Source organism: Mesorhizobium japonicum MAFF 303099, from assembly GCF_000009625.1.
GTDB lineage: Bacteria > Pseudomonadota > Alphaproteobacteria > Rhizobiales > Rhizobiaceae > Mesorhizobium > Mesorhizobium japonicum.
On the sequence record NC_002678.2, the window covers coordinates 2,597,882 to 2,655,552 of the forward strand.

Sequence of the window (57,671 nt, forward strand, 5' to 3'; positions counted from 1 at the left end):
CTTGCTGCCGACGGGATCCTGATTCAGACATTTTGCAACCTCGACAAACAGGCCAGCCAAAAGATTTCGGTCGGTCTTGACGTTGCTGAGATCGGCAAACATTTTCTCTATCAGCATCTGAACGCCTTCATTCTTCTGCTTGATTTCCTCACGCAGTGAATGATCGTTCCGATTTATCCGGTCCGCGACGTCGCGCTCAAGCGCGCTCAATTGATCCGACAACGCGCGCACCTGCTTTTCAAGTGCCTGGTTTTGCTCGCGAAGATTCCGATCAATCTCCTTGTCGGCATCGGCTCGTGAATCTTTTTCGTTCCGCAATTGCCCCGCAAGCGAATCGACCTGCTTCTTTGCATTTGTCTCGTACATGTCGAGATTGCGCTTGGCCTCGGATTCGACATCCTTGAAGCGTTGCAAGACCCGTTCTTCAAGCTTGGAGAAGCGGCGGTCATAGTCCTGCATCTGGTTGCCGAACAGCAGATCACGTATCTTGTCGACACCTACAGCGTCGCCGGAGCCCCCGCTTTCGCGAGCCTGGACCCCCATGAAGTTCAGCCCGTTTCCTTCTGCGTTACCTATCAGATTTCCGTCCGCCTTCTTTTCTGAAGAAGCGGAATTCGAAGATTCCTTTGCCATGTTTTTGCCCTTCCATTTGAACACCTGCCACAGTGCGAAACCCCAAATATTAGAAAGTAAGCATGTCAGCAAAATACCCGACCCGCAAGCCGGTATCGTCTTGACTTGAGCCGATTTGTGGGGCAGCCGAACGCTGCGTCGCCGAGGCAACAATGGTGATACGCCAGAAAATCCGGCCTTCGCCGGCGCCATCGATCGTCGCCGCCTGATCCAGATCTCCAGGCAGATCGAGCATGTAGGCGCGGATAAGGAACGTGGTCAGCGGCACCCGGCATCCGCTTTGTCCGAACAGATACGAATTTCGTAATTAATACAGTAGCATCCTCATCAACCCTGCCGAGAATTCACACCTGCCGTTGCGAAAGCGGAAGCGAACGATGCCGGGGGGCGATCAGCGGGGTCGCTGCAACGTTTCGTCTGGACTTTCTCAGTCCTCGGAAATCTCTTCGTTCGACCCCGTTCACAACGCTCCGCATTCCAAATTCATCTGCACCGCCTTCGAGCCGTTCCGGAGTGGAACGCTGCGGGGGGGGAACCGCGGCTTGAAACAATCCGCGCAGCCAGCGCCGCCGGCGCGCCCGGAACGTACGTCAAGTTGACATCGCCTGTAGCAAGCGGGCAACTGAGCAGACGCAGCTTCCTGGCTTGAGCATATGGACCCTCTTGGGTAATACAGATTGAAAATTGCGCCTCAATATTTCAAAACAGGTCGGGAGCGCTGCGGGGATGGTTTCGAAGCCTGAGGGGTCGCCGACGGTCCTCAAAACGAGAATTCTAAAAGACGTTCAACAATGACCCAGCACGTACAAAACGCTCGAATTCTCATGTACAGCCACGATACGTTCGGGCTCGGCCACTTGCAGCGCTGCCGGACGATCGCGCATTCGCTGGTCGAGGATTTCCGCGGACTTCAGGTGCTTATCATTTCGGGTGCGACTATCGCTGGCGCCTTCGACTACCGCGCCCGTGTCGACTTCGTGAAGATCCCCAGCGTCATCAAGTTGCGCAACGGTGAGTACACCTCGCTGGAAAAGGATATCGATCTGCATGAGACGCTAAGGATGCGCCAGTCGATCATCCGCCACACAGCCGAGACCTTCCGGCCGGATATCTTCATCGTCGACAAAGAACCGCTCGGTCTGCGCGGTGAGATTGAGGACACGCTGTCGTACCTCAAGACGCGGGGTACCACGCTCGTGCTTGGCCTGCGCGAGGTGATGGATGCGCCACATCTGCTCGAAGCAGAGTGGGCACGCAGGGATGTGATGCGCAAGATAGGCCTGTTCTACGACAGGGTCTGGGCCTATGGTCCGCCGGATTTCTACGATCCGTTGACCGGCTTGGATGTGCCTCCGGCTGTCAGGGCAAAGATGACCTTCGTCGGTTTCCTGCAACGGAGCCTGCCGCGGAACGAGTTGCCCGGCCACCGGCCCGAGGGCGACTATATCCTCGTTACCACCGGTGGCGGGGGTGACGGCGCCGAACTGATCCACGACGTCATAGATGCCTATCAACAGGATCCGCAATTGCAGCATAGGGCGCTGATCGTGCTTGGGCCTTACATGCCGGCGCGCAAGCGCAACAAGCTGCTCAAGAAGGGGTCCAAGATCCCCTACATCAAGATCATCGAGTTCGACAACCGCATGGAAGATCTGATTGCCGGTGCCAAGGCGGTGGTGGCGATGGGCGGCTACAACACCTATTGCGAGATACTGTCTTTCGACAAACCGGCGCTGATCGTGCCGCGCGTAGAGCCCCGAGAGGAACAACTGATCCGCGCAAAGCGCGCAGCCGAACTCGGCCTCATCGAGATGCTTTTGCCGGAAGAAGCCAAGGATTCTCAGCGGTTTGCCGATGCACTGGTGGTGCTGCCGGACCGGCCCCGCCCATCACAGAGCAATCCGCATCTGACGCTGGAAGGGCTGCCTCATATATCCGAGATCGTCGCGGAACTGCTCGACCGGCGGGCCGGCCATCACCTTTCGGTCATCGAAGGCATGAACTGAGTTGCAACATCGCAAGATCGTCGTGGTTCTGAAGGGCTATCCGCGGCTGTCGGAAACCTTCATCGCGCAGGAACTGCTCGGTCTGGAGCGTGCGGGGTTCGACCTGATACTCGTCGCGCTCAGGCGGCCGACCGACGCAAAACGCCACCCCGTGCATGACGAGATCAAGGCGCCCGTCCATTATCTGCCCGAATATCTGCATGAAGAGCCGCTGCGCGTGGTTCGCTCGCTGTTCGCTTGTCTGATGCGGCCAGGCTTCTGGCGCGCGCTCGGATCGCTTGCTACCGATATCCCCCGCGACTTTACGCGCAATCGCGTGCGCCGCTTCGGGCAAGCGCTCGTGCTGGCGGCCGAATGGCCGGAAGACGCGGGCTGGCTGCACGCACATTTCGCGCACACACCGGCATCGGTGACGCGCTATGCCAGCCAGCTTCGTGGCCTGCCCTGGAGCTGCTCGGCTCATGCCAAGGACATCTGGACTTCGGCGAACTGGGATCTGGCTGGCAAGCTCTCCTCGGCACGTTGGACGGTCACTTGCACGAAAACCGGCTTCGACCGTCTGAAGAAACTCGCTAACGGCAACTCGTCTGTGCATCTGAGTTATCATGGGCTCGACCTTGATCGCTTCGGCAGTTTCGGCGAGGCTCGGAACCAACATGACGGCTCGACGCCGGACGAACCGGTTATCGTTCTGAGTGTCGGGCGCGCCGTTGAAAAGAAAGGTTACGATACCTTGCTGGAGGCCCTTGCCCTCTTGCCTGGTGATTTGGCGTGGCGTTTCGAGCATATCGGCGGCGGCGAGGAACTGGAACGGCTCAAGGCGCTGGCGCAAAAACTCGGACTGGATGGTCGCGTCTCTTGGAAGGGCGCGCTTGCGCAGGAGGAGGTGCTTGAGCACTACCGCTGCGCCGACCTCTTCGCCCTGGCCTGCAGAATCACCGCAAATGGTGACCGGGACGGTCTGCCGAATGTTCTGGTGGAGGCGGCTAGCCAGCGGCTTGCCTGCGTGTCGACCGATATTTCTGGTGTGCCGGAGCTTTTGTCGCCGGACGAAACCGGGCTGCTGGTTCCGACGGAAAATCCAGTTGCCCTGGCACAGGCGCTGGAGCGCCTGATCCGTGATCCCGCGCTGCGCGCCCGTCTCGGTGACGCCGCAGAGCGGCGCGTGCGCGACAATTTCAATCATATGGCAAGCATTGGACAGCTCAAGGAACTGTTCGAGCGGGAGTGGCGGGTCGCCGAATGAAGCGGCTGCGCGCTTTCTTCTATGTCCAGCACCTGCTCGGCATCGGCCATCTCGCACGCGCCAGCCGCATTGCGGCCGCTCTGGCCGATGACGGGTTTGACATAACCGTCGTGACCGGCGGGCCGCCGATCGCGGGGTTTCCGGGACAGGGGGTAAAATCTGTAACCCTGCCACCTGTCACTTCCGGCGATAATGGATTTTCCGGACTTGTCGACCTGCAAGGCAAACCCATCGACGATGATTTCAAGAAACGGCGTTCAGAGATGCTGCTGCAGGCATTCCGGGATTGCAGGCCTGATATCGTCATTGTCGAGGCGTTTCCGTTTGGACGCCGGCAGATGCGTTTCGAACTCTTGCCGCTGCTCGAGACCATCGAAGCGACGTCGCCCAGACCGCTGCTGGCGACGTCCGTCCGGGATATTCTTCAGGAGCGCGTCAAGCCGGGCCGAAACGAGGAAACGGTCGATCTCATCAACAGGCATTTCGACCTTGTAATGGTCCACGGTGATCCGGCTTTCACAACCATCGACAAGACATTTCCACTGGCTGGGGCGATCACGGCCGAGGTCACCTACACAGGGCTCGTCGGCGCGCCGCCATCGCCTGCGGCCGCCGAGCGTTTCGACATTCTGGTGTCGGTTGGCGGCGGGGCGGCCGGAAGGAGGCTTGTCAGTTCCACCCTCGCAGCGGCGCGGATTGCCAACGGTTGGAAATGGTGTTTGATCACCGGCCCAAACCTGCCGAAAGACGAGTTTGATGTGATCGCATGCGATGCCACGCCGGGCCTGTCCATCTTCCGTTTCCGCGAGGATTTTGCCAGCCTGTTGACCGGCGCCCGCCTGTCAGTCTCGCAGGCGGGTTACAACACGGTCTGCGATGTACTGCGCGCGGGTTGTCGCTCCCTGCTGGTTCCATTTGCGGCCGGCGGAGAAACCGAACAGACGGTTCGCGCCCTGATGCTGGAAGAGCTCGGTCTTGCAACGGTGCTGACAGAAAATGACCTGACGCCTGACGGCTTGGCGCAAGCGATCGAGCAGGCGCTTGCGGGACCGACGCCATCCGCGCATCGGCTCGACCTGGAAGGTGCGCGTCACTCCGCGCAAATCCTGCGCGAACGGTATCGAACATGGTCCCTAAAAATGGGGTCCGGTTTCGGAAAGGAACATGATCAAACAGACGATGGGTCCTAGACTGTTCATCGGCTTTAACGCGCATCGTGTCTGGCGAGTACGACGCACTTCAAGTCCTTGTTTTATGTCGTTGTCCCAAAATCGCTGCGCACTTTTGGGCGAAATGCATCAAACAGTCCCGATCAGCATGAAGCGCGTATAGTTTCTTGTCGGCAGTTCGCCGGAGAACCGCACCTCGCTTAGCGCCGCCATCGCTTCGAATGCTGCAAGTGAAGCCACGCAGTTGATGTGCGTTGGCTCGCTGAAATAATCGTTCGATTGCAGCAGTACTTTCGTGCCCCGCGGAAGCAGGGCAAGCCAGGCGCGCAGATCGGCTATGTGTTCGCAGCTCGTATTGACCGTCAAGTCTGGCCGCCCGGCCGCATAGTCGAGCGCGTACATATCTGCCGTCAGCGCCCGGAACCGGTCGCCTGCTTCCCGGTTGAGGGTCCGGGCGACCGCCGCGACTTCGGGATCGATGTCGATGCTATCGACCGCCGCGACGTCGAAGCGGGCGTCGTTGAAGAGCATTGCCGGCAATACGCCGTACCATCCACCCAGAACCCATATGCGCCCGAACCGGCCGCCGCTGCTCTCGAACAGCCTGTCGAGCGCCCACATCTTGCACGCAACCTGCTTGTGGTTGAAGGCGTTGGCGACATCGGCCGTCGGATGCTTGGCGATGACGCGTGCAAGCCCTGCCACGAGAGGGTTGTTGACATAAGCAGCAATTCCCCGCGTGAGGTCCAGGGTTTGCTCGTGCCCGTCCGTGCCGACATTGCGTGGTTGCGTGACATCCATCATATTCGCCTTGTATGTTGGGATTTCGGGCGACACAACGCAATCTTGCCAGCAAAGCCGCCTCGCAGGCTTCGAACGTGTCGCCGGCGATGATTGCCGATGCGCCGTTCACCAGCCGCTTCTACTTTTGTTCCTTAAACTGAAGGTCCACAGTCGCATATGGAACCCAGCCTAGCCCGCTATATCTGGACGCACACCAAGAAGCAGCAGCTCTGGATATTGATGATCGTCCTGCTTTCGATGATCCCGTATTTCATGTCCTTCGACCTGCCGAAGCTGATCGTCAACGGCCCGATCCAAGGCAGGGGCTTCGAGCAACCGGGCGCGACCCAGGCATTCATGCGGCTGCACTATAACCTGCCGTTCATTGGCGATGTCCTGTTCTTCTCCGGTTTTCAGCTCGACCGCACGGCGACGCTGTTTGCCCTGAGCGTTGTGTTCCTCTTGCTGGTCGTCATCAACGGCCTGTTCAAACTCTACATCAACACCTACAAGGGCCGCCTCGGCGAACGCATGCTGCGGCGTATCCGCTTCGATCTGGTCGATCGTGTGCTACGGTTTCCGCCGGTTTACTTCAAGCGGGTGAAATCCGCCGAAGTGGCGACCATGGTGAAGGACGAGGTGGAGCCGCTGGGCGGCTTCATCGGCGATGCCTTCCTGCAGCCGGTACTGCTCGGCGGCCAGGCGCTGACGGCCATGCTGTTCATCTTGGTCCAGAACGTCTGGCTCGGAATGGTAGCGGCCGTGATCGTGGCGATCCAGATCGTGCTCATCCCGCGAATGCGCCGGCGGCTGATCGTGCTCGGGCGCCAACGGCAGTTGACGGCGCGCGCGCTTTCGGGCCGGGTTGGCGAAATCGTCGACGGCATCGGCGCGGTCCACGTCCACGATACATCAAACTACGAGCGCGCCGACATAGCTGCCCGGCTCGGGCTCATCTTTAAGATCCGCTTCGATCTTTACCAATGGAAATTCATGGTGAAGTTCCTCAACAATTTTCTCGCGCAGATCACGCCCTTTCTGTTCTACATGATCGGCGGGTACCTGGTCATCCAAGGACGGCTGGACGTCGGCCAGCTCGTGGCCGTGATCGGCGCCTATAAGGACCTGCCCGGACCGATGAAGGAACTGATCGACTGGGATCAGGATCGGCAGGATGTCCAGGTCAAATATCAGCAGGTCGTTGAACAGTTCACCGTCGAGGGTCTCATCGCGCCGAGAATCGGGGCGTTGACGATTGACGATCCCGATCCGATGACCAGCCCCCTTTCGGCGATCAGTCTGTCCATGGCAGACGATGGCGGCGCAATGCTCCTCAACCGTATCTCCCTCCAGGTCAAGCCGGGTGAGACGGTGGCGCTGGTCAGCACCGCAACAGGTGGAGCGGAGGCGCTTGCAGAAGCCTTCGCGCGGCTGAACTGGCCGGACAGCGGAAGGGTCACTTCGGGCGCCGACGACCTGCTTGAACTCCCCGAAGCAGTGACCGGCCGGCGCATGTCCTATGCCTCGTCGGATGTTTTCCTGTTCCAGGCAAGCCTCCGCGATAACCTGCTCTACGGGTTGAAGCATGCGCCGCTGACATCGGTGCCTTATGACGGTGCTGCGGCAGACCAGCGCCGCTGGAACGTCGACGAGGCGCGCCGGTCGGGCAATCCGGATCTTGATATCCACAGCGACTGGATCGACTACGCTTCCGCCGGCGCTACCGGCCCGCACGACCTCTTTGAACCCGTGCGCCGGGTGCTCGACGCGGTTGTTCTGTCGCGCGATATTCTGGATCTTGGCTTGCGCTCCTCGGCCGACCTCACGCGTCACACGGAGCTCGCCAGGCGGATCGTCGAACTGCGTGCGGCGCTGCGAACCCGGCTGGAACACGAAGGGCTGAGCGGACTGGTCGTTCCTTTCGAACCGGGCGCCTACAACAAGGAAGCAACGATCGGCCAAAACCTCCTCTTCGGCGCAGCCGCCGGCTCCGAGCTGGCCGATAGGGCTCTGGCGGCCAATCCCTATTTTGCTTCTGTGCTGAGGCAGGCCGGACTCGACCGCACGCTCTACGAAATGGGCATGGAGATCGCCGAACAGGCGATCGAGCTGTTTGCCGACCTGCCGCCCGATCACCAGTTCTTCCAGCAGCTCGCCTTCATGAGCGCCGAGGAGATACCCGCCTACGAAACCTTGCTGCAACGGCTCAAGAACCGTCCCTACGAGGCAGTTTCGGAGAACGACCGCGCCATGATCGTCACCTTGAGCTTTGCCTATATCGAGCCCCGGCACCGCTTCGGCCTGCTGAGCGACGAGCTGATGAGCAAGATCGTCGCTGCACGCAACCGGTTCTATGAAAACCTGCCGCCCGAGCTTCAAAATGCGGTCGAACGGTATGATCCTGCCAAATACATTGCCGCGGCTACCGTCATGGACAATGTCCTGTTCGGGCGTGTGGGCAACAACCATCCCGACGCGCCGGACCGTATACGCTCCATCGTCTATGACATTCTCGACGAACTGGGGCTTTATGCCGACCTTCTGAATGTCGGCCTGGACTTCAATGTCGGCTCCGGCGGCAGGCGGCTGACCGGTGGACAGCGACAGAAGCTCGACGTTGCCCGGGCGTTGCTCAAGCGTCCCGATTTTCTCATTCTCAACCGGCCGCTGTCGGCGCTCGATCAGCGCATGCAGGACAAAGTGCTGCGAAACGTGCTCGAGGAAGCCAGACGCGACGGCCATTCGCCGGCAATTGTGTGGGTCGTGACGAATCCGGCAATGGCGATGATGTTCGATCGCGTTATCGTCTTCGACTCGGGTCAATTGGTGGAAGACGGAACACACGAGACACTTTTGGCAGGAAACGGTATCTTCAAGGAACTGCTGTCATAGAGCAACGGACATTAAGACGGGATCATTCTGCCGGTGGAAATTTGCTGCAAGGTCAAGGGATTCAGGTTTCCGGCTGATCGGGCTCGCCACCTTTCGCCTGGTTCGTCCCGCCATCCGGAAACAGAATTGATTCCATCTGGGTGTCGGTTGTTCTAGTCTCGCAGACGTGAATTTTGGGAAGGTTTGCGACAATGCTGCTCAAGGACGAGGTTGGAATGCTGCAACGCGTTCCCTTTTTCTCTGGCATAGAGCCGACAAAGCTCAAGCTGCTTGCGTTCACATCCGATCGCGTGAGCTACAGCGCCGGCCAGATCCTTTTCCGGCAGGGCGACGAGGGAGATGCCGCCTATGTCATCCTTTCAGGCAAGGCGGATATTCTGGTCGAATCCGACAGCGGACCGATAAAAGTTGCCGAACTGGTGCCAAATTCGATTGTTGGCGAGATCGCCATATTGTGCAACAGCTCCCGCACGGCCACCGTCAGAGCCGCAAGTCCGTTGGAAGCCTTGAGAATCCCCAAGGATCATTTCCTGAGGCTTATGAAGGAGTTCCCGGAAATGACCATCGAGATATTGCGGGTTCTTGCCGATCGCCTAAGCCACACGACCGCGGATCTGATCGACGCACGAAGCGCCAATAGCGAATGACGTGCGCTCGATCCTCACCGTCGTGATCACACCGGCCTCTTGCTGAGAACGTCACCGGAGAAAACCTGTCTCGCCTAGCAGCAGTTGTTTGGCTACGATGGCGACGGGACTGCAAAGGGTTAGCATGGACGACGACGTTTTCCTGGTCAGGTTTTGGGGTGTGCGCGGCAGCATCTCGGTATCGGGGCCAGAATTCTCTCGCTATGGCGGCAACACAATCTGCATCGAGATGCGATGCGGTAAGCATACGCTTCTGTTCGACGCGGGCTCTGGTCTACAGCCCGCCGGCAGGGCGCTTCGGGCGTCGGGCGTGACCGATTTCGACCTGCTTTTCACCCATTGCCATTACGATCACATCATCGGGCTGCCGTTTTTTGCACCGATCTATGACAGGAGCGTCAAGGTTACGCTTTGGTCCGGACATCTTGCAGGACGCATGACGACCCGGCAGATGGTCGATGAGTTCATGCAGCCGCCGTGGTTTCCGGTGAAACTGGAGATCTGCAAGGCAAGCCTCGACTGCCGCGATTTCGTATCCGGAGACGTGCTTCGGCCGCGCGAAGGGGTGGTGGTCCGAACCGGCAGTCTTGTCCATCCGGGCGGCTGCATCGGCTACCGGGTCGAATGGGGCGGCCGCGTCGTGGCGGTGATCACAGACACTGAGCACGAGCCGGACAAACTCGATCAGGCGGTGCTCGGTCTGATCGAAGGTGCCGACCTCGTCATTTACGATTGCACCTACACCGAGGAGGAAATGGAACGCCGCAGCGGTCACGGGCACTCGACATGGCAACAGGGCGTCAAGCTCTGTGAGGCGGCCGGTGCGCGGGGGCTTGCGCTGTTTCACCACGATCCGGCACGCACTGATGAGGAACTGGACGAGATCGAGAAACTGGCCAAGGACAGGTTTGCCGGCGCTTTTGCCGCGCGGGATGGCCAGACGCTCAAATTTCCAGTCTCATTGCACAAAAAGCGCTGAGCTATTTTCCTCTACCAGCGCTCCGCCCGATCAATGTCCTGATCGCAAGCCACGCGCAGGCTTCAGTCTGTGCGGTAACCGTGAACAGCCGTTCGAGGAAAAGCCAGGCCGATTCATCATGTACGAGATGGTGGGTGAGCAGGCCGACCGGTTCGGCATGCTGCAATTGCGCGATGATAGCCTGAACCAATAGGCCATGATCGCGGCAGCCGCGCGTGCCATGCCAATCCATGATGTCGACATTGCTGTTGATGACCGCCAGTGAAGCCGGCTTCGGAGGCCCGTAGACCGACAATGCCGCAAACCCTATCGATCCAAGGTCGGATACCAAGCCGGCGTCGATCCTGTTCCAGGGCGGCACCAGCATCGGAACGGCCCGTGCGCCGTGCAGGCCGGTTACGTGCGACAGCCCGCGAGCCAGATCATCCAGCACCGCCTCGCGTGGCCGATGCCCGCCGAGCTCCTGCTTTTTCTGGTCCTCGGGCGCATGATTTCGGTGCGCCCAGCCATGAATGGCGACCGTGGCATGCGGCGCCTCGTCAAGCCGGACGACAAGCTTCTTATCAGTCAGGGCCGGAATGACGGCCAGGGTGACCGGAACCGCGAATTCATCGGTGAGGTCGAGCAGCCGATCAAGCGCAGGCGTCGGATCCACGGCGTCATCGTCGCGCAGCCAGAACTCTGCCTTGCGGCCCGCCCGTTGCCGGCGCGCCAGTTCTTCTACCAAGGGCTGCCAGATATGATCGGATGTCATGAAACGGGGATCTTAGCAAGAAGTTCGGCCAGACGCGCCGCTGCAACAACGAGCGAACGTTCTTCGAGGACGAAACGTCTGGCTTCCGCGGCCATGATGGCTCTTTCGTCGTTACTGGCCAGAAGCCTTTCAACGGCAGAAGCGAACGCCGCCACGTCGCCCGGCGGGGTGAGAAACCCGGTCTGGCCATCCCGCACGACCTCCGGCACGCCGGCGATGTCCTGAGCCACCACCGGAAGGCCGGCGGCCTGTGCTTCAAGATAGGCAACGCCATAGGCCTCGCCGCAACCCGGCCAGATGTAAATTCCCCCACTATAGAGGACATCCGGCACGGCGGCTGGCTCAATCGCGCCAAGCCATTCGATCCGGTCGGCGGCCAAGCCGGCGAATTGCGCTTTGACCTCGTCACGGGCAGGCCCGTCCCCGACAACCGACATGGTCCAGGGCAGGTGGACGATCGAACCGAGCGCTTGCGCCAGCATGCGATAGCTTTCGACTTTGTCGCCCGGGCGCATCATGGCGACGGTAACAAGGCGCGTCGGACAACCCCGTGCCGGCGTTTCCCGGAATACCGATGTATCGATGAAGGGCGAAAGCATGCCGAAAGCGGCATCGGGTATCGCATCTGCCAGTCCCTGACGATCCCTTTGCGTGAAGCAGATGTTCAGCGCCGCCTGTTCGACGGCTCGCGCCACCAACGCTTGCGTATCGCCCCACAAGCCGGCGTTGCGCCGCCTCGAATAGGAGGCTTCCGCTGTCACATAGGGGACAGCAAAGGCCGACGCCAACTGGGGCCCGATCAGGTCGGGCGCCTTGTAATAGGGATGATAGGAGAACCATAGATCGGGCTTGCCGTCACGATCCCAAAGCCCTGCCAACCGCGCGGCTTCCTCTCGGGCCTCGATCTTGAGCGCATCGAAACTTTTCGGCTCCGGTTGGCGTAGATAGAAGCGTAATTCGGAAGCCAGTTCGACGCTGTGCCCTCCATGCTCCAGCGCCTTGACCAGCATCCGTGCCATTTGGCGGTCGCCGGAGGCAACGGGATGATTGGGTGACTTCAGCGGCGCGTGGAAGGCAATTCTCATCGCCGGACCCTATCATCGGAAAGCCTGCGCAAGTCAATTTCGAAGCACGATCGACTTCACCTTCAAGCAGTGGAATGTGCTATTTGTTGCTCATGGAAACAGCTGCCGCGTCCGACCCGTTTGTCGCTTCCTTGCCGGTCTTCGCAAAGTTTGAAAGCGTTGCCGATATCGATAACTATCGGCCGCTCCCCGATGGCTGGGCGCTGGCCACCGCCGACATCGTCGGCTCGACCAAAGCGATCGAGGCTGGGCGCTATAAAACCGTCAATATGGCCGGCGCCAGCGTCATTTCGGCGCTGCTCAATGCGCTGGGTCGGCAGGATCTTCCCTTTGTCTTCGGCGGCGACGGTGCGCTCGTGGCGTTTCCCGGCTCGGCGCTGGAGATCACCCGCAACGCGCTGGCGGCTGTCCAGAGATGGGTGGCGGACGAACTGGACCTGACCCTGCGTGCTGCAATCGTGCCGATAAAGGATATAAGAGCGCAGGGCCTCGACGTTCGCGTGGCGAGGTTCCAGGCCTCCGAAGCGGTCCTCTATGCCATGTTCGCCGGCGGCGGCGGCAGTTGGGCGGAAGCCGAGATGAAAGCGGGGCGCTACCGCATCGATCCAGCGCCGGCCGGCGCGCGACCGGATCTGACCGGCCTCTCCTGCCGCTGGAACCCGATAGAAGCCCGGCATGGCGAAATCGTCTCGATCATAGCCATACCGGGGGTGTCGCGCGACGTGCGTGGTTTTCAGTTTCTGGCTTCCGACATCATCGCCCTTGCCGGCAGGCAGGAGCGCGATGGCCACCCCGTGCCGGTGGACGGGCCGCGCTACAGTCTGCTGCCCGCCGGCCTCGATATCGAGGCGCGGGCCATGGCGCCGGTAGGAAGGCGGTGGCTGTCGAAGCTGTGGATAGTGTTCCTGATGACGCTTACGGCTGTCACCGATAGATATGGCTGGACGATCGGCCGTTTCGATCCGAAGATCTACAAACGCGACGTGGCCAGCAATTCGGATTTCCGCAAGTTCGACGACGGCTTGAAGATGACCATCGACGTCGATGCGGATGTGTTGCAAAGGATCGAGAACCGGCTGAAGCAGGCGGAAGAGGCGGGCATCTGCAGCTACGGCCTGCACCGCCAGAAATCGGCCTTGATGACATGCCTCGTCGCCTCGCCGCTGCAGCGCGATCACATTCATTTCATCGATGGTGCCGCCGGCGGTTATGCGATGGCTGCCGCAAGCCTGAAGGCGAAGGCGCCGGTCTGATGACGGCTTGCGGAAATCGACCTTCCGCAATATGCCTCCGCCATGGTTCTTGGGACCAGGTGAGCCTCGCCATGGAAGCGGACAGCCTGTCCGAATTGACGGAAGAACAGATTTTTGGACGCCTCACGATCGACATATGACCGTCTTCTGAGCCGGATTTCGACACGCGCTGCGCAAGTCGGCGTGATCGGATTGGGCTATGTCGGGCTGCCGCTGGCGGTTGCGACCGCACGTGCCGGCTTCCCGGTATCCGGCTTCGACATCGAAGCCCGGAAGGTCGAGCGCCTGAACAACGGCCAATCCTACATTGAGGCGGTAACGTCGACTGCCCTTGCCGGCGAGGTGGCTAGCGGACGGTTCCGCGCCACTGCGGATTTTGCCGAATTGACCGTCTGCGATGTCATCATCATCTGCGTTCCAACACCGCTGACGAAACACCGTGAGCCGGACCTCTCCTTCGTCAGGAACACGGCAGGCACCATCGCGAAGCATCTGCGTCTCGGCCAGCTGATCGTGCTGGAATCGACCACCTATCCCGGCACCACCGACGATGTGATCAAGCCCATATTGGAAGAAACCGGCTTGCAGTCGAAGATAGATTTCTTCCTCGGCTTCTCGCCCGAACGCGAGGATCCCGGCAACCGCAGCTTTGAAGTCGCGACGATCCCCAAGGTCGTGGCAGGCGACGGCGTTGACGCGGCGACGCTCGTGCAGGCTTTCTACCAGGGCGTGATCGAGACCGTCGTTCCGGTTTCCACCACGGCGACCGCCGAGGCGGTCAAGTTGACGGAAAACATCTTCCGCTCGGTCAATATAGCCCTCGTCAACGAGTTGAAAATCGTGCTCGGTGCGATGGGCATCGATATCTGGGAGGTGATCGAGGCGGCGAAGACCAAGCCCTTCGGCTACATGCCTTTCTATCCTGGCCCCGGACTTGGCGGGCACTGCGTTCCGATCGATCCCTTCTACCTGACATGGAAGGCGCGCGAATACGAACTGCCCACCCGCTTCATCGAGCTGGCGGCAGAGATCAACACGGCCATGCCACGTCATGTGGTCGATGAACTGGCGAAAGCTCTGGACCGGCGCTGCGGCAAGGCGCTCAGCCGCTCGCGCATTCTCATCATCGGGCTGGCCTATAAAAAGAATGTGCCCGACATCCGCGAAAGCCCCTCACTGCGGCTCATTGAACTCATCGAGGAATGGGGCGGCAAGGCGGAATTCCACGACCCGCATGTCACCGAGATCCCGACCACACGGGAGCATATGGCGATCAAGGGGCGTCGCTCGGTCGAATTGACCGAGGCGGCCTTGAAGGATTTCGATGCTGTCGTCGTTGCAACCGACCACGACGCAATCGACTATCAGGCGATCGCCGATCACGCTCTTCTGATCGTCGACACACGCAACGTTTTTGGCCGACTCGGGCTAGCCCGGGAGACGGTGGTGAAGGCTTGACGGCGTCCGGGTCGGCGAATTTATTTCCCGATGTCAGGATCGTGGTTGCACTCTGCCGGCAGCCTCGCCACATGATGCCCCACGAGATAGATGCAATTACGCCCGCTTCTTGCCTGCAGGGCCAGTCATTCGGGAAATTCTTCGCCGGCTTTTGCCGCCGAAGCCGGCCTCATTGACTTCGAGGGTCTTGTCTTTGGGTCGTTGGCGGACTGTGTTGTGGCGGATCAAAGAGAGTGGCTGGTCTTCGACGGGTCTGGAGGTAGCATGAGCACAGCGCAAGCAGAAATTTCCGCCATTCTTGTGGACAGGGTTGCCGATTGGCTGGCCCAATCGGCGCTGGCCGGCAACGACCTGGAAACATTGGTAAAAGGCTTTTGTGAACGGTTGGCTGCTGCCGGCCTGCCGCTGAAGCGGGTGCATTTGAGCTTTTCGATGCTTCATCCGCTTTATGACGCGCTTGGCTTCACCTGGTTTCGCGGCCAGGACATGGAAGTAGAAGGCTTCCGCAAGAAGGCCGGCGTGCCGTCTGACAGGTTTCTGACCAGCCCATACTACCATCTGCTCAGCAACAAGCTCGACCATCTGCGGCGCCGGTTCGACCCGTCGGTGCCGTCGGAGTTTCCTGTTTTCGATGAACTCAGGCTTATGGGCGTCACCGATTACTTGGCTTTCGTCCAACCCTTCAGCGGCAACACCAGTCAGGGCATGATGGGATCTTGGTCCACCGACAGTGCTGCAGGCTTCAGCGACAGCATGATTTCGGCGTTGCTGCGCATCCAGAGTCATCTCGCTATCGCAGCCAAGATGGCGGTGCTCACCAAGCTCGCCGACAACATGATGACCACTTATCTCGGCGGCGACGCCGGCAGGCGCGTGCTGGACGGCCAGATCAAGCGCGGCGAGGGCGATACAATCCGGGCCGCACTGGTCATGGCCGATATGCGCGGGTCTTCAAGGCTTGCCGAAACCTCTGGCCGCGAGATCTATATCGATACGCTGAATCAGTTTTTCGACGCCGTTGCTGCACCTTTCAATCGCAAAGGCGGGCAGATCATGAGTTTCATAGGTGATGGCTTCATTGCCGTCTACCCTTGCGAAAGGCACCGTTCGCAGTCCGAGATCGCCTGCCAGGCTGCTCTTGCGGCAGCGCACAAGGCCACCGAGCGCATGACGGATCTCAATCTGCGCAGAAAGGAGCAGGGGTTGGGCGACATAGGCTTTGGTATCGGCCTGCATGTCGGCAATGTGATGTTCGGAAATGTCGGGCTTACCGACCGGCTCACATTCTCTGTCTTCGGCTCGGCTGTAAACGAGGTCCAGCGCCTCCAGACCCTGACCAAGAAATATCCGCACAGCGTTCTCGCCAGCAAAGACTTCGCCAGCTATTGCGGCGCCAACAGCTGGCTGACGCTCGGCAACGAGGAACTGGCGGGCATCAAGAAGCTGACGGTGCTTTCACCCGATCTGTCGGGTGCTCTTGCACTCGATGAAGACGGTGCGATGGAGCCTATTTACGACCGAATGTCGGACGCCGAGCAGGTCATGCTGCTTCATCGCGATGCCGCGCGGCTGTCGGCGGGCGACCGGAGGAAGCTCCAGTAACCGCCACGATCTGATCCGAAGGCCATTGGTATGCAGTCCGGTCACCGGGCTCCGCCAGGGAACTGGCGACCGTTTCGAATCCAAGTTGCTCTAGGCTGGCAATGCGCTAGTCTTGCCTTCTGGGTCTGCCGCCTGGCAGGTCGCCAGAGTGGGGCTGGTGTGAGAATGAATTCGGGTGTTGATCTGCTGCGGATCGAAGATGTTGGCATCTCATTTGCCATTATCGGGGGACCGTTGCATGCCGTCAGGCGTGCAAATCTTCGCGTCCTGCCCGGCAAGGTTACCGCACTTGTGGGCGAGTCCGGTTCGGGAAAATCGGTTCTCAGCCAGGCAGTGATGGGGATTTTGCCGAGGACAGCCCATGTTCGCGGCCGTATCCTGTTTTCCGATCCTGAAAAGCCCGGCACGACGCAGGATATCCTGCAGATGCCGCGTGACGGACCCGAAATCCGGGCGTTGAGAGGCAGCCGCATCGGCAAGATCTTTCAAGAGCCGATGACATCGCTGTCGCCGCTGCACACGATCGGCAACCAGGTGAGCGAATCCCTGCAGATTCATACGCCCATGGCTCGGGCGGAGCGCAAGGCGCGGACCGAGGAAATGCTCAGCCTTGTCGGCTTTCCCAATCCCAAGCGCGCCTATGACATGTATCCCTTTGAACTTTCGGGAGGATTGCGTCAACGCGCCATGATCGCCATGGCGCTTATCTGCCGGCCCGCGCTGTTGATCGCCGACGAGCCGACGACGGCGTTGGACGTCACCATCCAGGCGCAAATCCTGCAATTGCTGCGCGGGCTTCAGACCAAGCTGAACATGGCGATGCTGCTGATCACGCACGACCTTGGCGTTGTCGCCAATGTCGCCGACGAGGTGGTGGTCATCTACCACGGCGAGATCATGGAAGCCGGACCTGTTGAGGCGATATTCCGCCGGCCAGGCCACCCTTACCTGAAGGGCCTGATGGCAGCCGTTCCGCATTTCGACCTGAAGCCTGGTGAAAGGCTAAAGGCGCTCCGCGAGGTGCCGGTGAATGTCGCGAACCTGCTCGGCAAGCAGACGGCGCCGACATCGAAGGGGCCGGATGACATCCTGCTTTCGGTCAGGGATTTGGAAAAGACCTTCACCATCCGCAAGTCCGGATGGTTCGGCGGGGGTCATCAAACCTCTGTTCGCGCCGTGGACGGCGTGAGCTTCGATATCAGGCGGGGTGAGTGCCTGGGTCTGGTCGGCGAAAGCGGCTCCGGCAAAACCACCGTCAGCAAGATCCTGATGCGGGCTGTCACCCCTAGCGGCGGCTCTGTGATCTTCAACGGCCGCGATCGACCGATCGACGTCTTGGAGGCCGAGGGAGACGCCTTGCGCACGCTGCGCGCGAAAATCCAGATGGTCTTCCAGGATCCGGTTTCGTCGCTTTCACCTCGCATGACGGTGGAGAACATCTTGAGCGAGCCGCTGGAAATCCATCAACGTGGCAATGCCGCGTCCCGACTCGCCACTGTCAAGAGCCTGATGCAGGCAATCGGGCTCGATCCGCGCTTCATCAAGCGCTATCCGCACAGTTTCTCCGGCGGGCAGCGTCAGCGTATCGGCATCGCGCGCGCACTGGCGCTGGGGCCTGAACTCCTGATCTGCGACGAGCCGGTTTCGGCGCTCGATGTCTCTGTCCAGGCGCAGATACTGAACCTTCTGAAGGACCTGCAGAAGGAACTGGGCCTGACCTACCTGTTCATATCCCACAACCTGGCGGTGGTGGACTACATGGCAGACCGCATCGCGGTGATGTGCGGCGGGCGTATCGTCGAGCTTGCGCCGCGCGAAATTCTGCTTAGGAGACCGATCCACCCCTACACGCGCTCACTGGTCGCCGCGGTACCTTTCCCCGATCTCGACAGGCCGATGGATTTCAAGACGCTGAAGCTCAGCGGCGCTTCCGACGCCAGCGCATGGGGACCGCAATTCCGCGACGAAGGCGACGAGGATATGCTGTCGCCGCTCGATCTCGGCGGCGGCCACGTCGTGCTGGCCCGACGTTCGGCCGATGTCAGCGAGCTACGCCATTGATCAGCCGGCGCACCGTCCTTGGGCTCATGGCTTCGGCATTTCTGCCGGGCACGTCGCGCGCCGGCGATCTGGAGCCGGAATTTCTTCAGCCGCAGTTGAAGGCCAGGGCGCTGCCGGCACTCGCCGAACGCCTGCCCAAGAGCCCGCGCGCGTTGAATCTCGCTGCGATGGGCCGGCAGCCCGGCCAGTATGGCGGCACGCTGCGCATGATCATCGGCAGCCAGAAAGATATCCGGATGATGACGATCTATGGGTATGCTCGCCTGGTCGGCTATGACGAAAAGCTTAACATGCAACCCGACATTCTCGAAAGTTTCGACGTAGCGGATGATCGCGTCTTCACGTTCAAGATACGGGAAGGACATAAATGGTCTGACGGCAGCCTGCTGACGCCGGAGGATTTTCGCTATTGCTGGGAAGATGTCTGGCTGAACGATGAGCTTTCGCAAGGCGGGCTCGCCCCGGCCCTGCTGGCGGACGGCAAGCCCCCACGCTTCGACATCGTCGATCCGTCGACGGTCCGCTATAGTTGGGATGCGCCCAATCCCGACTTCCTGCCCAAGCTCGCTGCTGCATCGCCGCTATCGCTTGTTCTGCCGGCCGCCTATCTCAAGCAGTTCCACAAGAAATACCAGGATCCATTCCGGCTCTCCGGCCTGATGACGGAGAACCGGGTCCACAAATGGACGCTTCTGCATATCCGCATGTCGCGGCAGTATCGCCCGGAGAACCCGGATCTGCCGACACTCGATCCCTGGCAGAACCGGACCAAGCCGCCGGCTGAGCAGTTCATTTTCGAGCGGAACCCGTTCTTTCATCGAATAGACGAGAATGGCCGGCAACTGCCCTATATTGACCGGGTTGTCATGGATGTCAGTTCGTCGGCGATCATTTCCGCCAAGACCGGTGCGGGCGAGAGCGACCTGCAAGGCATGGGAATTGACTTCTCCGACTACTCCTTCCTGAAGGATGCGGAGAAGCGCTACCCGGTGAAGTTGCATCTCTGGAAACGCACACAGGGTTCGCGGCTGGCGCTGCTGCCCAATCTGAATTGTGCCGACCAGGTGTGGCGGGGCCTTTTTCGTGACGTGCGCGTGCGCCGCGCACTTTCGCTCGCTGTGGACAGGCGCGAGATCAATTTGGCTGTGTTCTACGGATTGGCGCAGGAAAGTGCCGATACAGTCCTGCCGGAGAGCCCGCTCTACCGGCCGGAATTCGCGAAAGCCTGGGTCGCCCATGATCCCGACCAGGCCAATGCCCTGCTCGACGAGGTCGGGCTTCAGACGCGTGGCGATGACGGCCTGCGGATACTTCCCGACGGACGCCCGGCGCAGGTCATCGTGGAAACGGCCGGCGAGAGCACGTTGGAAACCGACGCGCTCGAACTCATCACCGATCACTGGCGCAAGATCGGCATTGCCCTGTTCATCCGGACTTCGCAGCGCGACATCTTCCGCAGCCGCGCGCTTGGTGGCCAGATCATGATGTCGATGTGGTCGGGCATCGACAATGGCGTGCCGACCGCCGACATGAACCCGTACCAGTTGGCCCCCACCATCGACGACCAGCTGCAATGGCCGCTCTGGGGTGCTCACTACTTGTCTCACGGCACGCTCGGTGAGGCGCCCGATCTTCCGCCTGTGGTCGAGTTGGTGGCTTTGCTCAAGCGCTGGAACGCATCGACCGAAGCCACGGAGCGTGCCGAAATCTGGAATTCAATGCTGTCGATCTACACCGATCAGGTGTTTTCGATCGGCACGGTGAACGGAACGCTTCAGCCGGTTCTGGCGTCCTCGCGACTGCGCAATCTGCCTGACAAGGCGCTCTACGGCTACGACCCGACCGCCTATTTCGGTGTCTACATGCCGGATACATTCTGGCTTGGAGAGACCTGAGCGTGTTTCGATATATTGTCTGGCGCATAGCCGTGATGGTTCCAACGCTGCTGATCATATCGGCGCTGGTGTTCACGATCATCGAACTTCCCCCGGGCGACTATTTCGACAGCTATGTCGCCGAGCTTCGGGCTCAGGGCGAGGCGGTGGATTCGGATCGCATCGAGATGATGCGCAAGGAATATGGTTTCGACAAGCCGCCGATCATTCGCTACTTCTACTGGGTCGGCGGGATGCTGCACGGCGATTTCGGCTATTCCTTCGAATATCAGCTGCCGGTTCGCGACGTCGTCGGGGACCGAATGTGGCTGACCGTGCTGGTTTCCTTCGTCACGATCATCTTCACCTGGCTCATCGCCTTTCCGATCGGCATGTACTCCGCCACGCATCAATACAGCTGGGGCGACTACGGCCTGACTTTCTTCGGCCTTCTCGGCCTTGCCATTCCGAACTTCATGCTGGCGCTGATCCTGATGTATTTCGCCAATATCTGGTTCGGCACGTCCATCGGCCATCTCATGGACCCGCAATATCTCGGCGAGCCGATGAGCTGGGCCAAGGCAAAGTCGATCCTCGCCCATCTCTGGATCCCGGTCTTGATCATCGGCGCCGGAGGGACGGCAAGCATGATCCGGCGGCTGCGCGCCAATCTGCTCGATGAGCTACACAAGCAATACGTCGTGACCGCGCGCGCCAAAGGCCTTCATCCCTTCAAGACGCTGGTCAAATATCCGCTGCGCATGGCGCTCAATTTCTTCATTTCCGACATCGGCTCCATCCTGCCGGCCATCATCTCCGGCGCCGAAATCACGGCGATCGTGCTGTCTTTGGAAACGACCGGGCCGATGCTGATCAGGGCACTGCAAAGCCAGGACATGTATCTGGCAGGGTCGTTCCTAATGTTCCTCGCCTTCCTGACGGTCATCGGTGTCCTGATCTCCGACCTGGCGCTGGCGCTGCTTGATCCACGAATTCGTTTGCAGGGCGGCAGCACCAAATGAACACGCCTTCGCCGCTGCCCGCTCCGGGTGCTCCACTGCAACACTACGTTTCCATCGCGCCCTTTGACCTGCAGTCGGTCGAGGCGATGACGCCGGAGCAATCGAAGGTCTTCCAGGCGTCGCAGTTGCGGCTGATGTGGTGGAAATTCCGAAGGCACCGGCTTGCCGTGGTATCCGGCATATTCCTGGCAGCGCTTTATTTCGGGATACTGATCTGCGAGTTCCTAGCGCCCTACAATCTGCACACGCGCAACATGGACTACATCTATTCGCCGCCGCAGCGGGTGCGCCTGTTCCACAACGGCCAGTTCGTCGGGCCGTTCGTCTATGGCCGCCAGATGACGCTGGATATGGACACGCTCAAGCGGAACTACATCGAGAATCAGGATGATGTTCAGCGGATTCGTTTCTTCTGCAAGGGCGACACTTACCGGTTCTGGGGGCTTATCGAAGGTAACAGGCATCTTTTCTGCCCTGCCGAAAACGGCCAGCTCTTTCTGGCCGGCACTGACAGGCTGGGGCGCGATGTGCTCTCGCGCATCATCTTTGGCGCACGCATTTCACTGACAATCGGCCTCGTCGGCATCAGTTTCAGCTTCCTGCTCGGCATTGTCATCGGCGGACTGGCCGGCTATCACGGCGGTATCTTCGACCTGATCGTTCAACGAATAATCGAAGTTCTGCAATCGATCCCCAGCATTCCGCTATGGCTGGCTCTGGCGGCGATCATGCCGATAACCTGGAGTCCGATCCTGATCTATTTCGGCATCACCGTCATCCTCGGGCTGCTCCACTGGACCGGACTGGCGCGGGCCGTGCGTTCAAAGCTTCTAGCTTTGCGCGAGGAGGATTACGTTCTGGCCGCGCAATTGATGGGCGCCAGCAGCAGCCGCATCATCGGGCGGCACCTCATTCCCGGCTTCATGTCGCATCTGATCGCGACCGCGACGATCGCCATACCCGGCATGATCCTGGGCGAGACGGCGCTGAGCTTCCTCGGGCTCGGCCTGAGGGCGCCGACAACCAGCTGGGGCATCCTGCTCACCGAGGCACGCAGCGTCAGCGTCATCGCTTTCTATCCATGGCTGCTTCTGCCGATGCTCCCCGTCATTCTCGTCATCATGGCGTTCAACTTCCTCGGCGACGGCTTGCGGGACGCCGCAGACCCCTACAAGTGACTTCGCTATGCCGCCGCGCGCCGGGCCGCCGACTCCACCCGGTATGACCCTTGTCGGCAGCCTGTTCGGTTATTGCGGTGTTCATCGTTCGCCTCTATATGCGGCGAGGCTTGATCGGGGTTAACACGTCGCCCTCGGGTTCCACCCGCGATCCGTTCTCGTCGCGGGCATTGCAGATCTCTTGGGCTGGTTCAGGACACACAAACGCATATGAGTCGCCTCGAGAGTTTCATCCGCAGGATGACCGCACAGCGCGATATTCTCGATCTAGTTTGCGCGGAGGTGGCGAACATTGAGGGCCCCGTGCTCGAGCTCGGCCTCGGCAATGGCCGGACGTTCCACCATCTGCGCGAGCGCCTGCCCGGACGCCGTATCGTGGCGTTCGACCGCGCACTTGCCGCACATTCCAGCTCAATTCCCGAAGCTGAAAACCTCGTGCTCGGCGAAATACGCGAGACGGCGAGCAGGTTCATTGGCATCGACGCTGCTCTTGTTCATGCCGACATCGGCACCGGCTATGAAGATTGCGATGCAGTGACCTCTACCTGGCTTCCCGATCTGACCGCGCGCCTGCTTCGCGTCGGCGGCATCGCGGTCAGCGGCACGCCGCTCGATCACCCGCAGTTGCAACGCCTCCCGACGCCGCCTTCGGTGCCCGCCGATCGTTACTTTATCTGCAGGCGCGTGTGAGGGGCTGAGACGACCCAAAACTTCAAGGGCCAAGTCTTCAGGGGATCGTGTAGACTGCTATCTCGCGCTCAATGCCGCGCAGCGAAACCTCATGGGGCACGGGCGTCAGCGCGTTCCTGTGCAACAGATCGGCGGTGAGATTATCGTCGACCACCGCACGAGTGGCGAAGATCGCCTGTGCGTTTGCAAGGTTCTGGACCCGCGAAGCAATGTTGACCGTCTGGCCGAAATAGTCCTGTCGCTCGTTCATCGACACGGCGATGCAGGGGCCGGCATGGACTCCGATCTTGAGCAGCAGATCCTCGCGCCCGCTCTTGTCGTTGAGCGCACGCATGGCATCGCGCATCCTGAGGGCGGCAGCAATCGCGCGATCAGGCGTCGCGAAGGTCGCCATCACCGCATCACCGATCGTCTTCACCACCGCGCCTGCCTCCGCCGCGACGATCTCGTGCAGAACCTGGAAATGCGCGCGTACGAGGTCGAAGGCCGAAAGGTCGCCCACCCGCTCGTAAAGCGCGGTCGATCCGCGCAGGTCGGTAAACAGGAAGGTCAGGCTGGTGATCTTCAGGCGCTGGTTGATGTCGAGCGTATCCGTGCGATAGAGATCGCGGAACGTCTGGTTGGTGAGCAGGCGCTTGGCGGTGAGGAAGGGCCGGCGTTTGCCCAGGATATCATGCAATGCCTGGCCGGCGATGAAGACTGCCGGAAGCACGCGGGTGTCGGTCCTGTTTTCCAGCGAAATGCGCAACGGGCCGGGTTGCATCTCCAGCGTCTGGTTCTGGACATGGTCGCGGTCGAAGACCAAAGACAGGCTTCGGCGCTCCTTTGTTGGTTCGCCCTTCACGTCGATGAACTGCGCTGAATGGGTGACCGGCTCAAAGACGATGATGAATTCGGACGGAAGCTGTATGGGCAGAACCGCCTTTTCACCGGGCGCAAGCTCGATATCCGCCAGCGAGAACGCTTCCATCTTTTTCACGAAATCCTCATCCGGCAGATCGACGCCGGACGCCCAATAGATCTGGCGGAAATATTCCATCAACGGCAGTTCATGTGGATTGTGGGCGGCAATTCTGCGCATGCGGGGACTGACGGTGAATGTCACCTCGACCATCTCGTCGAGGGTCGGCGAATAGCCCTCGGCGCACAGCGCGCAGGTGTATTCGTCCTTCTGCAGGGTTTTCAGCGTGGCGTTGGTGTCAAGCACGCCGCCGCAGCCGGGGCACAGAACATTCCAGGAAATGTCGAAGATGCCCACCCGCGCCGCATGGAGAAAGGCGCTTATGGTGCGTTCCTCGTCGAGGCCATGCTTGCTGGCGAAGGCCGGCGCATTGATGCGGCAAAGTTCGCGGTCTTCGCCCTCCGCGATGGTTCGCTTGATCGCGTCGATTGCCTGTGAATCGACATCGGTCGATTGCCGCAGAAGCGAGAACAGATCCTGAGCTTCGTTCATCCTGCAGGCTCCGGAAAATGCGCCTCCCGAGGCGTGTTGACCGGACCGCTTCTTGGTCCGGGTGCTGCATTTTACTTCGAAACGGACCGTACGGCCATTCGAATAGATAAGCCTGGTGACAGTTCAGTTCCATTCGGCGGATTTTCACCGGCCGCAAGCGGCACTATGATGGTGCATGGGGCATTCAGCCTTGGGGCTTTCTCCCGTGCCGACATACGACAACCCACCATTTCCAGCAGCCCTGCGCATTTTCTCCGCTGGGGTCATCATCGTCCTGATCGTGGGCGCCGGCCTGTTTTTCGCGCCGGCACTGGTCAAGCCGCGCTGGCCCTGGCCCGTTACGCCATTCAGTGCCCGCTTCCTCGGCGGCTTCTACACCGCCGAAATGGTCGTGATGGCGGCGCTCTTGTTCTGGAATCGCTGGTCGCCCGGCAGGCTGGTGCTCGTCATGGCCTTCATATTCACCGTCATCGTGTCGGCGGTTTCGTTGACCAATCTCGGCTATTTCAACTTCGAGCGAAAAGCGACCTGGCTCTGGTTCCTGGTCTATCTTGCCTCGGCCGCGGTATCCGGGCTGTTCCTGTGGCGGGCCAGGGCCCGTCCTTCGGCAAAAGGCGTAACCCTGAATCCCGCATGGCGCGGCTACATGTTGGCGGAAACGGCGATCCTTGGGCTCTATGGCCTCGGCATGCTGATATTTCCCCTGATGGTCAGCAGCACCTGGCCATGGCCGGTCGATCCCTTCCACGCCCAGGTCTACAGCGCCATCTTCCTCGCCGGCGCTGGCGGCGTATATCTCATCTGGAAAAACGCGCCGCGCGAGGAACTGCTGGTGCTCGGCCTGGCGCAGTTTCTGGTTGGCCTGCTTGCCATCCTTGGCCTCGTCATCACCGACGCCGCGGTGCACCGGATCGACTGGACGGCGACCGGGACACTGTGCTGGCTCGCCCTTTTCGGCTGGATCGGCATCAGCGGCATCTTCAAACTCTACGCCGCCTCTCGGCATTTTAGCTTGCAATTGGCATCATAGGGTGCAGAGACGGCTGGATTTTCAGCTGAGGTCCGGTGCATCGTGGGACCGATCGCCTTCACCGGAACGCTATGACCAGCACCACCTCGCCATCCCCCGAGAAAATCCAGCCGCAGATCCGGTCCGTCCGGCCAAGCGATGCGGAGGCGCTTTGCGCTATCTTCAACATGCCGGGCTTCCGCTGGGGCACGCTCAGAATGCCTTTTGAAAGGGTGGAGGAGGTCGAGCGGCGCATTGCCAAGTCCGGCCAGGAAACCACCTGGATCGTTGCCGAGTTGGACGGCAAGGTCGTCGGCCATGGCAGCCTGGTCGTGCAGGGTTCGCCGCGCCGTTCGCATATCGGCGAGATCAATATCGGCCTTGACGATGCCTTTGTCGGCAAGGGCATCGGCTCCGCCATACTTGGCGCGCTGCTTGACGTGGCCGACAACTGGCGCGCCCTGAAGCGGGTCGAATTGACCGCCTATGCCGACAACGAACCGGCCATCCGTCTCTACACAAGCCATGGCTTCGAGGTCGAAGGCCGGCATGTGAAGGCCGGATTTACCGACGGGCAGTACCACGACCTCCTGAGCATGGCCCGCCTGCGGTTCTGAGATCCGCTGTTTGGCCGCATCCAGCAAGTCTGGTCTCCCTTGGCGTTTGCACCGCAAGCGGCTAGACGGGACCAATGACCGCCGTCTCTGACCCAACCCCTACGCCTCCGGCGGAAATTCTGGCTGTGCTGTCGCTGCTCTGCCCGGAAGTCGTGCGTGACATCGAGCAGAACTGGAATGCACCGGTTTCCGACTACGCCCGCCATCTGTGGCGGCCGGTGGCAAGGCCTGCATCGGGCCCGGCGATCGCTGCCCGCTCGATCCTACGCGAAGTCCTGCATCAGCGCCTTGGCGCGATCATGCAGCCTGAAGAGATCGGCAAGGCCCTCGAAGAGTTCGAGCACAGACCAGTGATTCAGTCCGGCCTGCACTGCCTGCTACTGATGGACCGGATCACCTTCGATGCCCTCCTACTCGCTTGGCTGGGCGCGGTCGAAAACGGGCTGTCGGCCTTCTTCGGCTTCATGGGAACGACGATGACCATGGAGACAATTGGCCGGGAGGGGCCGGGATGGCTCGATGTGGGCGACGACAAGGTCAACCTGTTCGGCATGGGGCGCCACAAGCTCTGCCGCAAAAGCGCCTGCGTGGCCGGTCCCGTCACCCTCAACAAGCGCGCGCTCCAAGCGGTGGGCGACGAAACGGATGCCAGCCGCTGGCTGGGCACGCTGCTTGCCAGCCAGGACAAGGTGTTTGGAACCGCCGCCGATGCGCTGACAGCCCTCAACGAGGACCTGGTCGCTGATTGGGATCGTTCCGGCATGGCCCTGCCGGTTTTCATCGATGATCGGCTCGCCGCTTCTGCCGTGGCGCGGCATCTGGAATATGACGGCAGCCTTCTTTCCAGGCTGCTTATTGAGCCCGCAAGACGCCAGCGTCTCGAACATGCCTTGCAAGACGCCGCATCGAGCCCATTTGGCCGATTCCTGCCCAATACCACGGCCTATTTCTGGGGCATCCGCGAGGAGCGCGTGCGCAAGCTCGTCCTCGATAACGGGCACCTGATCGAGCCTGACAGGCCGCATGGTTTTTCCGTCCCGTTCGAGCGGTCGCATCTCAAGCAGGCGCTGCTGGACGGCGTGCTGCTGCCGAACTTGTTCCTGACGTTCCTCGTCCTTGCCATATTGCCGCGCGTGCGGGTTGCGGGCGGCCTGAGGCAGATTGGCTATGTAGCGCTTTTCCACTCGATCCTGCTGGCTGCGCTAGACGAAAACGCGCCGGAAGAGCGCGATCTGGCTGCGGAGCTGCAGGTTCGGGAAAATGCCTGGGGCATGCGCGTCATCGATGAAAAGATCTCGGTCCGCGAGCAGCTTGCAGGCCTGCCGGAAGGAGCGCTCTTCCCAGACCTGCTCCGGCAATACCGATTGCGGACATTTGCCGAGACGACCGACGACCTGAAACTGGTTCGCGAAAACGCCCGATGGCGCAAGATCGGCCAGGAGGGGATCAAGGCGACCTGACATGGCCTTCATTGCACGACACCGGCCTTGCGGAGCCCGTCCACCACGAGTTCGAAATCGGCAGGGTTCTTGTAGGGCAAGACCTTGCGACGGTATTCCAGCGAATAGTCGGGATTGAGGCGAAGCACCTCCTGCCATGCCGCGCGGGCCTCGGCGAAACGGCCGAGATGGCCGTAGCAGGCGGCCAGAAGCGCGCGCGAGACGTCCGTGACGGCGTTGCGAGCCAGCCGTTGCAGCAAGAGGTCAACGGCCTCTTCGTACCTTCCCAGTTGGAACGCCGCCAAAGCCTGGAAATGCAGAAGCACATCTGGAAAGTATGGATTCAAGGTCTTCGCCCGGGCGAAACTCTCGAGTGCCTCCTCGGGCCTGCCCGAATAGTACAGCGCCTCGCCGAGGATGACGTGCCCTTCCGCGAAGTTCGGATTGAGGACGATCGCGCGCTCGGCCTCGTCGATGGCCCCATCGTGCCGTCGTGTGTACAGCTTGGCTATAGCCAGCGCCCAGTGCGCCCAGGGATCACTGTCATCCAGCGCTACCGCTCGCGTTGCGACCTCTTCCGCTTGCGCCATCGATTCCGGCGGCGAGGCACTCCACCTGTTCAGGTAATCGAGTACGTACGTGAGGGCGAGGAAAGCGTGGGCAGAGGCAAAGTTCGGGTCCAGGTCGATGGCACGTTGCAAGACGTCGCGGGCTGCGACGTTGGTCTCCTTCGTCAGCCGGTGCCACAACTCCCGGCCCCGCAGGAAACAGTCATACGCCTCCGCGTTGCGCGGGTGCTCGGGCGCCAGCCGCTGACGGTCACCCTCGGTCAGATTGAGCGCCAGCGCACCGACGATCTGCTGTGTCACGTCGTCCTGCACGGCGAATATGTCGGTCAACTCGCGATCGAACCGCTCCGCCCAAAGATGGCCGCCCGAAATTGCATCGATCAGCTGCGCGGTGATGCGCACCCTGTTCCCCGACTTGCGTACGCTGCCCTCAAGTACATGCCGCACGCCGAGCTTCGTGCCCACCTCCTGCACCTGGACGTTCTGGCCCTTGAAGGTGAACGAGGAATTGCGCGCGATGACGAAGAGCTGCGACAGTTTGGACAGCGCGGTGATGATGTCCTCGGAGATGCCGTCGGCGAAGTAGTCCTGTTCGGCGTCACCGCTCATGTTGGCGAATGGCAGCACGGCGATCGACAGCTTCGGCGGCGCTGCCGTCGCCGGCCGGCCCGCGGTTTCCGAGGTCGCGGCCGCCTTGGTCCCGGCACTGCCGACTTGCAGCGAATAGACCCTGATCGGCTCGGCGATGTTCTTGAGCTGCGTGCTGCCGAGATCGCTGACCGAGAGGTCGAGCCTCGCCTTGACCTGGCGATAGGCATCCTCGGACAGGCAGATGGCGCCGGGCGCCGCGACGCCCTCCAAACGCGAAGCGATGTTGACGCCGTCGCCCATCAGGTCGCCGTCGCTTTCTTCAACGACATCCCCCAGATGGATACCGATCCTGAACTCGATGCGGCGGTCCTGCGGTACGCCGGCATTGCGCTCCACCATGCCGTTCTGGACCTCGACGGCGCAGCGCACGGCATCCACCACGCTGCGGAACTCAACCAGCGCCCCATCCCCGGTGCGCTTGATCACCCGCCCATTGTGCACGGCGATGATCGGATCGATCAGGTCGCTGCGCAGGGCCCGCAACCTCGCCAAGGTACGATCTTCGTCCGCGCTCGCGAGCCGGCTGTATCCGACGACATCCGCAGCCAGGATTGCGGCCAGCTTGCGATTCTCGCTCATCGGTCCGTCTCCTCGTCCCCATAATAGCAGGAAGACGGGGGGTAAGAGGGAACTTTCGCAAAGGACGCAGCCGCCCGAATCGGCAGCGCCCTGCCACGGACCACGGATCGCTCGATGCCGATTTGCGCTGCCGCTTGCCGGTCGACGGCTAACGGTTCATCCTTGTGAATACCTTGGCCGTGACGTGCGTAGCGAGATCACGCGTCACGGCAGCTAGTGAGGTCTTGGCGATGGACTGCTCGGGCTGCGGTTTCAAGGTTGAGAGCGGATACGCTTTCTGTCCGAGGTGCGGCAAGCGCCAGCCCGTGCCATGCGCCAATTGCGGCTACCCCTGCGCACCTGATTTCGAGTTCTGTCCGAAATGCGGGGCAAGCGTCGGTGGGGCTGCAAAAGCTGTCGAACGGCCTGCTCCGACACCAAGCCGGACCATCGTGCCGCCTTCTCGAACGCCGTCGCTGCTTGCGAACATTGAGAGCGAAGATGGACCGTATCCCGTCTCGGACGCCGATCGCCGGACGGTGACGGTCCTGTTCGCCGACCTTTGCGGCTTCACGACACTCAGCGAGCAGCTCGACCCCGAGGTCATGCAAGCGCTGCAGAACGACCTGTTCAAGGAATTGACGGCGGCCGTGCGAAACTTTGGTGGTTTCGTCGACAAATTCATCGGCGATGCACTGCTCGCTCTGTTCGGTGCGCCGGTCGCGCATGAGGACGATCCGGAACGTGCGCTTCGCGCCGCTCTCGACATGATCGCCCGGACGGCGCGGCTCGGCGAAAACGCCCCCCACTCCGGCACGCCTCTGTTGCTCCACATCGGCATCAACACCGGTCCGGTCGTCACCGGCGGATTGGGCATCGGCACCGCCAAATCCTATTCAGTGACCGGCGACACGGTGAATACGGCGCAACGCCTGCAATCGCTGGCCGCGCCGGGTGAAGTGCTGGTGGGTGAGCTCACCCACAGGCTGACCCGGCATGCCTTCTCTTACGAACCGCTGGGTGATGTCGTGCTTCGCGGCAAGGCTGGCACTGTGCTCGTTCATCGGCTGGATGCACCGCTTGCGGCGCCGCGTGCGGCACGTGGGCTCGAGGCGCTCGGCCTCAGCGCGCCGATGATAGGTCGTGATGCGGAGCTGCATAGAATGCTGGCGAGCCTTGACCAGGCGTGCGGCGGCTCGGCCCAACTTGTCCGCCTCGTTGGAGAAGCTGGTATCGGGAAATCGCGACTGGTGAAGGAGTTCGTCGCCCGCATCGGCGACGAGGATCGTTTTCGCAACGTCGCCGTGCGGCAGGCCACGTGCTCACCGCTGGGCGAACGATCATTTGGCGCCTTGGGCGCGGTGGTGCGCAGCGCTGCCGGGATGATGCAGAACGACAATGGGGACGAGATGCGAGGGAAGCTCGCAGGCTTGTTGACCGATCTCGGCCTGCAGGGCGAGGAGGCAAAGCGGCTGATGCCTTTGCTCTACCATGTGCTCGGTCTTGGCGACCCCGATGCCACCTTGCAGCATGTCGAGCCCGAGCAACTGCGGCGGCAAATTCTCTACGCAGTCCGCACAATCATCGAACGGCGGCTTGCGTTGTCGCCGCTGTTGATTGTCGTCGAAGACCTGCATTGGGCCGACGCCGTGTCGCTCGAGGCACTGCGTTTCGTGATGGACAGGTTGGAGCGCACGCGGTTGATGTTGCTGGTCACGCATCGTCCGGAGCCGGACCACGGCCAGCTCGACTCAAGTCGGGTCAGTCACACAGCGCTCAGGCTTTCACCGCTCAGCCGCGATGACGGACGCAGCCTGTTGACGGCGCTTTTTGGCGAGAGCTGGGTAAACTCCTCAGGAGGGCTTGTCGACCAGATCCTCGAGCGCGCGGGCGGCAACCCGCTTTTTTTGGAGGAGATCGTTCGCGGCCTTATCGATCGAGGTGTACTGGTGCGCGAGGGCCAGCGATGGCGGACTGTGGCGGGCGAAGCCGCAACTGGCATCCCCGCCACGATCCAGGCGATGTTGCTTGCCCGCATCGACCGGCTGCCCCAAGAGGTGCGCCGGTTGGCCCAGGAAGCCGCGGTGATCGGCCCGCGCTTCGATGCCACACTTCTGAAAGCCGTTACAGCCGACCCCGGCCGGCTGGAAGCCGGCTGCGAACTGCTTTGCGATGCGGAAATCATCGAGGAAGTTGCCGGATCAGGCTCGGTCTCGTCGCAAGGCTACCGCTTTACGCAAACGTTGCTGCAGGACGTGATCTACCAGAATCTGCTCCTCCAACGCCGGACCGACATCCACGGGCGCGTCGGTGCTGCCTTGGAGCAGCTGTGCGGCGACAGACCGGAACGGCTCGAGGATTTGACCGTGCTCGGTCATCATTTCGCACAGAGCGCCGAGCGGGAGAAGGGCGCGCGCTACCTGCAGGCGGCGGGCGATCGGGCTCGCATGATCTACGCCAACGACGACGCTCTTCGTTTCTACGAGCGGGCACTGACTGCGTTGGGCGCGACCGGGCAAACACCGCTCAAACTGGCAATTGCAGAGCGCATTGCCGATTTGAGCGGCCCGGCAGGCCGCCGAGAGATCGCGCATCAGCACTACGAGACGGTGTTGCAGGCATACCGCGAGTCAGCCGATCGGGTCGCATCGGCGCGCGTTTTGCGCAAGATCGGTCGGCTGCTGTGGGACGTCGGCAAGCGCGACAATGCAGAATCCCGCTATGCTGAAGCGGCAGCGCTCCTCGATGGAGCGGATGCCCCGATCGAGCAGGCGCATCTCTGGCAAGAACGTGGCCGACAGGCGTTCCGTAGCGGAGATCACGCTCTCGCGGCAAAATGGGCGGACGCGGCGCTGGATTGCGTCGGCGCTCTGTCGACGGAGCGTGCCTCCGAGGCAGGGTGCGATGCCACCCTTGTGACCGCCGAGGCCCTCAATACCAAGGCTGTCGCGCTGGCTCGCCTTGGGCGAAACCGTGAAGCCGTGGGTCAGGTTGAGCGTAGCATTGAATTGGCCGAAGCCGCCGGTCTGCTCGGCGCGGCCTGCCGCGGCTACACCAATCTCGGCGTGCTTTACACGACCATCGATCCGGCAAAGGCGATGGAGGTCTGCCGGCGCGGTCTTGAAGTGGCGCGCCATATTGGTGATCTGGGTTTCCAGGCGCGCCTCCTCGCCAATCTGGCGGTCGCTTGTTGTACTTTCACGGATCGCTGCCCAACGGAGGGCGTCCCTGCTGCCGAGAAGGCCATCGAGATCGACAGGGCGCTCGACCAGCGCGAGCACCTGCCGGTGCCGTTGATCGTGCTTGGGCAGATCCACCAATGCAATGGCCGTCCGGAACTGGCGGTCGGCTTGTTCCACGAAGCACTGGACGTAGCCCGCGAAACGGGCGAACCCCAACTTCTGTTTCCGTGCTATGATGGTCTTGCAACGCTTAATCTCGACCTCGACAATCTGGCCGAGGCCGAACGTTACTTTTCCTTGGCGCAGGGTATATGCGCCCAGCACGGGCTCGACCCGGAAGCGCTTGTGGTGCTGCCTTTTCTCGATTAGCCGGGTGGGAGGTTGAAATGTCCGCGCCTAGTGACTTGGTACCACTTCAACCGGGCGACCGCGCACCGAACGTGATACTCGACGCCATTACCCAGGAAGGCAAGATCGCGCTTGACGACTTTCGCGGTCAAAAGCCGGTGCTGGTCGGGCTGTTTCGAGGTCTGCATTGTGCGTTTTGCCGGCGCCATATCGCCGCCCAGGCGCGGCTTGATCCGGCGTTGCGCGAAAAGGGCGTGGAGAGCCTGACGGTGGTCAACACGCCGATCGAGCGGGCGCGTCTCTATTTCCGCTACCACCCGATGCCGAATCTGCTTGCGGCCTCCGACCCTGAACGCGCTTCACATCGTGCCTTTGGACTGCCCAATCTCGAATTCACCCAAGACGAAACAAACTGGCCGTACAAGGTCTCGATGGCAGCGGCAAAGGGTATGCGGGTCGACATGCCAGGCGAGTTACCCGGTCCAATGGATCCTTTTGCGGCCGGCGAAATCCTTGACAAGAAGGACCCTTACGAACTGACCGAGGCCGACGAGCAGATGATGGCAACAGGACACGGACAACTGGTCGGTCAGTTCCTGCTAGACCGGCAGGGGATCGTCCGCTGGAGCTTCACGGAGGTTCCAGAGGGTGGGCGATACATGTTTGGGGCGCCAAGCCCGCAGGAGCTGATGTCGGCCGTGTCGCAAGTCGCCCAATAGACAAGTTCACCGCTCCTTGAGCACGGCCTCGACAGTGGCAACAAAGTCATCGAGCGAGCGATCCCCGCGAATCTCGATGCGCGGAAGGTCGATGAGATCGCAATCGAGGTCCGCCGGCCCGTGTCTGGCGCCGAAGCCAATCCGATAGCCGCACTCCCTGGCCAGCCGCCCAAGCCGTCGGTCGGTGACAGAGAAGGGTGCCGTGAACGCCGTGGTTGGCCGACCGGTCCACCGTTCGATGAACATACGAGAGCGCAGGAGCTCGGCGGCCAGGTCAGAACTCGACAGACCATCGATCGCGCGATGCGTTGCCATGTGGCTTCCGAAGAAAGCACCTTCGCCGGCGAGGCGTCGCACCGTCCCGGCGTCCATAAGCTGCGTCGGCGGACCGTTGTGGGCGTCCCACTGTGCACCTTTACCCACTAGGTCCGTCACCAGGAACACTTCCGCAGTCAGGTCGTTCGCGCGCAAGGTCGGCCACGCATGGTCGGCAAAGTTCTGGAAGCCGTCATCGAAGGTGATGAGCACGGGGCGGCCAACGAAAGGTTGACGGTTGGCGATGCACCCTTCCAGCTGCTCTGAATTAATCGCGTGAAAGCCATTGGCGCGCAGCCATGCCATCTGGCTGCCGAATCCCGCGGGTGTGAGCCGAAAACGGGCGAGCGCGGCCGGACCATCATCCGAGACGCTGTGATACATGAGGACAGGGACACGCTGCCGCTGTTCGTTACGCGCGACGTCGCGGCGCAAAGCCCGCGCCCCGCCCCAGATGATATTTCGCGCGACCCCGATTTCGATCTGCGCGCGGATTGGCGCATGATCGATCATCGGTTCCGTCACCAAATCGTCCGGAGACAGGCGACGGAAGCGGTCTATGCGGTAGAGCTCGGTCTGGATCGATTGCTCGAGCACGAGGCCTTCGGTCGCCGCCAGCGTCTCCGAGATCGCTTGGGCACCGAACGTGTTCCAGTCGAAGCCCGTCCTTTCAACATTGTCACGTAGCACGAATGCGTGTGCGGTGATGAAACTGCCGCCAGGCGCCAACGCCTCAGTGAATTTTTTGGTGATGCGCCGCAGATCGGCGAGATCATCCAGATAGTAGAGCACTTCCGAACAGACGATCAGATCCATCTCACCCGGCAGCATGTCCGCAGCGAAATCCAGTACGCCAAATTCTATGTTAGGCTGATCGCCGCATCGCGCACGGGCCCGCTCGATGGCTATGGCGGAGATGTCGGTTGCAGTCAGATGGCTTACGCGCGGCGCCAGCTGCCGCGTGAAGTGGCCCTCCGCGCAGGCCAGCTCAAGCACCCGTCCGATGGGACCGGCAGGTAGGATTTCGAGCTGCCGCTGATATTTTTCCTGCTCATAGAGCGAGCCGTAGTTCCACGGATCCTCGGTCGCGAAATAGCTGTTCCAGAACGCCGTGCGATCATTCGTGTCCGCGGCTCGTGCTCGGCGCGGCACTGCAGGAGGCTGTTCTGGTTCGGCGCTCGACCGAACCAGCTCCCGCGCTTCAGCGGTCAATTGAGCGAGTTTGCCGAAGTGACTGTCCGGATCTGACCGGCGTTCGGCTGTGAACAACAATGCCTCCGCTGCAAACGTGTTCGACGTGTCGGCACCAGCGCCCTCTTGCGGCACAGTTGATCGTCCTGCAAGCCTTGCCGTACTGTCTGCAAGCCGCTCAGCGGGCACGACATTCTGGATCAACTCAATCCAATGATCCCTTGTCACTGTCCCGAGCACGCCAAACTGCACGACAGCCTCGATCTGGCCGTCCATCATCAGATAGGCATAGATTCGATCGATGCCTTCCGGGAGTTCGATCGCGTTCGGATTGCGAACGTCGACGCGAATTCCGAGTGTCCGCGCCAGCCTGCGCGGCGCGGCAAGATCGTCGGCATCGAGAAGCATTTGCTCAAGCTGATACTGGACGCGGCGACCAGCCGCGGGATTGTCCCAGACCTTGCCGAGTTCGATGATCAACTCGGTGAGGGGGCCGCCGAACCTGCCCCACCTGGCAGCCAATTGCGCCGGCACCGACAGGCTTCCGACCATAAGGCCGTCGATGGCCACCTCAGCGATCTCACGCGCCCATTTGCGTCCTGCCGGGAGCGCGCGCAGGGCCTGCGGGTCGATCGAGCGCGAGCCGCGGCCGCAATCCGACGCGGCGTTCCACAATGCGAACCACGCCAGTGCTTCGGAAGCGGTGCCGCCATTCGCCGAAATCGCTCCATTGGCCTGTCCCGATGCTGGGTGGCTAACCCTGGGATCAGCAGAAAAGCCGCGGGCGATCACGATTTCCGCATCTGCCAGCATCTGCGTCGAATTGCGGGAGAGCGAGTTGGGGCTGACCCGATAGAAAGCGAGCGGCTCGTCGACCATCACCCAACGTTTGCCCAAGTGTGCGAGGCGCTGCCACAGATCCCAGTTCTCGCAGGTGCGCAGCGACACATCGAAACCGCCCAACCCGACAATTGCCTCGCGGTCGACCAGCAGCGCATGAGTGCGAATGGCACACTGGCGGGCGAATGTTTCGAAGGGCTGGATCGCAACCTCCGTTGAGATGCTCGACGGGGTGAGTTCGCCATCGGGCATCACGCGCCGAGAGCCGCAATAGGCGGCCACTGCATCGGGAGCGGCCTTCAGCGCGGCGAGCATTTTCGCAAGGAAGCTGGCATCCACCCAATCGTCCGCGTCCAGAAACATGAGCCAATGGCCGCGCGCTGTGGAAATCCCGCTATTTCGCGCACCGGCGGCGCTAGAAGTGGAAGACCTCAACGTCCGAAATCGGGCGTCGTGCTCCACATAACCGGCGATGATCGCGGGGGTGCGGTCCGTGGAGGCGTCGTCGACGATGACCGCCTCCCAATCCACTATTTCCTGATCGAGAAGGCAATCGAGTGCGCGCGCTAGCGTCGCCTCCGCGTTGTGCGCAGGAACCACGATTGAAACCAAGGGACTGTGCGCCACGCCGTCTTACCCGCGCCCAGTTCGAAGATAGGACAAGATGCGTTGATCTCCCTCGGCGTGAGCCGTCACAATCGACGCCAATCCGTCCGTCGACCCATCGTCCACCACGACTATATCCAGTACCTGGTAGGTCTGCCGGCGGATACTGGCAAGCGTTGCGCCGATTCGACAAGAGTCCGCGAATGTCAAAAACGGATGGCAGCACTGCTCTGTCAAGATCGGGGCGAATTAGAGGCAGGCAGAGAAGACCTGAAGACAGGCTGAATGGCAGCGCTCACCGCAGAGGTTGGGTCGGCGCAACCGCGGCCATGGGGTTGGCAGCGTTCAACGGAAAACAAACGGTCGCGGAAGGCAACGCTGGCAAAGGGCGATGTGGTCATCCTCGACAATCTTGCTGCCGACAAGAGGCTTGCCGCCGAAAAGATCATACGAGCCAGAGGTGCATGGCTGCTCTTCCTGCGGCCCTACAGCCCCGGTCTCAGCCCGTGTAAGGATGGATGTCGGATCGGATTTGGTGAACAGGTCACACGTCACCGCACTTGCGCTGACCATTCCGAGAGCCTGTCAGGCTGCCTGCGGCTCGTAACGCGATCCCGGCTGACCGGAGACCTTGGTGCCGATGCCGAGCGGCGCCGGGATGGCAGCGACGAAACGCCCGAACGAAAGGCGCGCGGCCTTTAAATCGCGACTAGCCCTAGCCCAGTGGCGAGGCAGCCACAGGATGGACATTTCAGCCCATATGGAAAATGATCATGTTGCCATGCACAACACTGCAGTGCTCTGATCTCGACGAGAAAGCCTGAGCGTAGAAGCGGATCAACCGACCTCCGGGTCCAGCGAGCGAGGACGCAAATGGACACCCCAAAGAATGGGCGATTGCATCGCGACGCAGGCGGACGCCCCCGTCGATCAGCCGGCTGGCTTGCCCGCGCCGCCGTGTCGGCGGCATTCCTGCTCGGTATGGCTTTCAGCAGCACTGCGTTTGCGCAGAACCAGCAGCTACCCGTGGTGACGGCGGCCAAGCCGGTGGTCCGTGAAATCGTCGAAGACGACGAGTTCGTCGGGCGCTTCGAAGCCGTCGACCAGGTCGCCATCCGTTCGCGCGTCAGCGGCTATCTGGACAAGGTCAGCTTCCAGGACGGCGCACTGGTCAACAAGGGCGACCTGCTCTTCACCATCGACCAGCGTCCTTACCAGGCGGCTTATGATGCCGCCAAATCGCAAGTGGATGTCGCCAAGAGTCTGCTCGAATTCTCCAAGATGCAGCTGGATCGCGCAGACGAACTCGCCAAGACCGGCAATATCTCAACCGCGACGGTCGACGACCGCCGGCGGGAATACCTTTCCGCGCAGGCGCAGATGCAGGGCGCGACGGCTGCGCTGACGACGGCTAGCCTGAACATGGAATTCACCGAGATCAAGGCGCCCTTGTCCGGCCGCATCGACCGCCGCCTGGTGTCGGTTGGCAACCTTGTGCAGCCGGATTCCACCTTGCTGACGACCATCGTTACGCGCGATCCGATCGACTTCTATTTCGACGTCGATGAGCGCCTGTATTTCAGCTACGCCCGCGACGCGAAGGTGCGTGGCGGCAGCATGCAGGAAGGCGCTGGCGGGCTCGACGTCGTGGTTCGCGTCGCCGACCGCGCCGAGGCGGTATTCAAAGGCAAGCTCGATTTTGCCGAGAACCGGATCGACAACGCGACCGGCACCATGCGGGTGCGTGCAAGGTTTCCCAACGCCGACGGCATTCTCCAGCCAGGCATGTTCGGGCGCATCAACGTGCCGGGGTCGCTGCCGCATAGCGGCGTGCTGGTGCCCGACGAGGCGATCGGCGCCGATCAGGATCGCCGCATCGTGTTCCTGGTGGATAACGCCGGGACGGTGTCGGCGAAGCCCGTGCGCACCGGCCCGCTTCTCGACGGCTACCGGGTGATCCGCGGGGGCCTGACCGGCGACGAGACGATTGTCGTCAACGGGCTGATGCACGCCAGGCCCGGCACCAAGGTGAAGGTCGAGATGGTGACGTTGCCACCCAAGGCCGAGACCGCCGGGTTGCAGCAATGAGATTCGCACATTTCTTCGTCGACCGTCCGATCTTCGCATCGGTCGTTTCGATCGTCTTGCTGATCCTTGGCGGGATTGCTTATACCCAGCTGCCGGTCGCGCAATATCCCGAGATCGCGCCGCCGACCATCGTCGTTCGCGCGCAGTATCCGGGCGCCGACGCAGAGACGGTTGCAGCGACGGTGGCAACGCCGATCGAGCAGGAGATCAACGGCGTCGAGGGCATGCTCTACATGTCGTCCTATTCGTCGGGTGACGGGGCGATGGCACTGACCATCACCTTCAAGCTGGGCACCGATCTCGACAAGGCGCAGGTGCTGGTGCAGAACCGCGTGTCGGTCGCCGAGCCGCGCCTGCCCGAAGAAGTCCGCCGCCTCGGCATCACCACCACCAAGAGCTCGCCCGACCTGATGATGGTCGTGCACATGCTGTCGCCCGACAATACCTACGACCAGCTCTACGTCTCGAACTACGCCCGCTCGCGGGTGCGCGACATACTGCTCAGGTTAGACGGCGTCGGCGACCTCATCATCTTCGGCGAACGCGAATATTCGCTGCGCATCTGGCTCGATCCGGAAAAACTGTCCGCCCTGGGGATGACCTCGGGCGATGTGGTACAGGCGCTGCGCGACCAGAACGTCCAGGTGTCGGGCGGCTCCATCGGCGCGCCGCCCACCAACACCGGCACGGCGTTCCAGTACACGGTCACCACGCAAGGCCGCTTCAACGACGCACGCGACTTCCGATACGTGATCGTCAAATCGACCGACGACGGCCGCCTGATCTCGCTGCAGGACGTGGCGCGCATCGAACTCGGCGCCAAGGATTACGTCACCAACTCCTATCTCAACGGCAAACCGGCGGTGGCACTCGCCATCTTCCAGCGGCCGGGCACCAATGCGCTCGCCGCAGCCGCGGAGATCCAGGATAAGATGAAGGAGCTTTCCCGCGACTTCCCGAAGGGGTTGAGCTACGACATCGTCTACAATCCGACCGAGTTCGTCGCCGAGTCGATCCAGGAGGTCTACAAGACGATCCTCGAGGCGATGCTGCTGGTCATCATCGTCATCATCGTCTTCCTACAATCGTGGCGCATGGCGATCGTGCCGATCGTGGCGATCCCCGTGTCGCTGATCGGCACGCTGGCGGTGCTTTACGCTGCCGGCTTCTCGCTCAACATGCTGACGCTGTTCGGCCTCGTGCTGGCGATCGGCATCGTCGTCGACGATGCGATCGTCGTGGTCGAGAATGTCGAGCGCAATATCGCCAGTGGGCTGGCGCCCAATCCGGCGTCGCACCTGACCATGAACGAAGTCGGAACGGCGATCATCGCGATCTCGCTGGTGCTGATAGCCGTGTTCGTACCGACAGCCTTCGTCCCCGGCATTTCCGGGCAGTTCTACCTGCAGTTTGCGATCACCATCGCGGTGTCGACGGCGATCTCGGCATTCAATTCGCTGACTCTTTCGCCCGCGCTGGCCGCACTGCTGTTCAAGCCGCACCACGCCGCGGCGGCGCCGCCGCGCTTTTTCCTGGCACGGTTCGGACGGGCGCTCGCCGACGGCTTCAATCGCGGCTTCGACAGGGTCGCCCATTGGTATTCGAGCATCATCCGCGTGCTGGTCGGCTCGCGGATAGCGATCGCCGCCATGCTGGCCGTTTTCGCAGCCCTCATCTACGCCACGGTCTACATGGTGCAGGCGGTGCCGCGCGGTTTCATCCCGTCGCTCGACCAGGGCTATGCGATCGTCGTCGTCCAGTTGCCGGACGGCGCCGCGCTGTCGAGGACCGATGCAGTCATCCAGCAGGCATCGCAGATCATCCAGAAAACGCCAGGCGTCGACTACGCAGTCGCCTTCGCCGGCTTCTCCGGCGCGACCTTCACCAACGCCAGCAACCAGGGCGTGATCTTCGCCAGGTTCAAGCCGTTTGACGAGCGACTGAAAGCCGGCCAGTCGGCGACCCAGGTCATCGGCAATCTGTTCGGCAGCCTGCAAAGCATCAAGGAAGCCTTCATTATCGCGCTGCCGCCGCCGCCGATCCGCGGCGTCGGCAATGCCGGCGGCTTCAAGCTACAGATCCAGGAGCGCAACAGCGCCGACATGCGGCAGATCCTGGCGCTTGCCTACGAAATCGCCGGCAAGGCCAACAAGACTCCGGGGCTTACGGGCGTGTTCACCACGTTCTCCGCGTCGAGCCCGCAATTCTTCCTGGCGATCGATCGCGACAAGGCGCGCATCCTGAACGTGCCGATCCCCAACATCTTCGAGACGCTGTCGATCAATTTGGGCACCGCCTACGTCAACGACTTCAACGCTTTCGGGCGTGTCTACCAGGTGCGGGCGCAGGCCGACCAGGCGTTCCGCCTCGATCGCGCCGACATCCTGAAACTGAAAGTGCGCTCGGCGACCGGCGCGCTGGTTCCGCTCGGCACGTTGATCGAGATACGCGACGTCACCGGCCCGGCGCTGGTCCAGCGTTACAACATGTACGTCTCGGTGCCGCTGCAGGGCAACGCCGCGCCCGGCGTTTCCACGGGCGACGCGCTGGCATTGATGGAAGGGATCACGGCAAAGACGCTGCCGGCCGGTACCTCTTATGAATGGACCGAGCTCGCCTATCAGGAGCACAACACCGGCAATGCCGCCGTCTATATCTTCGGACTGTCGGTGCTGTTCGTGTTCCTGGCGCTGGCGGCGCAATATGAAAGCTGGGTGCTGCCGTTCGCCATTGTGCTGGTGGTGCCGCTCGGCGTGCTCGCGGCGTTGCTCGGCGTGTCTTTCCGAGGGCTGGACAACAACATCCTCGTGCAGATCGGCCTCATCGTGCTGATTGGGCTTGCCGCCAAGAACGCGATCCTGATCGTCGAATTCGCGCGGCAGGCGCAGGAACGCGGCCTGTCGGCCGCCGAGGCTGCCGTCGAAGCCTGCCGGCTCAGGCTGCGGCCGATCCTGATGACCGCCTTCTCGTTCATCCTCGGCGTCGTGCCGCTGATGATCGCAACGGGCCCGGGCGCGGAAATGCGCCAGTCGCTCGGCACCGCGGTGTTCTCCGGCATGCTCGGCGTTACCTTCGTCGGCCTGTTCCTGACGCCGGTGTTCTACGTCGCGCTCAGGTCGCTGTTTTCACGGCGCAAGCCCCGCGCCGAGGCCGAGCCTTCGGGGCCGGCAGAGGCGCCATCCGAGACGGCCGCCAAGTAGGGTTACGAATTCGCCGCGTCGGCGATCGAGCAGAGAGGTTTCGATGCCCAACCTATACTTGGGCATCGCTCTGCATGACCCAAGGAAAAGTCGCGCGGTGACCGACAGGTGTCACAGCTTTCTTACTCCGTTGTGCCAGCTTTTTTTCTCCGCCGATTGGTATGCGACTGCGCGACGGCCATTCTTAGCTCGGGTGTGATCTCCAAAGGCGCATTCTCTGCCTCATGTGGGTTCTGCATCCCCTGGATGTGGACGGTGGGGAATGGGAGTTCGATGCCCTGCTCCTTGAAGGCTTGGCGGAGGCGTAGGAAGAATCTGCCTTTCATACTGAAGGCGCCTCCCGGTCTGGTTGTGACCTTGACCCTCAATACGATGCCGTACTCGCCGAACTCCTGAACGCCCTGCATCTTGATCGGTTCGATCACCCAGTGTTTGAATTCTGGATCTTCCGCCAGTTCGAGGCCGATCCGCTTGATCAGCTTGCGCGCGAGTTCGATATCGGTGTCATAGCCAACGGTGACGTTGAACTTGTCGGTGACCCAGTCGCGGCTCTGGTTCTGGACTGCCCCGAGTTCACCGAAAGGTATCGTGAACAGCGGGCCACGATGATGGCGCAGCTTAACCGAGCGCAGCGAAAAGCTCTCCACCGTACCCCTGTAGCTGCCCGATGAAATATATTCCCCGACACGAAAAGCATCGTCGAGCAGATAAAACACACCTGAGATCACATCCTTGACGATGGTTTGTGCACCAAAACCCACGGCGACGCCGACGACGCCAGCGCCGGCGATCAGCGGGCCGATCTGGATTCCAATTGAGGCGAGCATCATCAGCACCGCCATCACGATGATCACCGCGAGCAGAATGTTTTGGATGATCGGCAACAGCGTGTGCAGCCGCGCCTGATGCGGATCGAGGGTCAGGATGCCCTCCTCGCCGATCACCGCATGCGGTGTGTGGATGCCCAGCTTTCGTTCGATCAAGGCTTTGATGATCGACCAGCCGAAATCGGCGGCAAGCGCAATGACCACGACATTGATCAAGCCGCTCAATATCAGCATGGTCGTCGTATCGCGGTCCCGCATGGATTGCATGTCCAGACCCCAGACACGCGCGAGAAGGTATGCCGCCGCCAGGATCAATATCATTCGGATACCGCGATCGATGACTGCGATCGTCACCGCCGGGATCGTCGGCCGGCCAACATCTTCCGAACCCGGCCGCAGGACGAAATTAACCCCGCGCTGCGTCAGCACGATTGCCAAGGGCAGGACGAATGCAGCGAAGGTAAACCAGAACCATGTATATAAGCCGGCGATGCGTTCCAGGAACAGAACGACGAAATAAGCAGTCAATAGCCATGTCGCTGCCGTGTGACCGTGTCCGTCGTCTCGCCGTGTTCTTGGCCGACGCCAAATGGCAAGCAGCCACAGAAACAGCATCACGAAATCGGCGCCCAGAGACAGGACCATCATTCCGTCCTGGTCGATACCGAGACCCGGCAAGAGGTTAAAGGCGGCGGCGAAGAAGGCGAAGACGCCGACAATCCGCGGTAGCCAATAGAACCAATGGTCAGCCGTTTCGTTGGTGATCGGCAAGGCACGGACCTCGACGGCGTTCTCGACGTGCATGAAGGAAGGGACGAGCATGGCTGCGAGATACATGCGCACGCCCGCCGTAACGACTGCGGCCATCAGAAATGTCAGCACAATCTCGCGGATGAGCATTGGCCAGTCGAACAGCATGAACGCGCCGGCGCTGCCCAGTGCGAACGAGACGATCAGCAGGCTGGAATAAAGCGTGCGGCCGCCGATCTTCTTGGCCCGCCCGATCGGCGTATCCTTCGGCTGCGCGATGATCCAAAGACGAAACGGACGGGTGAGCCTGTAGGTTGCCCAGGTGAGCGCCACGCCGACAGCGATGAATATCGCGATCAGCACCAATACGCCGACAGGCCCCTTGCTGGACATATCCTCCATGGTCTGTGCCCGAACGCGTGCGAACTGGCCTGGCAACAAGGGCAAAGTTCGCACGATTCTTTCGATATGATGCTTGATCCGATCGAGCGTCGAGGATGCCATCATATTCATCTGGCCGGGTGCGGCCACGGCGTCGGACGATGCGTTGGCCGGCGAAGCTTCCGCACCGGCAGGCGCTGCCGTCGACCCGGCGTCCTGATTTCGCTGTTCGGCCATCCAGGCCTTCACTGACGGATCGTCGAGAAGCTCGAACAGCTGCTTGACTCTCTCGGGCGGGACGGTCGCCGATGACTGCGCCTGTGCCGGGCCAGCCAACAGGAGGGCGATCCCAAAGATGAGCGGCCTGGCAATCAGGGCAAACATCGCAGTCAGATCTCCGGGGCGTCGTGCCGGGGCGACAGAGCCCTGGCACCCTACCTCGCTGGTCCTAATCAAAAATTGCGCGCAGTACCACCAGAAAGTCGGCCGGCGGCAGACGAGTCAGGATTGCGAGGGCCGCGCGCAGCCTCTGCAGGATGCCGCATGAGTGGTGCCGAGCACCTCGTCCATGAGGCGGCGGATGGTGAGCGCGCAGCGGCCACACTTGGGGCTGCAGCCGAGACGGCTATAGATCTGGGCGAACGCCGCTGCTCCGGCAACGGCGTCCTTTTCCAAAAGTCGGGCTGATCCGGCGGCTCTTGGTTAAGCCGCGCGCACGGCCTGCTGCTACCTCCGCCTAATAGACCACCGGCTCAACCTCACGCCGCCGGCCTTCTTCGGTTCATGCAAGAGCGCGCCAAACCTCCTCGGTTTCGCGATGAGTGGTTTCGCGAAGGACGGTTCAGTTCGAGCCCCCGGCTGCGCCGGACCTGGCAGAGCGTCAGCGAAACTCCGACTGGTGTGGCGTTTCGACCAAGCGCATAATTGCGCCAAGCCTGCGCAGCGTTGAGCTTGCGCCGCTAGGACAGGAGGCCAGGCATGAGCACAGCTGGCGAAAACGTCGACCGTCAGCGCCGCCGGCTGCTCGGCGCGGCCGCTCTTGCCGCTGCCGGGCGGTTCGGCATTCCCGTCGCGTTCGGCGCGCAGGCGACCGGACAACCGGACGCGTCCTTCGGCCCGCTGAAGCAGGTCGATGCCGGCGTGCTCAAAATCGAGTATGCCGAGGCGGGCCCGCCCGATGGCCCGCCGGTGGTGCTCTTGCATGGCTGGCCTTACGACATTCACAGCTTCGTCGACGTTGCACCGATGCTTGCATCGGCAGGGCATCGCGTTCTGGTACCCTATCTGCGCGGCTATGGGGGGACGCTCTTTCGTTCCACCGGGACATTTCGCAACGGCGAGCCCGCGGCGCTCGCCGTCGATCTCACTGCCTTCATGGATAGTCTCAAGATCAAAACTGCGGTCTTGGCGGGCTTCGACTGGGGCGCCCGGACAGCCGACATCGTCGCCGCGCTCTGGCCCGAGCGCGCCAAGGCGCTGGTTGCTGTCAGTGGCTACCTGATCGGTAGCCAGGAGGCCGGCAAGATGCCCCTGCCGCCGCAGGCCGAGTTCGAGTGGTGGTACCAGTTCTACCTCGCGACGGAACGCGGCCGTCTTGGCTACGAGAGAAACCGGCGCGATTTCAACAAGCTGATCTGGCAACTCGCTTCGCCGAAATGGGCATTCGATGACGCCACCTATGCGCGCAGCGCGGCGGCCTTCGACAACCCTGATCACGTCGACATCGTGGTACACAACTACCGCTGGCGGCTCGGTCTGGCCGAAGGCGAGGCCGAGTACGCCGAAATGGAGAAACAACTGGCCACCGCCCCGACCATCGGTGTCCCGACCATCACACTGGAGAGCGACGCCAACGGCGCGCCGCATCCAGCGCCGAGTTCATACGCCAAGATGTTCACTGGCAAGTATGAGCATCGGCAGATCGGGGGAGGTGTCGGGCACAACCTCCCTCAGGAGGCGCCGAAGGCCTTCGCCCAGGCCGTTCTTGACGTTGCCGGTTCGTGAGACCGTCCGGCGAGCCATCGAGATCCAAAACTGCGACCGTCATATCCCGCCCTATGCACCCCGCACTCGCCGTCGATGCGACGAGGTGTTGTAAAGGTCCATCGCTGAAGCTCGAACCACGACTCAGATCCGCTGTAGGTAACCGAGCTGCCGCCGGCTGTTCGAGCCCCTGATTTTGGCGCTGGCAAACGGTCGCGCCCGGCGCGATGAAACAATCCTCGCCGTTGCATTTTGTCCAGTCGCCAGGGCCCGAGCCATTCTCAGCCGCGACCCAGGCGGTCGCGGACATGTTCCGCGTTGGGGCGCGATCCCAAATGGTCGCGGCTTCGCGTTCGACCGCGCCCCAAATCACCCGTCACCAGGCGATCACCTGGTGGACATGCGTCAGCCGATCGCCGCACGAACCGAGAGCGCTGCCCTGGACGATTGCATAACCTCGCCGACATGGCAGTAGCAGACGATCTCGTGCAGTTGGTGGTCGGTCAGCTCGAAGAAGCGCTTGGCTTCGCCATAACTGTCGTCTTTCAGACCCTCGTCGTGCAATATGGGGTCCGTGAAGGCAACCGCTATCGGCGAGCCATCGCCTCGCATGACATCGCGTTCCGCCGGCGCACGGTATTCGGTCCCGGCGAGCGCGGTCAGGAGCCGGCTGGGCTCACGTTCAAGAAGCTCGGCCCAACGTATGAGACGTTGGGTTCGGCTCATTACCGGCTGTGTGTTGACTTCGGCAACTGCATGCAGCTGGTCTAGTGTTTGGTGTTTCATAGCAACCTCCTAGTAATAGGTTGGTTGACCCCAAACGCCCTCTATCGACATCATAGCGCCGAAGCGTCGATCCGTCATTCTAATTCGATGTCGGGGTAATCGCGCTCCCGGCACTATGCCGATGCAATGGCCCCTTCCTGCCGGCAGTTTTCAACGCTGCCGAGTATCGACAACAGCGCGAAAAAGGCCAGCGTCTGCTCCTCACAGGTCACCGCCACGACGCAGTTCGACCGTCGACGTCAAGGCCTTTCGGGCCGCCCTCCTCGGGGCTGGCCCTGCCACGCAGGAAGGTGTCCTCGTCGAGCACGGTCACCGAGCGCGTGGGCATGCGATGCCCGTTCCAGTCACCGCCGCCGGCATAGACACGCACCATCCGGCTGCCGGCGTCGGCGACGAGGATGTGCCTCATCGCCGGTGAAGCGCACGGCCGGCGTGCTGCAAGACGCCGGCTGGCTTGGTGCCGGCCCCCCGATGGGAAGCTCAGTTCTGCTGGATCGAAATGCCCTTGTCGTCGATCTTGAGTTCGACGCCTTTCGGCTTGGTCTGCTCGCGGTAGACATAGACGCCAAGCGCGATGACCACGACGACGAGCGCGCCAATGATGAGATAGAGCGTATTCTGCTTCATGGCGCGCCCCTTGTCGTCTCGAGCCTCAGGCTCGTTTCAGCACCTTGACCAGCACCAGAAGGATGATGGCGCCGATCGTGGCGTGGATGATGGAAGCAATGACGCCGCCGCCGATGGAGAAACCGATCCGCGGCAACAGCCAGCCGGCGATGAACGCGCCGACGATGCCGACGATGATGTTGCCGATGAGGCCGAAGCCGAAACCCGAGACGATGAGACCGGCGAGCCAGCCGGCAATGGCACCGATGATGATGAAGACGAGAAGGCTTTCGACACCCATGGCGATTTTCCTCCGAGCAGAGGGCGAGCGCGGAGCGGAAGGCTCCGAATCGGCCCCGATATCAACGGCTTCAGGCTATTCGAAAGCAGCTGGCCCCGCCAGCTTGGCGATCATTGATCGTCGTCGTCGCTGGAAGTGGGCCGCCAGCTGGTCGGCTCGACCTTCTTTTGCGTGTGGCTGTCGGTGTAAACCCACCAGCCGTCATCGCGATATTGCCCGATGGATTCGTTGATGACGCCGTCGCCGTCCTTCCACGTGATGGAGACCTTGGAGCCGTCGGTCGGCGCGGTTGCGATCGGCTTTCTGTCGGCCATGTCATCCCCTTTTTCCAGCCCACAGAACGCGACGGCTGGCATCTGGTTCCCAACCAGCTGTCGGGCGCGGATTGTCGCGAAGGCGGTCAGCTGTGAGCGAAGATATCCTCTTCGTCCCAGCCCATCAGGTCAAGCTTGGCCCGCGTCGGCAGGAAGCGGAAGCAGGCATCGGCCTCCTTGGTCCGCCCCTCGCGCGCCAGCCGCCCGGCCAGCACATCGCGCAGCCGGTGCAGATAGAGCACGTCCGAGGCGGCATATTCGAGCTGCTCGGGCGACAGCGTTTCGGCCGCCCAGTCCGACGATTGCTGCGCCTTGGACAGGCCGACACCGAGAAGCTCGAAGCAGATGTCCTTCAGCCCGTGCCGGTCGGTATAGGTGCGGGTCAGCCGCGAGGCGATCTTGGTGCAGAACACCGGTTCGGGCATCACCCCGAAGGCGTTGTAGAGCACGGCAAGGTCGAAGCGTCCGAAATGGAACAGCTTCGTCACGCTGCGATTCCTGAGCAGGCTGACGAGGTTCGGCGCCTTCTTCTGGCCGGGTGCGATCTGGATGACGTCGGCACTGCCGTCGCCGGGCGATATCTGCACCAAGCACAACCGGTCGCGATGCGGGTTCAGCCCCAGCGTCTCGGTGTCGATGGCGACCGCCCCGACATTGTAATGCGAAAGGTCGGGCAGATCATGCTTGTGGAAACGGATGTCGGCCATTGTCTTCTCCGGTCGCGGCGTTCCCCGTCCTCGCCGCGATCCGGTGAAAAATCAACAGGAAAACGTCTTTTCCGCCGCTCAGCGCGTCAGTGCATCGAGAATCCGCGCCCAGGAGCGCTGGCCCTTGTGGAAGGACGACAGCTCGTATTTCTCGTTGGGCGAGTGGATGCGGTCGTCGTCGAGGCCGAAGCCGACCAGCAGGGACTCGATACCGAGATAGGTCTGGAAATCGCCGACAACCGGGATTGATCCGCCACTGCCGGTCGTGACCGCCTGTTTCTCCCATTCGTCCGACAGCGCGTCCTTGGCCTTGGCCAGGAACGGCGAGTCATAGGAAAGCTGGATTGCCGGCGAGCCGCCATGCGGGTGGAATTCGACAGAGCAATCGGCTGGGATACGTTCCCGCACGAAGGCCTGGAACGCGGCACGGATTGCCTTCGGATCCTGCTTGTGGACGAGGCGGAACGACACCTTGGCCGAGGCTTCCGCCGCGATCACCGTCTTGAAGCCCTTGCCGGTGTAGCCGCCGATGATGCCGTTGAACTCGGCGGTCGGCCGCGCCCAGGTCAGTTCCAACACCGAGCGGCCTTTCTCACCCGAAGGGATCGACAGGCCGACAGGGCCGAGGAAAGTCTCGGCCGTCTCGCCGAGACTTTCCCAAGATTTCAGCACCTGTGTTGGCGTCTCCTCGACGCCATCATAGAAACCCGGAATGGTGATGTGGCCGTCCTTGTCATGGATGTCGGCCAGGATTTTCGCGAGAATACGGATCGGGTTGGCGGCGGCACCGCCATAAAGCCCGGAATGCAGATCGCGGCTGGCGGCCTTTACCGTGACCTCCTCGCCGACCATCCCGCGCAAGGAAACGCAGATTGAGGGCGTCTCGCGGTCCCACATCCCGGTGTCGCAGACCAGCGCGAAGTCGCCCTTGAGCTCGTCGGCATTGGCCTTCAGGAACGGTATCAGCGATGGCGAGCCGGATTCCTCCTCGCCTTCGAACAGGATGGTGACGCGGCATGGCAGATTGCCATGCACCTGTTTCCAGGCGCGGCAAGCCTCGACAAAGGTCATCAGCTGGCCCTTGTCGTCGGCCGAACCGCGCCCGGTGATCACCTTGTGGTCGGGTCCGACCTCCTTGACGGCAGGCGCGAACGGGTCGTTTTCCCACAATTCGATCGGGTCGACGGGCTGCACGTCGTAATGGCCATAGAACAGCACATGCGGCGAACCGGCCGGCCCCTCGTGATGCGCAACCACCATCGGGTGTCCCGGCGTGTCGCGCACGCTGGCGTCGAAGCCGATAAGCTTGAGCTCCGCGACAAGCCATTCCGCCGCCTTGCGGCAGTCGGCGGCATAGGCCGGATCGGTGGAGATCGACTTGATCCTGAGCAGGCCGAACAGGCGTTCGAGGCTCTGGTCGAAATTCTTGTCGAGGCGGTCGAGGACGGGGGAAACTGCGGACATATGTGAGACCTTTCGATTCAGTGCCGGAACCGTAAAGGCAGAGCGGGGAAACGAAAAGCCCGAGACGATTGGACCACGGCGCCAGTCGGCTGCCGTAGGCCAAAAAAGTCCGCTGCGCTGGCAAAAAAAAAGACCGCCGTGGTGGAGGGGGAACCACGGCGGCCTCATACTCGAAACGATGCGGCAGCCCGGAGAGGGGGGATAGGCTGCCGCAATTGTCCGGGATAGGCGGGGGACGGGCCTTGCTCCGGACTTCGGCGAAAACTGCCGATGACGTTTATTTGGGTCTCTGAACGTGGCGATTCAAGGGCACCAACGTTACACTTTTGTAACGTGCCCGTGATCGGGCCTGCATACCCCGATCCGTCAGGGTGTTGACGGAACCGATACCTGGCAATGTCTTTGGCATGGACCAAGCCACCGCGCCGCGCTATCCCTGCCGGCATGAAAAAAGGCGATCATCTCTTCCTCATCGACGGCTCCGGCTACATCTTCCGGGCCTATCACGCACTGCCGCCGCTGACGCGCAAGTCCGACGGCCTGCCGGTCGGCGCCGTTTCCGGTTTCTGCAACATGCTGTGGAAGCTGATGCAGGATGCCCGCAACACCGATGTAGGCATTGTGCCGACGCATTTCGCGGTCATCTTCGACTATTCCTCGAAAACCTTCCGCAACGACCTCTACCCCGAATACAAGGCCAACCGTTCGGCGCCGCCAGAAGACCTGATCCCGCAATTCGGCCTGATCCGCCAGGCGACCAAGGCGTTCAACCTGCCGTGCATCGAGATGGAAGGCTTCGAGGCCGACGATCTCATCGCCACCTATTGCCGGCTCGCCCGCGAAGCCGGCGGTGACACCACCATCATCTCCTCCGACAAGGATCTGATGCAGCTGGTTGGCGATACGGTCGGCATGTACGACCCGATGAAGGACCGCCAGATCGGCATCCCCGAAGTCATCGAGAAATGGGGCGTGCCGCCGGAGAAGATGGTCGACCTGCAGGCGCTGACCGGCGATTCCGTCGACAATGTGCCCGGCGTGCCCGGCATCGGGCCCAAGACGGCGGCGCAACTGCTGGAGCAGTTCGGCGACCTTGACGGGCTGCTGGCCCGCGCCGGCGAGATCAAGCAGGACAAGAGGCGCGAATCGATCATCGCCAACACCGACAAGGCGCTGATTTCGCGCCAGCTGGTGACGCTGAAGAACGACGTGCCGGTGGCCGAGGGGCTGGACGACTTCGTCCTGCACGCCCCAGACGGGCCGAAACTGATCGGTTTCTTGAAAACCATGGAATTCACCTCGCTGACCCGCCGCGTGGCGGAAGCGACCAGCACCGAGGCCGGCGACGTCCAGGCCGTCGCGGTGATCGTCGAGCGCGCCGACCACGCGCACGGCCCCGATGTCGGCGCCGGAGCGCCTGTTGTGGCCCGCAGCGGTGCCGAGACGGGCCAGGCCAATGGCGAGGCAACCGCCACACCGACGGCGGACACCGCCAAGCAAGGCGATACCCCTTCCCTGCTCTCGGCCCTGCGGCTGGAGCGCGCGGCGACCGGCAAGATCGACACGGCGGCCTATCCCTGCATTCGCGATATCGCGACCCTGAAAGCCTGGGTCGCCGAGGCGCGAGAGGCCGGCGTCACCGCCTTCGACGTCAGGGCGACATCAGCCGATCCGATGCAGGCCGAACTGATCGGCATGGCGATAGCCACGGCGCCCGGCCGTGCCGGCTATATTCCCTTCGCCCACAAGAGCGGCAACGGTGACCTGCTCGGCGGCGGCGCGCTCGAGAACCAGATACCTCTGCGCGAGGCGCTGGCGGTGCTGAAACCGCTGCTCGAGGACAGATCGGTCCTCAAGATCGCGCAGAACCTGAAATACGATCTCGTCATCATGAGCCGCTACGGCATCGATGTCGCGCCATTCGACGACACCATGCTGATCTCCTATGTGCTCGATGCCGGTACCCCGCACGGCCACGGCATGGACCAGCTTGCCGAGAAATGGCTTGGCCATACCCCGCTCCAGCTCAAGGATGTCACCGGCTCCGGCAAGAGCTCGGTCGGTTTCGACCAGGTCGATATCGACAAGGCGACGGCGCACGCCGCCGAGGACGCCGATGTCACGTTGCGGCTCTGGCTGGTGCTGAAGCCCAGGCTTGCCGCCAAGGGCCTGGTCTCGGTCTACGAGAGGCTGGAACGGCCGCTGGTGCCGGTGCTGGCGCGCATGGAGCAGCGCGGCATATCGGTGGACCGGCAGATCCTGTCCAGGCTGTCAGGCGAACTGGCGCAGGGTGCCGCCCGGCTGGAAGAGGAAATCTACCAGCTCATCGGCGAGCGCATCAACATCGGCTCGCCCAAGCAGCTCGGCGATATCCTGTTCGGGCGCATGGGCCTGCCCGGCGGCTCCAAGACCAAGACCGGGCAATGGTCGACCTCGGCGCAGCTTTTGGAAGACCTCGCCGCCGAAGGCCACGAACTGCCGCGCAAGATCGTCGACTGGCGCCAGCTGACCAAGCTGAAATCGACCTACACCGATGCGCTGCCCGGCTTCATCCATCCCGACACCAGGCGCGTCCACACCTCCTATGCGCTGGCGGCGACGACGACAGGCCGGCTGTCGTCCTCCGACCCGAACCTGCAGAACATTCCGGTGCGCACCGCCGAAGGCCGCAAGATCAGGACCGCCTTCATCGCCGACAAGGGCAACCGGCTGGTCTCGGCCGACTACAGCCAGATCGAACTGCGCGTGCTCGCCCATGTCGCCGAGATTCCGCAACTGCGGCAGGCTTTCGCCGACGGCGCCGACATCCACGCCATCACCGCGTCGGAAATGTTCAACGTGCCCGTGGAGGGCATGCCTTCGGAAGTCCGCCGTCGCGCCAAGGCGATCAATTTCGGCATCATCTACGGCATCTCGGCCTTCGGCCTCGCCAATCAGCTGTCCATTCCGCGCGAGGAAGCCAGCAACTACATCAAGAAATATTTCGAGCGTTTCCCCGGCATCCGCGACTATATCGAGGAGACCAAGGCCTATGCCCGCGAGCACGGCTTTGTCGAAACCATCTTCGGCCGGCGCATCCATTATCCCGATATCAGGTCGTCCAACCCTTCGATCCGCGCGTTCAACGAGCGCGCCTCGATCAACGCCCGCCTGCAAGGCACCGCCGCCGACATCATCCGCCGCGCCATGGTGCGCATGGAGGAGGCGCTGGACAGGGCGAAGCTATCGGCCCGCATGCTCCTGCAGGTGCATGACGAACTGATCTTCGAGACGGTCGAGGCCGAAGTCGAAGCGACGATCCCCGTCGTTCGCCATGTCATGGAAAACGCGGCGATGCCGGCGGTATCGATGTCGGTACCGCTGCATGTCGATGCGCGAGCCGCGAACAACTGGGATGAGGCGCATTAGCGCCAACGCTTCGTCATCCTCGGGCTTGACCCGGGGATCCATGCCGTGACCTCACTCGAAGATCGCGGCGGAGCAGAACTTGAGGTCTGCATCGCTGCAACACGTCCATGTCACGGAATGGATACTAGGGTCTGCGCGCGTCGCTTCGCTCCTTGCTTCGCCCTAGTATGACGAAGCGAAGGCTTAGGCAGCCTCGGCCCGGCACTTCGCGCACGTCCCGCGAAATTCTATGACCGCCTTCTTGGCGGCGAAGCCCGTCGAATGGACCCATTCGTTCAGCCGGTGGTCGACATCGTGATCCGACATCTCGGTCACCTGCCCGCAGGTGTCGCAGATGGCGAAGGCGGTCATCGAATGGCTGTGATCATGCGGCTCGGCGCAAGCGACGAAGGAATTGATGCTTTCCAGCCGGTGCACGAAGCCGGACTTCACCAGCGTGTCGAGCGCGCGATAGACCTGCAGCGGCGCGCGAAAACCGCGCTCGCGCAACTGGTCAAGCAAGGTGTAGGCGCTGAGCGGTCCGCTGGCGGTCTCGAGCTTCTCGAGCACGCACAACTGGTTCTTCGTCAGCACATCCCTTGCCGCCATGGTCCGGTTCCAACTTGTCCTGCGCCATCTCCAGGCTGTTTGCCCGTGCAAACCGCCTGATCCCATTCAGATAGCGACGAACCGTCGTCTTTGCTACTCTTTCTGTTGTTGTCCCGGACCCATCGATAACGTGCCGGCGCATTTGATGACGGCAGGCTTGATGGCACGGCGACATTCAAAATACTGACAAAATCCTCGACGAGGGTGGTTTCGCTTGGGAAATTCGATCGGGCTTGGGGAAGCAATATGATCAAATTGACACGCCGGACGCTGCTTGTCGGCACGTCCGCGCTCGTGGCGGCCGGTACGGTATCGTTCCGGGCGATGGCGGCATCGCGCACCTATCACGCGCTGCTGGTCGCCTGCACCGAATATCCTGCCCTGCCGCAAAGGAACTGGCTGATCGGGCCGAAGAACGATGCCGGCCTGGTGCACGAGTATCTGCTGAAGAACGTGCCCGACCCGGTGCGCTTCGCGCCCGAAAACGTCACGCTACTTGCCAAGGACGTGCCCGGCGCCAAAGGCTTGCCGACCCATGCGGCGATCAAGGCGGCGCTCGCCGATCTGGCGGCCAAGGTTCAGCGCGACGACTTCGTCTACCTGCATCTGTCCGGCCACGGCGCCCAGCAGCCCGAAAGGGCCAAGGGCGACGAGACCGACGGGCTCGACGAGATTTTCCTGCCCGTCGACATCGAGAAATGGATAAACCGCGATGCCGGCGTGCCGAACGCGCTGGTCGACAATGAGATCGGCGATGCGCTCGACGCGATCCGCAACAAGGGCGCCTTCGTCTGGGCTGTCTTCGACTGCTGCCATTCCGGCACCGCGACCCGCGCCGTCGAGGTTGACGACGAGTTGGAGCGCAAGGTCGAATTCGCCGACCTGGTAGGCGGCGACGAGGCTGCAAGGGCGGCGGCCATCAAGACTTACGAGGACACGGTCGCAGGCGCCTCGCGCGGCCTCGACGAGAATGGCGCGCGCAAGCCCGCCTTCAACCTGACGCCGACCGGCGGCGAACCGATCACCAAGGGCAAGCTGGTCGCCTTCTACGCGGCCCAGACGGTGGAAACGACGCCGGAGATGCCGCTGCCCAAGGGCACTGCGGATGCGCCGCGCTTCGGCCTGTTCACCTTCACCATCCTGTCGAAGCTCGCCGAAAACCCCAATGTTACCTATCGCCAGCTTGGCCAGGCCGTGCTGCAGCAATATTCGGCCGACAGCCGCACCCGTCCGACGCCGCTGTTCGAGGGCGAGCTCGACGCGCGCGTCTTCGGCACCGACAAGACCGACGCCGTCATGCAGTGGCCTATCATCGTCAAGGACGGCCAGGCGACGATCGGCGCCGGCCTGCTGCATCGCCTTACGCCCGGCAGCAAGCTCGCCATCCTGCCGTCCGCGCTGTCGTCGCTGTCCGACGCGGTCGGCTATCTCGAGGTGGAGTCGGCCAAGAACCTGGAAAGCCGCGTCAAGCCGGTCGAGTTCGAGAAGAAGCCGGCACTCAAACTGGCCGACATTCCCGCCAACGCCTATGCGCGGGTGGCTGAGATCGCCGTCGACTACAGACTCACGGTCGCTCGGCCGGCCGAGACGAAGGGACTCGAGAAAGAAACCGAACTGGTCAATTCGGTTCTCGACGAACTGGCCACGGCCAAGGAAACCGGCTTCAACATCGAATTGGTCGACCCGGGCAAGAGCGCCGAGCTACGCTTCGCCGTGATGTGCGAGAATGCCATAGCGGGCGCGGCCAAGGATGCCAGCGACAAGCCGGCGCTGTGGTTCCTGCCGGCTTCGGGCGACGTGACGCTGAAGGACGGCAGCAAGCCGCCGCTGATCATCATCCACCCAGACGATCGCCAGAAGCTGGTCGACCCCACGACCAGGAATTTGCGCACCATTTTCCGCGCCACCGGGCTGTCGCGGCTGGCGGCGGCCTCCGACTACAAACCCGAGGATGTCGACGTCCAGTTCCAGGTCAAGCGTCGCGACAAGGATGGGCTCGAACCCTTGCAGGCTTCCGCGGTGCCGCGCGTCTCGCCGGGCGACGAGGTGCATGTGCTGGCCAAGAACAGCTCGGACCAGCTGGTCGACATCAACGTGCTCTATGTCGGCAGCGACTATTCGATCACCCACATCGTCGCCGAACGCCTGGCGCCGCAGGCCACGCTGGAGGAAGGGCTGCTCGCCTTCACCGACACCAGCTTCGGCATGGAGCGGATGATCGCGGTGCTGACCGAGGCGCCGCCGGAAAGCGAGAAGGAAGATCTGAGCTTCCTGGCGCAGGACGGCGTCGCGGCGATGACGCGCGGCCTCGGCCCCGCCAGCTTCTCCGACATGCTCGCCGATATCGGCATGGCGGCGCCGACCCGTTCGGTGATGCGGCTTGCCGACAAGAGCGGCCCGAAGGGGGCAGTAATGATCTTCCCGATGGAGACGGTGCCGCGCGCCTGAGTTCCGCCCCAAGGCCGCACGGCCTGGTATCGCCGGCTCTTGCGCGATTGGCGCGATATGAGAACATCCCGCCGCGGCCAAGGGCTCAGCGGCTGACGAAGCAGATAGGATCGATTGTGAAGAAGTCTTTTTTCTCCTGGCGGGCAACGGTTGCCGGACTTGCCGGCGGCCTGTTGCTGATCGTCAACGCGTCTGCGCAGGACACATGCGGCCTTTGTGCCAAGCGGGTGGTCATCAATTCGGAACTGGCGACGTGCTTCCTCGATCAGTACGACCAGTTCGCCAAGACCAGCAGTGACGCGGTGGTGGTCGACCTCTCGAGCTGCGCCTCGCGCGGCGTGGTCGAAGCCTTGCCGTCGCCGAACAAGGCGCCGGCGGAGCCGGACATGCAGTTCATTGTTTCGCGCCCGCAACTGGCATGCCTGAAAAAGCAGCTTGAAGCGCCGGGCGTAGTGCTCGATCCCTCCGCCACCATCGAACTGGACAGCTGCAAATGAAGAAGCCGGGGGGCACGACAAAGCAGACACCGGTAGCCGCACCCGCAAAGGCGCCAGCAACGAAGGAGACGCTGCCGGAAACCACCGAAGGTTTTCCCTGGCCTAGCAGCCATGAGATCAAGAAGGAGAGCAATCCCTTCACCGATCGCGACTGGCGCATGCTGGTCTATGCCTGGTCAGGCTTGCTGGTGCGTTTCGCCATCATCTTCACCCTGGCATTCTCGGTCTACCAGTTCCTGGCCAACCAGGAGCAGAAGCGCGTCGAGCAGACAATGTCCCTGGTCGAGCTCTGGGAAACCAAGGACTACCAGCAGGCACAACGGGCGTTGAAAGATCGTCTTGCCGCCCTCAACGCCAAATACGACAATCTGCTCAGCGCCAACCCCTCGCCGACCGAGGAACAGGTGTTCCGCCAGCGCATCGGCATCGAGGCGATGAGCACCTCCGGCGGCGACATGCCGCTCGCCGACTTCAGCGAGAATTTCGACCGCATC

At 61.9% G+C, this 57,671-nt stretch carries 45 protein-coding genes and 1 pseudogene (2 of these 46 running past the window's edge); 28 read left to right on the forward strand and 18 right to left on the reverse strand.

Annotation, left to right across the window (positions count from 1 at the left end; all coding sequences use genetic code 11):
- Both MAFF_RS13770 and MAFF_RS40630 read right to left on the reverse strand, forming a co-directional pair.
- A protein-coding gene (locus MAFF_RS13770) for a hypothetical protein (RefSeq protein ID WP_032933771.1) crosses the window boundary here: on the reverse strand, positions 1 to 633 show its 5' portion. It extends 33 nt beyond the left edge of the window; the window shows 633 of its 666 coding nt (coding positions 1-633); it begins with the start codon at positions 631 to 633; its stop codon lies beyond the left edge, outside the window.
- A 49-nt stretch (positions 634 to 682) separates the two neighbouring features.
- A complete protein-coding gene (locus tag MAFF_RS40630) occupies positions 683 to 901 on the reverse strand; it encodes a hypothetical protein (protein WP_010911529.1) in 219 nt (72 codons plus the stop codon).
- A 55-nt stretch (positions 902 to 956) separates the two neighbouring features.
- Between MAFF_RS40630 and MAFF_RS41430 the strand changes: the two are divergent.
- The 4 genes and pseudogenes from MAFF_RS41430 to MAFF_RS13790 all read left to right on the forward strand — a co-directional run.
- Positions 957 to 1,156: pseudogene (locus tag MAFF_RS41430) on the forward strand (IS6 family transposase); the annotation flags it as partial.
- Positions 1,157 to 1,424: 268 nt separating this feature from the next.
- Positions 1,425 to 2,639: a glycosyltransferase family protein gene (locus MAFF_RS13780; protein WP_010911530.1), complete on the forward strand. Its 1,215-nt coding sequence runs from the start codon at positions 1,425 to 1,427 to the stop codon at positions 2,637 to 2,639.
- A 1-nt stretch (position 2,640) separates the two neighbouring features.
- A complete protein-coding gene (locus tag MAFF_RS13785) occupies positions 2,641 to 3,885 on the forward strand; it encodes a glycosyltransferase (protein WP_032931695.1) in 1,245 nt (414 codons plus the stop codon).
- Positions 3,882 to 5,075: a glycosyltransferase family protein gene (locus tag MAFF_RS13790; RefSeq protein ID WP_044548323.1), complete on the forward strand. Its 1,194-nt coding sequence runs from the start codon at positions 3,882 to 3,884 to the stop codon at positions 5,073 to 5,075. Before MAFF_RS13785 ends, MAFF_RS13790 begins: the two co-directional genes overlap by 4 nt.
- 108 nt (positions 5,076 to 5,183) lie before the next feature.
- On the opposite strand, the gene MAFF_RS13795 is transcribed toward MAFF_RS13790, so the two are convergent.
- Positions 5,184 to 5,858, reverse strand: a complete 675-nt coding sequence (locus tag MAFF_RS13795; protein ID WP_032931698.1) for a class I SAM-dependent methyltransferase — start codon at positions 5,856 to 5,858, stop codon at positions 5,184 to 5,186.
- A gap of 156 nt (positions 5,859 to 6,014) precedes the next feature.
- Between MAFF_RS13795 and MAFF_RS13800 the strand changes: the two genes are divergently transcribed.
- The 3 genes from MAFF_RS13800 (at position 6,015) to MAFF_RS13810 (ending at position 10,355) form a co-directional block, all read left to right on the forward strand.
- Positions 6,015 to 8,729 (forward strand): ABC transporter transmembrane domain-containing protein, encoded by a 2,715-nt coding sequence (locus tag MAFF_RS13800; RefSeq protein WP_010911534.1) that lies wholly within the window; start codon positions 6,015 to 6,017, stop codon positions 8,727 to 8,729.
- A gap of 191 nt (positions 8,730 to 8,920) precedes the next feature.
- Positions 8,921 to 9,376, forward strand: a complete 456-nt coding sequence (locus MAFF_RS13805; RefSeq protein WP_010911535.1) for a cyclic nucleotide-binding domain-containing protein — start codon at positions 8,921 to 8,923, stop codon at positions 9,374 to 9,376.
- Positions 9,377 to 9,500: 124 nt separating this feature from the next.
- Positions 9,501 to 10,355, forward strand: a complete 855-nt coding sequence (locus MAFF_RS13810; RefSeq protein ID WP_010911536.1) for an MBL fold metallo-hydrolase — start codon at positions 9,501 to 9,503, stop codon at positions 10,353 to 10,355.
- Position 10,356: 1 nt separating this feature from the next.
- Here the strand turns inward: MAFF_RS13810 and MAFF_RS13815 are convergent, their stop codons facing one another.
- Both MAFF_RS13815 and MAFF_RS13820 read right to left on the reverse strand, forming a co-directional pair.
- A complete protein-coding gene (locus MAFF_RS13815) occupies positions 10,357 to 11,109 on the reverse strand; it encodes a polysaccharide deacetylase family protein (RefSeq protein ID WP_010911537.1) in 753 nt (250 codons plus the stop codon).
- The gene (locus tag MAFF_RS13820; RefSeq protein ID WP_010911538.1) at positions 11,106 to 12,194 is read right to left on the reverse strand and encodes a glycosyltransferase family 4 protein; all 1,089 of its coding nucleotides are present in this window, start codon (positions 12,192 to 12,194) and stop codon (positions 11,106 to 11,108) included. The genes MAFF_RS13815 and MAFF_RS13820 overlap by 4 nt, the downstream gene beginning before the upstream one ends.
- 74 nt (positions 12,195 to 12,268) lie before the next feature.
- Between MAFF_RS13820 and MAFF_RS13825 the strand changes: the two genes are divergently transcribed.
- The 8 genes from MAFF_RS13825 (at position 12,269) to MAFF_RS13860 (ending at position 23,332) form a co-directional block, all read left to right on the forward strand.
- Entirely contained in the window at positions 12,269 to 13,447 is a 1,179-nt protein-coding gene (locus MAFF_RS13825) for a DUF3095 domain-containing protein (RefSeq protein ID WP_032931702.1), read from the forward strand.
- Positions 13,448 to 13,561: 114 nt separating this feature from the next.
- Positions 13,562 to 14,905, forward strand: coding sequence for a nucleotide sugar dehydrogenase (locus tag MAFF_RS13830; protein ID WP_044548324.1), 1,344 nt, complete (start codon positions 13,562 to 13,564; stop codon positions 14,903 to 14,905).
- 264 nt (positions 14,906 to 15,169) lie between these two features.
- Positions 15,170 to 16,507 carry an adenylate/guanylate cyclase domain-containing protein gene (locus tag MAFF_RS13835; protein WP_044548325.1) on the forward strand — a complete coding sequence of 446 codons (1,338 nt, stop codon included), beginning with the start codon at positions 15,170 to 15,172 and terminating at the stop codon, positions 16,505 to 16,507.
- A 165-nt stretch (positions 16,508 to 16,672) separates the two neighbouring features.
- Entirely contained in the window at positions 16,673 to 18,568 is a 1,896-nt protein-coding gene (locus MAFF_RS13840; RefSeq protein ID WP_010911542.1) for an ABC transporter ATP-binding protein, read from the forward strand.
- A 26-nt stretch (positions 18,569 to 18,594) separates the two neighbouring features.
- Entirely contained in the window at positions 18,595 to 20,463 is a 1,869-nt protein-coding gene (locus MAFF_RS13845; RefSeq protein WP_425280330.1) for an ABC transporter substrate-binding protein, read from the forward strand.
- Between the two features lie 2 nt (positions 20,464 to 20,465).
- Positions 20,466 to 21,464, forward strand: a complete 999-nt coding sequence (locus tag MAFF_RS13850) for an ABC transporter permease (RefSeq protein WP_010911544.1) — start codon at positions 20,466 to 20,468, stop codon at positions 21,462 to 21,464.
- Positions 21,461 to 22,642: an ABC transporter permease gene (locus MAFF_RS13855; protein ID WP_032931708.1), complete on the forward strand. Its 1,182-nt coding sequence runs from the start codon at positions 21,461 to 21,463 to the stop codon at positions 22,640 to 22,642. The genes MAFF_RS13850 and MAFF_RS13855 overlap by 4 nt, the downstream gene beginning before the upstream one ends.
- 210 nt (positions 22,643 to 22,852) lie before the next feature.
- Positions 22,853 to 23,332, forward strand: coding sequence for a class I SAM-dependent methyltransferase (locus MAFF_RS13860; RefSeq protein ID WP_010911546.1), 480 nt, complete (start codon positions 22,853 to 22,855; stop codon positions 23,330 to 23,332).
- A gap of 37 nt (positions 23,333 to 23,369) precedes the next feature.
- Here MAFF_RS13860 and MAFF_RS13865 read toward each other — a convergent pair whose 3' ends face one another.
- Positions 23,370 to 24,785, reverse strand: coding sequence for an adenylate/guanylate cyclase domain-containing protein (locus MAFF_RS13865; RefSeq protein ID WP_010911547.1), 1,416 nt, complete (start codon positions 24,783 to 24,785; stop codon positions 23,370 to 23,372).
- A gap of 205 nt (positions 24,786 to 24,990) precedes the next feature.
- On the opposite strand from MAFF_RS13865, the gene MAFF_RS13870 reads away from it, so the two are divergent.
- The 3 genes from MAFF_RS13870 (at position 24,991) to MAFF_RS13880 (ending at position 27,871) form a co-directional block, all read left to right on the forward strand.
- The gene (locus MAFF_RS13870; protein ID WP_044548327.1) at positions 24,991 to 25,815 is read left to right on the forward strand and encodes a hypothetical protein; all 825 of its coding nucleotides are present in this window, start codon (positions 24,991 to 24,993) and stop codon (positions 25,813 to 25,815) included.
- A gap of 71 nt (positions 25,816 to 25,886) precedes the next feature.
- Positions 25,887 to 26,411 (forward strand): GNAT family N-acetyltransferase, encoded by a 525-nt coding sequence (locus MAFF_RS13875; RefSeq protein WP_010911549.1) that lies wholly within the window; start codon positions 25,887 to 25,889, stop codon positions 26,409 to 26,411.
- A gap of 299 nt (positions 26,412 to 26,710) precedes the next feature.
- Entirely contained in the window at positions 26,711 to 27,871 is a 1,161-nt protein-coding gene (locus MAFF_RS13880) for a hypothetical protein (protein ID WP_244420785.1), read from the forward strand.
- Between the two features lie 8 nt (positions 27,872 to 27,879).
- Here the strand turns inward: MAFF_RS13880 and MAFF_RS13885 are convergent, their stop codons facing one another.
- The gene (locus tag MAFF_RS13885) at positions 27,880 to 29,649 is read right to left on the reverse strand and encodes an adenylate/guanylate cyclase domain-containing protein (RefSeq protein ID WP_010911551.1); all 1,770 of its coding nucleotides are present in this window, start codon (positions 29,647 to 29,649) and stop codon (positions 27,880 to 27,882) included.
- Between the two features lie 230 nt (positions 29,650 to 29,879).
- Between MAFF_RS13885 and MAFF_RS13890 the strand changes: the two genes are divergently transcribed.
- Together MAFF_RS13890 and MAFF_RS13895 are read left to right on the forward strand one after the other, a co-directional pair.
- Positions 29,880 to 33,179: an adenylate/guanylate cyclase domain-containing protein gene (locus MAFF_RS13890; protein WP_044548328.1), complete on the forward strand. Its 3,300-nt coding sequence runs from the start codon at positions 29,880 to 29,882 to the stop codon at positions 33,177 to 33,179.
- 17 nt (positions 33,180 to 33,196) lie between these two features.
- On the forward strand, positions 33,197 to 33,877 hold the full coding sequence (locus MAFF_RS13895) for a peroxiredoxin-like family protein (RefSeq protein ID WP_044548329.1): 681 nt from the start codon (positions 33,197 to 33,199) through the stop codon (positions 33,875 to 33,877).
- A 6-nt stretch (positions 33,878 to 33,883) separates the two neighbouring features.
- On the opposite strand, the gene MAFF_RS13900 is transcribed toward MAFF_RS13895, so the two are convergent.
- Both MAFF_RS13900 and MAFF_RS41175 read right to left on the reverse strand, forming a co-directional pair.
- The gene (locus tag MAFF_RS13900) at positions 33,884 to 36,850 is read right to left on the reverse strand and encodes a trifunctional glycosyltransferase/class I SAM-dependent methyltransferase/polysaccharide deacetylase (RefSeq protein ID WP_010911554.1); all 2,967 of its coding nucleotides are present in this window, start codon (positions 36,848 to 36,850) and stop codon (positions 33,884 to 33,886) included.
- Positions 36,851 to 36,856: 6 nt separating this feature from the next.
- Positions 36,857 to 37,066 carry a glycosyltransferase gene (locus MAFF_RS41175; protein WP_341872722.1) on the reverse strand — a complete coding sequence of 70 codons (210 nt, stop codon included), beginning with the start codon at positions 37,064 to 37,066 and terminating at the stop codon, positions 36,857 to 36,859.
- Positions 37,067 to 37,114: 48 nt separating this feature from the next.
- Here MAFF_RS41175 and MAFF_RS39105 point away from each other — a divergent pair, with 48 nt between their 5' ends.
- The 3 genes from MAFF_RS39105 (at position 37,115) to MAFF_RS13910 (ending at position 42,117) form a co-directional block, all read left to right on the forward strand.
- Positions 37,115 to 37,531 (forward strand): hypothetical protein, encoded by a 417-nt coding sequence (locus MAFF_RS39105; RefSeq protein WP_010911555.1) that lies wholly within the window; start codon positions 37,115 to 37,117, stop codon positions 37,529 to 37,531.
- 279 nt (positions 37,532 to 37,810) lie between these two features.
- Entirely contained in the window at positions 37,811 to 38,917 is a 1,107-nt protein-coding gene (locus MAFF_RS13905) for an efflux RND transporter periplasmic adaptor subunit (protein WP_044548330.1), read from the forward strand.
- A complete protein-coding gene (locus MAFF_RS13910) occupies positions 38,914 to 42,117 on the forward strand; it encodes an efflux RND transporter permease subunit (protein ID WP_010911558.1) in 3,204 nt (1,067 codons plus the stop codon). Before MAFF_RS13905 ends, MAFF_RS13910 begins: the two co-directional genes overlap by 4 nt.
- Before the next feature lie 122 nt (positions 42,118 to 42,239).
- On the opposite strand, the gene MAFF_RS13915 is transcribed toward MAFF_RS13910, so the two are convergent.
- The gene (locus MAFF_RS13915) at positions 42,240 to 44,459 is read right to left on the reverse strand and encodes a mechanosensitive ion channel family protein (RefSeq protein WP_010911559.1); all 2,220 of its coding nucleotides are present in this window, start codon (positions 44,457 to 44,459) and stop codon (positions 42,240 to 42,242) included.
- A gap of 594 nt (positions 44,460 to 45,053) precedes the next feature.
- On the opposite strand from MAFF_RS13915, the gene MAFF_RS13920 reads away from it, so the two are divergent.
- A complete protein-coding gene (locus MAFF_RS13920) occupies positions 45,054 to 46,079 on the forward strand; it encodes an alpha/beta fold hydrolase (RefSeq protein WP_010911560.1) in 1,026 nt (341 codons plus the stop codon).
- 384 nt (positions 46,080 to 46,463) lie between these two features.
- On the opposite strand, the gene MAFF_RS13925 is transcribed toward MAFF_RS13920, so the two are convergent.
- The 7 genes from MAFF_RS13925 to MAFF_RS13955 all read right to left on the reverse strand — a co-directional run bounded on the left by MAFF_RS13925 (position 46,464) and on the right by MAFF_RS13955 (position 50,236).
- Positions 46,464 to 46,844 carry a hypothetical protein gene (locus tag MAFF_RS13925; RefSeq protein WP_010911561.1) on the reverse strand — a complete coding sequence of 127 codons (381 nt, stop codon included), beginning with the start codon at positions 46,842 to 46,844 and terminating at the stop codon, positions 46,464 to 46,466.
- Between the two features lie 208 nt (positions 46,845 to 47,052).
- Positions 47,053 to 47,253: a hypothetical protein gene (locus MAFF_RS13930; protein ID WP_010911562.1), complete on the reverse strand. Its 201-nt coding sequence runs from the start codon at positions 47,251 to 47,253 to the stop codon at positions 47,053 to 47,055.
- Between the two features lie 71 nt (positions 47,254 to 47,324).
- Positions 47,325 to 47,471, reverse strand: coding sequence for a hypothetical protein (locus MAFF_RS40020; protein WP_019861232.1), 147 nt, complete (start codon positions 47,469 to 47,471; stop codon positions 47,325 to 47,327).
- Positions 47,472 to 47,496: 25 nt separating this feature from the next.
- Positions 47,497 to 47,751 (reverse strand): GlsB/YeaQ/YmgE family stress response membrane protein, encoded by a 255-nt coding sequence (locus MAFF_RS13940; RefSeq protein ID WP_010911563.1) that lies wholly within the window; start codon positions 47,749 to 47,751, stop codon positions 47,497 to 47,499.
- Between the two features lie 110 nt (positions 47,752 to 47,861).
- A complete protein-coding gene (locus MAFF_RS13945; protein ID WP_032933773.1) occupies positions 47,862 to 48,065 on the reverse strand; it encodes a hypothetical protein in 204 nt (67 codons plus the stop codon).
- 86 nt (positions 48,066 to 48,151) lie between these two features.
- Entirely contained in the window at positions 48,152 to 48,772 is a 621-nt protein-coding gene (locus MAFF_RS13950) for a ribonuclease D (RefSeq protein WP_010911565.1), read from the reverse strand.
- 78 nt (positions 48,773 to 48,850) lie between these two features.
- Positions 48,851 to 50,236, reverse strand: a complete 1,386-nt coding sequence (locus MAFF_RS13955; protein WP_010911566.1) for a M20/M25/M40 family metallo-hydrolase — start codon at positions 50,234 to 50,236, stop codon at positions 48,851 to 48,853.
- Between the two features lie 444 nt (positions 50,237 to 50,680).
- On the opposite strand from MAFF_RS13955, the gene polA reads away from it, so the two are divergent.
- A complete protein-coding gene (polA, locus tag MAFF_RS13960; protein ID WP_044548331.1) occupies positions 50,681 to 53,644 on the forward strand; it encodes a DNA polymerase I in 2,964 nt (987 codons plus the stop codon).
- Between the two features lie 183 nt (positions 53,645 to 53,827).
- Here the strand turns inward: polA and MAFF_RS13965 are convergent, their stop codons facing one another.
- Positions 53,828 to 54,232, reverse strand: coding sequence for a Fur family transcriptional regulator (locus tag MAFF_RS13965; protein ID WP_032931728.1), 405 nt, complete (start codon positions 54,230 to 54,232; stop codon positions 53,828 to 53,830).
- A gap of 246 nt (positions 54,233 to 54,478) precedes the next feature.
- Here MAFF_RS13965 and MAFF_RS13970 point away from each other — a divergent pair, with 246 nt between their 5' ends.
- The 3 genes from MAFF_RS13970 to MAFF_RS13980 form a co-directional block, all read left to right on the forward strand.
- Positions 54,479 to 56,680, forward strand: a complete 2,202-nt coding sequence (locus MAFF_RS13970; protein ID WP_193364007.1) for a caspase family protein — start codon at positions 54,479 to 54,481, stop codon at positions 56,678 to 56,680.
- A gap of 116 nt (positions 56,681 to 56,796) precedes the next feature.
- Entirely contained in the window at positions 56,797 to 57,177 is a 381-nt protein-coding gene (locus tag MAFF_RS13975; RefSeq protein WP_010911570.1) for a hypothetical protein, read from the forward strand.
- Positions 57,174 to 57,671: the 5' portion of a DUF4760 domain-containing protein gene (locus MAFF_RS13980; RefSeq protein ID WP_010911571.1), read on the forward strand. It continues 210 nt past the right edge of the window; only the first 498 of its 708 coding nucleotides appear in the window; it begins with the start codon at positions 57,174 to 57,176; its stop codon lies off the right edge, out of view. Before MAFF_RS13975 ends, MAFF_RS13980 begins: the two co-directional genes overlap by 4 nt.

Excerpts from the sequence above, each read along its gene's own strand:
- MAFF_RS13780 (WP_010911530.1), top strand. The coding sequence starts at position 1,425 with ATGACCCAGCACGTACAAAACGCTCGAATTCTCATGTACAGCCACGAT.
- MAFF_RS13790 (WP_044548323.1), top strand. The coding sequence starts at position 3,882 with ATGAAGCGGCTGCGCGCTTTCTTCTATGTCCAGCACCTGCTCGGCATC.
- MAFF_RS13795 (WP_032931698.1), bottom strand. The coding sequence starts at position 5,858 with ATGATGGATGTCACGCAACCACGCAATGTCGGCACGGACGGGCACGAG.
- MAFF_RS13800 (WP_010911534.1), top strand. The coding sequence starts at position 6,015 with ATGGAACCCAGCCTAGCCCGCTATATCTGGACGCACACCAAGAAGCAG.
- MAFF_RS13805 (WP_010911535.1), top strand. The coding sequence starts at position 8,921 with ATGCTGCTCAAGGACGAGGTTGGAATGCTGCAACGCGTTCCCTTTTTC.
- MAFF_RS13810 (WP_010911536.1), top strand. The coding sequence starts at position 9,501 with ATGGACGACGACGTTTTCCTGGTCAGGTTTTGGGGTGTGCGCGGCAGC.
- MAFF_RS13815 (WP_010911537.1), bottom strand. The coding sequence starts at position 11,109 with ATGACATCCGATCATATCTGGCAGCCCTTGGTAGAAGAACTGGCGCGC.
- MAFF_RS13820 (WP_010911538.1), bottom strand. The coding sequence starts at position 12,194 with ATGAGAATTGCCTTCCACGCGCCGCTGAAGTCACCCAATCATCCCGTT.
- MAFF_RS13825 (WP_032931702.1), top strand. The coding sequence starts at position 12,269 with ATGTGCTATTTGTTGCTCATGGAAACAGCTGCCGCGTCCGACCCGTTT.
- MAFF_RS13835 (WP_044548325.1), top strand. The coding sequence starts at position 15,170 with ATGAGCACAGCGCAAGCAGAAATTTCCGCCATTCTTGTGGACAGGGTT.
- MAFF_RS13840 (WP_010911542.1), top strand. The coding sequence starts at position 16,673 with ATGAATTCGGGTGTTGATCTGCTGCGGATCGAAGATGTTGGCATCTCA.
- MAFF_RS13845 (WP_425280330.1), top strand. The coding sequence starts at position 18,595 with ATGGCTTCGGCATTTCTGCCGGGCACGTCGCGCGCCGGCGATCTGGAG.
- MAFF_RS13855 (WP_032931708.1), top strand. The coding sequence starts at position 21,461 with ATGAACACGCCTTCGCCGCTGCCCGCTCCGGGTGCTCCACTGCAACAC.
- MAFF_RS13860 (WP_010911546.1), top strand. The coding sequence starts at position 22,853 with ATGAGTCGCCTCGAGAGTTTCATCCGCAGGATGACCGCACAGCGCGAT.
- MAFF_RS13865 (WP_010911547.1), bottom strand. The coding sequence starts at position 24,785 with ATGAACGAAGCTCAGGATCTGTTCTCGCTTCTGCGGCAATCGACCGAT.
- MAFF_RS13875 (WP_010911549.1), top strand. The coding sequence starts at position 25,887 with ATGACCAGCACCACCTCGCCATCCCCCGAGAAAATCCAGCCGCAGATC.
- MAFF_RS13880 (WP_244420785.1), top strand. The coding sequence starts at position 26,711 with ATGCAGCCTGAAGAGATCGGCAAGGCCCTCGAAGAGTTCGAGCACAGA.
- MAFF_RS13885 (WP_010911551.1), bottom strand. The coding sequence starts at position 29,649 with ATGAGCGAGAATCGCAAGCTGGCCGCAATCCTGGCTGCGGATGTCGTC.
- MAFF_RS13890 (WP_044548328.1), top strand. The coding sequence starts at position 29,880 with ATGGACTGCTCGGGCTGCGGTTTCAAGGTTGAGAGCGGATACGCTTTC.
- MAFF_RS13895 (WP_044548329.1), top strand. The coding sequence starts at position 33,197 with ATGTCCGCGCCTAGTGACTTGGTACCACTTCAACCGGGCGACCGCGCA.
- MAFF_RS39105 (WP_010911555.1), top strand. The coding sequence starts at position 37,115 with ATGGCAGCGCTCACCGCAGAGGTTGGGTCGGCGCAACCGCGGCCATGG.
- MAFF_RS13905 (WP_044548330.1), top strand. The coding sequence starts at position 37,811 with ATGGCTTTCAGCAGCACTGCGTTTGCGCAGAACCAGCAGCTACCCGTG.
- MAFF_RS13910 (WP_010911558.1), top strand. The coding sequence starts at position 38,914 with ATGAGATTCGCACATTTCTTCGTCGACCGTCCGATCTTCGCATCGGTC.
- MAFF_RS13915 (WP_010911559.1), bottom strand. The coding sequence starts at position 44,459 with ATGTTTGCCCTGATTGCCAGGCCGCTCATCTTTGGGATCGCCCTCCTG.
- MAFF_RS13920 (WP_010911560.1), top strand. The coding sequence starts at position 45,054 with ATGAGCACAGCTGGCGAAAACGTCGACCGTCAGCGCCGCCGGCTGCTC.
- MAFF_RS13925 (WP_010911561.1), bottom strand. The coding sequence starts at position 46,844 with ATGAAACACCAAACACTAGACCAGCTGCATGCAGTTGCCGAAGTCAAC.
- MAFF_RS13930 (WP_010911562.1), bottom strand. The coding sequence starts at position 47,253 with ATGAGGCACATCCTCGTCGCCGACGCCGGCAGCCGGATGGTGCGTGTC.
- MAFF_RS40020 (WP_019861232.1), bottom strand. The coding sequence starts at position 47,471 with ATGAAGCAGAATACGCTCTATCTCATCATTGGCGCGCTCGTCGTCGTG.
- MAFF_RS13940 (WP_010911563.1), bottom strand. The coding sequence starts at position 47,751 with ATGGGTGTCGAAAGCCTTCTCGTCTTCATCATCATCGGTGCCATTGCC.
- MAFF_RS13945 (WP_032933773.1), bottom strand. The coding sequence starts at position 48,065 with ATGGCCGACAGAAAGCCGATCGCAACCGCGCCGACCGACGGCTCCAAG.
- MAFF_RS13950 (WP_010911565.1), bottom strand. The coding sequence starts at position 48,772 with ATGGCCGACATCCGTTTCCACAAGCATGATCTGCCCGACCTTTCGCAT.
- MAFF_RS13955 (WP_010911566.1), bottom strand. The coding sequence starts at position 50,236 with ATGTCCGCAGTTTCCCCCGTCCTCGACCGCCTCGACAAGAATTTCGAC.
- polA (WP_044548331.1), top strand. The coding sequence starts at position 50,681 with ATGAAAAAAGGCGATCATCTCTTCCTCATCGACGGCTCCGGCTACATC.
- MAFF_RS13965 (WP_032931728.1), bottom strand. The coding sequence starts at position 54,232 with ATGGCGGCAAGGGATGTGCTGACGAAGAACCAGTTGTGCGTGCTCGAG.
- MAFF_RS13970 (WP_193364007.1), top strand. The coding sequence starts at position 54,479 with ATGATCAAATTGACACGCCGGACGCTGCTTGTCGGCACGTCCGCGCTC.